Source organism: Agathobaculum sp. LCP25S3_E8, assembly GCF_052117165.1.
Lineage (GTDB): Bacteria > Bacillota > Clostridia > Oscillospirales > Butyricicoccaceae > Agathobaculum.
In genome coordinates this window covers 1-46,323 of record NZ_JBQKJR010000022.1, presented here as the reverse complement: position 1 = coordinate 46,323, position 46,323 = coordinate 1, and the positions used below count along the sequence as shown (strand labels likewise).

Sequence of the window (46,323 nt, the reverse complement as noted above, 5' to 3'; positions counted from 1 at the left end):
TACATGAACATGAAGCATCTGGAGGCGACCGTTGAGGATGCCTCCATTGCTGGCTGACTTCATTCATAACAGAGTCTGCGAACTAAAGTGCGAAAAATTCTTGACACGACCCACACTTTCTGTAACTGTATTATACCTATGATACGGTTTTACGTCAATATGGCGGTATAGCTGATGGCATAGAAAAACGCCTGACAGAATTGTTTATTCTGTCAGGCGTTATGGTGTTTCTCTAAATATTCAATTACATGCGCTACGGCATCGTGATCATTATCACGGACCCGAACTGCTGCATGCTGAAACATATCCGGTACAGCATTTGCCGGTACAAAGGAAATAGCCGCATTTTTCAGCATGGATAAGTCGTTATCGCTGTCTCCTACGGCATATATTTTGTTGCACGGCACGTTGCAATCCGCTGCGATTTGCATCATTGCTGCGCCTTTACTGACACCACGCTGCGTCACTTCGCAGAAAGTCGGCATCGTGCAAACAGCATGAAACGAATCCTCAAACTGCTTCAAAAACGTTCGAACAGGTTCCACTTGTGATGCCTGACCGGTAAAATTGATTTGGCACCAGCCAGCCGGATTCGGAAGCTCTGCAACACTTGCACAGTCATATGACAAATGCAGTACACGCATGTGATGCGCTGTTTCTGCACTCATGCGGCAAACCAAAATCCGATCCGGCAAAAACACCTCGCACCCAACCTGAGGAAAAGAGGTGAGCACTTGGTCAATCAATGTCGATGTTTGTTCTGGCATGCCGGCGCAATGCAAAACCCGATTCTGTGCATCCAAAATAAGCGATCCATTCAGTAAACTATACGGAGCATTCATTGGCAGTAAATCGATATAATCGGTTACAGCTGCATATGCGCGTCCGGTTGCAAGGGAAAACAAACCGCCTTCTGCGGTAAAATAGCGCAGTGCTTGCAGATTAGCGTCGGAAATCTGACGGTCGCTGTCCAGCAATGTGCCATCCATATCGCATGCAAGCATCGTGCCATCAAACTTATTCATGCCATTTTCTCCAGTTTTGCTAGGATTTCCGTAAAATAGGTTGGCAGTGGTGCGGAAAAGTGCATTGTTTGCTGCGTGGTGGGATGGCAAAGCGTCAACCGTGCAGCATGAAGGCATTGTCCGCCAATATCAGAAAAACGGTCTTTTTTTAAGCCGTAGATAGGATCGCCGATGATAGGATGCCCGATTGACGCCATATGCACACGAATTTGATGTGTACGCCCGGTTTCTAGTTGAAATGCCATATGGGTATAGCCGTGAAATCGTTTGAGTACAGTATAATGTGTAATAGCTTCTCGCCCGCCCTCTACGATGGCCATTTTCTTGCGGTCTGTCTTGTGGCGTGCAATCGGTTTGTCAATCGTGCCAGAATCCTCACGCGGGCTTCCTACTACAATAGCTTCATAACCACGAAAAGCAGTGTGTGCTGCAATCTGTGCTGCGAGACTCTGGTGGGCAGTATCATTTTTTGCAACCACCAAAAGACCGCTTGTATCCTTGTCAATGCGGTGCACAATACCGGGACGGTGCTCTCCATTGATGCCAGATAAACTGTCTCCACAGTGATGCATCAGTGCATTGACCAGCGTGCCCGACCAATTACCCGGAGCGGGATGGACGACCATACCGCGCGGTTTGTTGATGACAATGATATCCGTGTCTTCATAGATAACATCCAGTGGGATATTCTCCGGAACAATATCTGCTTCTCGTAATTCGGGTAAATGAACGGTAATGTTTTCTCCGCCGACCAGCTTGTAGTTCTTTTTCAGCGGCTGTTCATTGCAGAAAACTGCCTTTTCGAGAAGTAAATTCTGCGCGGCAGAACGGGTCAATCCTTCTATCTGGGTGGAGAGCCAAATGTCAATACGTGCACCTGCCTGTGTGTCAGGTACGCGCAGAACAATCTTATTCATGGTTGTCACGCTCCAGGGATTTGCTCTGAGAAGCATCTGCCTGTCCCTCATCCTTGTGCTGAAATAAGAAATAAATAATAAAAAGCACGGCGCCTACGCAGATAAAAATGTCAGCAACATTAAATACCGGAAAATGGATCAGTCGAAAATCAAACAGGTCAACCACAAACCCACGGATAACTCGGTCGATTGCGTTACCAATCGCACCAGCAGCAACCATTACCAGCGACCAACGTCCCAATGCATTCTGCATCCAGCCCTTATATAATGCCACACCAATGACAACTGAGATGACAACTGCCAGTGTTACAAAGATCCAACGGGAATCAAATTGCGCAAACATGCTGAACGCCGCACCACGATTTTCAATATAGGTTAGATGAAACACATTTTCAACTAAGGGGATGGTTCGTTGTGCCTTTAAACTGGTAAATGCCCAGTATTTCACTGCTTGATCGAGTGCGATCATCAGCACCGTCAAAACAATATACAGCATTTTACATACTCCTCATCGCTTAAAAAGGGGGAACAGAAACCATTCTGTTCCCCTTTCTTGTTGATCTGTTAACCTACAACCTTGGCACAACGTGCACACAAAGCAGGATGCTTTGCATCAGTGCCAACCGATTTAGATTGTTTCCAGCAGCGCAGGCACTTCTCTCCTGCCGCACGAGCAACCGCAATCGTCAAGCCAGGCAGATTCTCACTTGCCATGCCTTCTCCTGTACCTTCGCTCACCGAAAGTTCGGAGACAATGCAGAGATCTGCCAAATCTTGACCGCAGTTGTTCAAGAAAGCAGTCAGTTCTGCATTCGCATAAACGGTTACGCAGGCCTCCAGCGGTTTGCCGATCGTCTTTGCATTACGTGCGCCTTCCAGTGCCTTATTGACGTCATCACGGAAAGCGGTCAGTTTTGCCCACTTGTCGACATCCGCATCTGTAAACGACAAAGTGTTGTCCGCTGCAGGCATTTCGTTGTATGCTACGTTGCGCACATCATCCTCTGCAGTATGCGGCATAGATTGCCAAATTTCATCTGCTGTAAAGCAAAGAATCGGAGACAGCATACGCACCAGTGCACTGAGAATACGATACATCGCAGTCTGCGCAGAACGACGGCTCAGACCCTTGGTTTCATCGCAGTACAGACGGTCCTTGATAACATCCAGATAGAAATTGGACATATCAACAACACAGAAGTTATGAATCGCATGGAATACTGTATGGAACTCGTAAGAATCATAACCTTCGCGAACTTTTGCTACCAACTCATTGAGGCGCATCAAAGCCCACTTATCCAGCTCCGGTAGCTCAGTATAGGCAACCATATCCGTTTTGGGATCGAAATCAAACAGGTTGCCCAGAATATAACGTGCGGTGTTGCGGATCTTCAGATAATTCTGCGACAGATGCTTGAGCATGTCCTTGGAAATACGCATATCCTGACGGTAATCGGAAGACGCTACCCAGAGGCGCATGACATCCGCGCCATACTGGTTCAAAATATCATCCGGCGCAATACCATTGCCAAGCGACTTGGACATCTTCTGGCGCTCTTCATCCACAATCATACCATGCGTAATAACCGTTTTATACGGCGCCTTGCCCTGCGTGGCAATGGATGTCAGCATAGAGGACTGGAACCAGCCGCGATATTGATCGTTGCCCTCCAGATAGACGTCAACTGGCGTGGACTGATGTTCACGATTTTCAATGACTGCACGCCAAGAAGAACCGGAGTCGAACCAAACGTCCATAGTATCGGTTTCTTTATCAAAATCACCACAGCCGCACTCACATTTGATATCAGCTGGCAAAATCTCAGACGGCTCCAGATCAAACCAAGCGTTTGAACCCTTCTCGCGGAACAAATCGGCTACAATCTTAATGGTTTGCTCATTAACCAGCGGCTTGCCGCACTTCTTGCAAGTGAAAATCGGAATCGGAACGCCCCAGACACGCTGGCGGGAAATGCACCAGTCGGAACGCTCACGGATCATGGAGGTCATGCGCTCTTCGCCCCAGCCGGGGATCCACTGGATGCTTTCGCAAGCCCTGACAGCGTCATCCTTCAGTGCATCCACTGAGCAGAACCACTGCTCGGTGGTGCGGAAGATAATCGGATTTTTGCAACGCCAGCAGTGCGGATAGCTGTGCACGATCTCTTCGATCGCTAACAGTGCGCCCTCTGCTTTCAAATCCTCCAGAATGATCGGCGTGGTCTTTTCATAGTACATGTTCGCGTACTTGCCGGCTTCTGCCGTGGTCATGCCCTTACCGTCAACCGGAACAATAATCGGAATATCATATTTTTGGCAAACAATAAAGTCGTCTGCACCAAAGCCCGGCGCAGTATGGACACAGCCAGTACCAGCATCCAGCGTAACATGATCACCGCAGATGACAACACTCTCACGATCCATGATCGGATGTTTGGTGCGCATGAGTTCCAAATCCGAACCCTGCAGCGTGCCAAGGACTTCCCAAGAATCAATCTGAGCGGCCTGCATCACGGACTCTACCAATTCCTTAGCAAGCACATAAATATCGCCCGAAGGAACCTTGACCAGATCGTACTCATAAACCGGATTAACAGAAATGGCGAGGTTGCCCGGCAGCGTCCAGGTCGTCGTGGTCCAGATTACGAAGTAGACATTGTCTAAGCTGCCGGTAATCGAAGAAATTTTGCCGCCCTTATCATCGGTCACATGGAACTTGACATAAATCGAGGAGCACGGCTCGTCCTGATACTCAATTTCAGCTTCTGCAAGCGCAGTTTCATCATGCGGGCACCAGTAAACAGGCTTCATACCTTTGTAGATATAGCCCTTTTTCGCCATTTCGCCGAAGATCTCAATCTGAGTTGCTTCATAGTCATGTGTCAAAGTCAAATACGGGCGATCCCAGTCACCAATGACACCAAGGCGCTTAAACTGCGTCCGCTGTGTATTGACGTGGTCGTGCGCAAACTCTTCGCATTTGGAGCGAAACTCCGCAGTAGAAACCTTATCACGGTCCATTCCATAGGCTTTGATTGCCTGTCGCTCAATCGGCAGACCATGCGTATCCCATCCGGGAATATACGGCGCTTGATAGCCCATCATATTGCGGGAACGTACAATAAAATCTTTCAGAATTTTATTGAGTGCGTGCCCCATATGCAAATTACCATTTGCATACGGAGGACCATCGTGTAAAACGAAGAGTGGCTTGCCTTCGTTCTTTTTCATCAATTCGTGATACAGGTCATCTTTTTCCCAGTTTTCCAGAAAACCCGGTTCGCGCTTGGGCAGTCCCGCACGCATCGGAAAGTCGGTTTTTGGCAGATTGATCGTGTTATTGTAATCCTGCTGCATGGTGCAGTGTTCAGTCCTTTCGATTGTTACTTTACTTCCTTGGGGTCATAATCAGCGCCAAATTTTAATTCACCAAAGTCAAATTTGCGCGTAGCATCCTCTATGGGAGCATCTGCTTGCTCATTCTGCGGCGCCGGTTGAGCAGGTGCTTGTTGTTCTGCCGGCTGAGGTGCAGGTTGTACAGGTTCCTGCTGCTGACCAACTAGTTTTTCTGCCTTGGCAAGTTCTACCAGAGCCTTAGCCTGTGCCTGATAAGCAGCAGAAATGCGCGCGACAAATTCCAGTGTACTCTTTTTTGCGGTTTCAAGTTTTTGCTCTTCCAGTGTAATTTCATCGCGCGTGTTTTTGACTTTGCTTTCAGTCTCATCTTTTGCGGCAGTAACAATATCCTGTGCCTCTTGCTTGGCCTTATCGATAGTGTCCTGTGCAATCGTCTGTGCACTCATGAGTGCACGCCGCATGCCATCTTCTACACCGCGGTATTCCTCAATTTTATCGACTAGCACTTTCATTTTTGCTTTCAGCGCAGCGTTTTCCTTCTGCATCGCAGCGAATTCTTCCGCCACACGCTCCAGAAAGGTATCCACTGATTTCATATCATATCCGCCGAAAACCGCTTTCTCAAAGCCGATTTCCTGAATTTCCTGCACCGTCATATGTTATTCCTCCGTTTTTTTCTCCTGTTGTCTACGGGAAAATGGTCGGGCATCGCCCGACCACTGATTTCGCCGTATATTTCGACAGGCTTAGAGCATGTATAAAACTTGTTCCAATGCAATCAGAACAAGGAATGCCAGCAAAAACGCCATGTCAAATGGAATGCTTCGCAACGCATTGATACGGCTGAGCAAACTGCGGAACGGTTGAATGATCGGTTCTGTTACGAGACATAGCAATTCATATATCTGTGAACTGCTACCTTGTACAAACCAGCTCATGATAGCTCGTGCAAAAAACAGAAATTGCAAAATCCGCAGCAGACTGGCTACTATATATATTACAATTGTGTTCACGGCACCATAACCTTAAAAATACATACCACTGCTTTCTAGTTCATCAATCAAATCTCCCATAATATCTACATTATAGGGTGTGATAATGTATGTGCTGTTTGCAACCTTTTTGATTTTTCCTTCGTTAGCATACGCTACGCCGCTGAGAAAATCCACCAAGCGACGCGCAATATCTTTATTGGTTTGTTCCAGATTCAGTACGACTGTGCGCTTATCTTTTAAATGATCGGCAATTTCAGCTGCATTCTCGAAGCGATCCGGCTTGACCAACACCACAGCGAGCTGAGTTGTTGTGTTGATGTTTACCACTTTATTTCCACGGCGGGACGAAGATGCTTCCGTTGATGCACTATCATAAGACCGGTCATAGGATCTTTCATACGACCGCTCATATGACGGCGCACTACTTTTCACTGGCTCTTCATTGCGCTGGCGGGGCAGTTCCTCTTCGTATTCGTCCTCGACATCCTCGCCCTTAACCCAATCGATAAAGCCTTTGATCGAACCCATGCAAAGTTCCTCCTTATGTTTTATGGCGAAACGATCTGATACGGGCGCGCACCAAAAATCGCTGTGCCGATGCGAACCATGTTTGCACCGCACTCAATCGCCATTTCGAAATCATTCGTCATTCCCATAGACAAATAATCCATATTTACATTATCGTATTTTTTCGTCAAAATGTCAACAAATACTTGTTGCATTTCGTGAAAGTAGCTTGAATTTTTCGATATTTCATCCGCAATTGGAGGAATTGCCATTAAACCGCGGATATGCAGCGATTTTTTTTCACTTAATCTGGAAATTGCTTCATCCAGTTCTTCAATCAGCAAGCCGCTTTTTGCCGCTTCCCTTCCGATATTTACCTCCAAAAGGATATCTTGGCATATGCCATGCTTGGCCGCTTCCTTGGCAATGGCTTCTCCCAGATGGACAGAGCCAACCGATTGTATCAGTGAAACCTTGCCAATCAGATATTTCACCTTGTTGGTTTGGAGCGTACCAATAAACTGCAGATCCGCTCCATCATAGGCGTGCTGTTCGTATTTTTCCAGTAGTTCCTGTACACGGTTTTCGCCGCATACTTTGATACCGGCACCGATTGCCGCACGCACCCGCTCTGCGTCATTCATTTTAGATGCTGCAACCAGAATAATGTCCTCCGGTTTTTTCCCTGCACGTTGTGCTGCCTGTGCAATACGCTCCTGAACCGCTGCAATGCGGTCTTTCAGTTCTCTGCTTTCCTGAACCGTCATGTCTTCACCACCATATTGTTTTGCAAATTCTTTCCACTTATAATGATTTGATCCTGTGCCACCAGCATGTCGGAATTCGTTGCGCTTTGCTCAACGACATAGTAATCATCGGTTTCATAGAGCTTATTAATGATTTTGAACTTCTGGAAACTGCCGCTGAGAATAAATACGCCGTCTTCCTTCTGCGTCTTGCCATCGCTGGTAGTCGTTTCCTGCACATAAACAGCTTCCTTCGGTACCTTCAGGCCAGTATATGTAGCAATGATAATTTCTATCGGCTGCTGCCGCATGGAAACCATTTCGCTGTTGAATTCTGTACCTGCTAAAACGAGCAATGCAGTTTCGCTGGTGCGGTCTTTAATAACGGAATAAACGGAAACGGGTGTTTCCAGAGACGCTTGCGTGAAATTGACATGAAGACTTTGGCCAACTGAAAACCGGTCTGCATCTTCCTGAGAGATTTCTGCAACCAGATACCAAGTGAACCCTTGGATCATCTTTCCCCATGTCTGATCGCTGACGATGGGCTTTGTCTCAGTAAGCTCATGAAAACGATCTACCGTAATGTTTTCCAACTCATCCAAAGTAAGAATGCCTTCATAGCCATCTACGACTTCGGAAAAATAGCCGGTCGCAGGGGCTGTCAGCTGCGTCGTGTGCCCAGCTAACTGCGCATTTAAGCTATCCCGCTCCATAACCAGAGTATCTCGCTCTGCTGTAATGGCGGCCGTGTCTACGCTGTCCGCTTCACGGCGCAGTGCCAGTGTTCGCAGAGACTCGGCGGAGGAATGCAAGGCGGTGCCGGAACCGTTTTTTGTTTGTGATGCCATCTGTTGCAAGGATAAAATGATCATTTGATCCAGTTTTGAGGCATCTGCGCCGTCTGTTGCAGATTGCAATGCTGTATTCAGCAAATCAATTCTGTTTTCTAATGGATCGAGCTGCTGGCTCAACGCAAGAGCATCGTCATCGGAATAAACAATGGCAAGCGGCGCACTTTGTTGTACACGCTCACCGCTGTACACTATATGTTTGACTGATTTTCCTGTGCTGCCACTGACAGGGATTTCGTCACGGAAAAACCAGCCCTGTGCGGTGATGCTGTCATTCACGGTTACCTGGATGGCAGGTGTGGTTTCGATACCAATGGAAAAAGCACTAATTATCTTCTGCCCCAGATATATCAATATTACAGCTGCGACCAATAGAAAAATGATTCTACTATTAATGCCGTTTCGTGTGTGTATTTGTTTTTTTCCTGTTTGTTGCTGCATAAGGAACCTCGTATAGTATCATTCCGTCGCACGCTCCTCTCTTGGTGCATGCAGATCAACACGATTCTGCGGGATCAGCGTAGAAATGGCATGTTTATAGATCATCTGCTGTTTTCCATCGCTGTCCAATATCACAACAAAGTTATCAAATCCACGGACTGTTCCGCGCATCTGAAATCCATTTGTCAAAAAAACAGTGGTATTGATTCCTTGCTGGCGCAGTGCGCACAGCATCCGATCCTGCAGATTAATTTCGTTTCGCACAATGACTCCTCCAATATTTTACAATTTATGGTATCATTGTACACTTTGATTTTGCAGATATTCTGTCGCTTCCTGTAAGATGTCTGAGAAGTCCTCATCTCTATTATAATAAATCCAATGGATACTGTCATCCCTTTTTAGCCATGTTAACTGTCTTTTTGCATAATTTCGACTGTGCTGTTTGAGTAATTGCACACAAGAATCCAGAGTATCCCTGCCTTCCAGAAAGGTCAGCAGTTCTTTGTAGCCGATAGCCTGGGCAGCGGTCCCGGTGAGGGCACCTTTTGCAAGCAGATCTTGCGTTTCTTGTAACAATCCGTCGGAAAGCATTTGATCGACACGCTTATCAATTCTGTCGTATAAAGTTTGGCGGTCTGTCGGGCATACACCGATTTTTACAGCGCTGTATTTGGGGGCTGGTCGTTTATGCCGGCGATTGAACTCGCCTATCGTTAAACCGGTTTGCTCATATACTTCCAGTGCGCGAATCACTCTTTTGAGGTTATTAGGATGTAATCGTTGTGCGCTTTCCGGATCAACCGCTGCCAGAAGCGCATGTACGGCCAAATTGCCCTGTGCATCCGCCATATCCTGATATTTTTGCCGCACGGTTAAATCTGTTTCATCACCGGAAAAAATACTGCATTCAATCAGTGCATCCATATACAGACCGGTTCCGCCAACTACAATTGGTGTCATACCGCGTGACAAAACATCCTGCGCGGCCGCATCAGCCAATTCAACATATCGTGCAACAGAAAACGGTTCATCAGGTTCACAGATATCCAGAAGATGATGAGGAATTCCCTGTCGCTCGTTTGTAGTCGGTTTCGCAGTACCAATATTCATACCGCGATAGATCTGCATGGAATCTGCCGAGATAATTTCCGTATGCAGTTGTTTTGCCAATGCAACCGATAGGGCGGTTTTTCCGCTGGCTGTTGGTCCGCAAATACAGATCAAACGATTTTGCATTCTGTACTCCTCATTATTGATTTACTCGCTTGAACATTTTATCCAATTCGTATTTTGTCAACCGAACGGTTGTCGGCCTACCATGCGGGCAGGACTGTACATCCCCATCTGCCAGCACACGATCACACAAATCCTGTAATTCTGTCAACGTGGAGGCCTTCCCTGCTTTGATGGCGGCTTTGCATGCAACCGTATGAATGAGGTCATCCAATCGGTCAGGAATCGCTGTGCGGCTGTTCATCAGCTTTTCTGCTAACTCACCGATTGCGTCAGATATATCCGCGTTGTCCAGATATGCCGGCACGCTGCGCACTGCAAAGCTGTTTTCGCCAAAGCCGTCGATCGAAAATCCGGCCTGATGGATTTCCTCTATTCCGGCTTGGACAGCGGCTGCTTCCTCGGCGGTCAGCTCTACAATAACCGGTGTCAGCAGTTCCTGCTGCGGGATTTCGGTTTCCTGACGCAGTTTATTAAATAACAGGCGTTCATGTGCTGCGTGCTTATCAATTATAATTAGGCCATCCTGATCTTCCGCGATAAGGTATGTCTGAAAACATTCTCCAATTACACGCGCACCGCTGTCAAGCGGTTCCAATGTTGGCGCGGGATGAGATTCTGTGACGGCTTCCCGCTTTACACCGATATTGGGTGTCGATTGCGCGACATCGACTTTCTTTGGTTCGGATGGTGGTGCATCAAAAGAATGGTAGGATATTGTTTCGCTACGGTCTTCTTGTATAATTCGTGGCGCCGAAAGATAGGTGCCGGACAAAGACGGTTTTTTCGCTCGCGGTGGAACGGCGACAAAGAAATCCTCCAATTCAGGTGTATCGAGTTTTTTCCCGGTTGCAGAAATCGATGTCTCTGGTTTGGAGACCGCAAAACGCTGCTGCTGGTAAACCGGAATTGCCTCTTTGGGCTTTTCTATAACCGTTTGCTTTTCCTGATGTGTAAAATTTGGTATATTGTCATTTGCTGCAATGGCGTTTTTGCAGGCGGCATAAACTGCCTCAAACACCGGTTTCTCCTGAGAAAATTTAACCTCGGTTTTTGCAGGATGCACATTGACATCTACCGCAGCAAGAGGCAACTCTAAAAATACTGCGCCGGAAGGATACTTGCCGGTGATCATTGCATTTCGGTATGCTTCCTCGAGCGCCGCTTGCATCAACCTGCTTTTGACATACCGACCATTGACAAAAAAATGCTGCATGGAGCGATTGGGTCTGCCGACATGTGGTTTAACAATATATCCGTAAACTGTCATTCCATTCCGTTCGGATTGAGGCACTTCGATCATATTAGCTGTCATCTCTTTGCCGAATACCGCAAATACCGGCGCCATTAGTTTACCCTTTCCGTCAGTAGAAAACACCTGTTTTCCGTCACGAATCAGACAAAAAGCAATCTCAGGGTGAGAAAGTGCGGCATGCTGCACAACCCCGAGGATATATCCCGCTTCGGTAAAATCTTTTTTTAAGAATTTCATACGAGCCGGGGTATTGTAAAATAAGTCTCGCACAACGATGGTTGTACCCTCCGGACAACCGGCTTCTTCCTGTGTTTGTATTTCACCAGCTTCCAGATGTAAATGTATCCCTGCAATCGCGCCTTTCTGCCGAGTGAACAAATCAATGCGCGTTACCGAGGAAATGGCAGCCAGTGCCTCGCCGCGAAAGCCCAGCGTACCGATGGCCATCAAATCTTCCTCTGTGCGGAGTTTACTGGTCGCATGACGGCGAAATGCGATGGGTGCGTCTTCTTCTGACATGCCGCATCCATTATCTGCGATGCGAAGATAGCTGATGCCGCCGTTTTCAATTTCTACGGTGATTCGCGTGGAACCGGCGTCAATCGCATTTTCGATCAATTCTTTTGCAACCGAAGCCGGTCGTTCAACGACCTCGCCAGCCGCAATTAAATCTGCAAGATGGGAAGAAAGTTCGTGGATAATTGCCATTAAGATTTCCTTTCCGGGTGAAATCACGTATAATACGCATAACCGTAATGGGGACATTTGGGACAATCAAAATCGTGTTGATGGCCGCAGCGCGGACAAGTTATTTGCAGCAGATTATTTTCTTTTTCCACCGCGCCGAAAAGTTCAATTTTGCCGCAGGTCGGGCAGATCCAGATGTGCACATCCAGACTGCCAGCCAAAAGATTTGGTAAATCTCCGAGCAGCCAACTGGTCTATCCCAATTGGATTGTCTCTTTCCCTGCGTCTTTCATTTCCGCTCCACAACGAAGATATTTGAAGGTCTCCGTGTCATTTGTCGCTCCTATTACAGCAGTTTTTTCAGTTCATACAAGGCATTCAGTGCTTCGATTGGTGTCATGGTATCCACCTGCAGTGCGCGCAGTCGTTGTGCTACTGCATTATCTGCCAATGTCTCCATGGTAACCTGCGGTCCGTCATCCTCCGCTACTTCGTGCAGTTCTGGCTTAGGCAAGGTTGATTCCAAATCGGCCAGTACTGCCTTTGCTCGTTTAATTACCGCATTGGGAATACCAGCCAGTTTAGCAACCTCGATACCATAACTATCATCTGCGCCGCCACGCACGATCTTACGTAGGAATGTGATGTCGTCACCGCGCTTTTTTACCGCGATATTGTAGTTTTTCACACCCCTGATCATGTCTTCTAATACGGTAAGCTCATGATAGTGGGTCGCAAATAATGCCCGAGCGCCCACTTTGCGTTTGTCGGCCACGTACTCAATCACTGCACGGGCAATTGACATGCCATCATAGGTGGAAGTGCCACGTCCAATCTCGTCTAAAATGAGCAGGCTGGACTTTGTCGCATGCTTTAAAATATCTGCAACCTCACTCATTTCAACCATAAAAGTGGATTGTCCGCTCGCCAGATCATCGGAAGCGCCTACACGGGTAAATACTCGGTCAGCCACGCCGATATGCGCAGAAGACGCCGGAACAAACGAACCAATCTGCGCCATGATGGTGATGAGTGCTACCTGCCGCATGTAAGTCGATTTACCTGCCATATTCGGGCCGGTGATAATTGCTACGCGGTTTTCACCGCCATCTAATATCGTGTCGTTGGGAATAAACAGACTGTCCGCCAGCATCTTTTCGACGACCGGATGGCGGCCGTCGTGAATTTCAATGCGGTCGGAAAAATCGACAACCGGGCAAGTATAGTTATTATCACAGGCGACCTCGGCCAGCGCGCACAGTACGTCGAGCGCAGCGACGGCCTGTGCGGTTTTCTGTACGCGATGTACCTGCTCTGCAATCTGGTCACGCACAGATACAAATACGTCATATTCCAGAGAGGTTAAGCGTTCCTGTGCCCCCAATACCGTGCTTTCCAGCTGTTTGAGTTCTTCCGTGATGTATCGCTCACCATTGGCGAGCGTCTGTTTTCGGATATAATAATCCGGAACTGCATCAATATTGGATTTGCTAACCTCGATATAATATCCAAATACGCGATTATAACCGATTTTCAGCTTGCTGATGCCGGTTTTTTCGCGTTCAGTTTGTTCAATGGCAGCGATTTTTCCTTTTCCGCCGGATGCCAAATCGCGCAGATAGTCAATTTCCTCATTGTAACCGGACCGAATCAGCCCGCCTTCACGCAGCAAGATGGGTGGTTCATCCACAATCGCCAGCTCTACCAGCGCATGAATATCCTCCAGCAAGTCCATATTGTTGGTAATCTCACGCAGCATCGGCTGAGAAAATTGTGCCGCCTGCGTCCGGATTTCCGGCAGACAAGCAATTGCAGAAGAAAGCGCACGTAAGTCACGGCAGTTGGCTGTGCCATAGGTGATGCGTCCAATCAGACGTTCAATATCAAACACTTTTTTGAGGGCATCAGACAGTGCAGAGCGAGTAATCACATCATCGCATAACGCACTGATCGCCTGCTGGCGTCGCACAATATGTAATGGATTATACAGAGGCTTTTCCAGCCATTGACGAATCAGACGGGAACCCATGGCGGTTTTTGTCCGGTCAAGTACCCAAAGGAGCGTTCCTCTTTTCTCCTTGGTTCGCATGGTTTCACACAATTCCAAGTTACGGCGTGCGATCAGATCCAACTCCATGTACTGGCCCTGATGATACACCTGTAAATGGTTGAGCGCGGCAAGGCTGGCCTGCTGCGTCTGTTCCAGATAGGAAAGCAGTCCGCCCAGACACTGAATGGTTTGCGGCAAATCTGTAAGACCGGCGGCGTCAAAATCTTCTATATGAAAATGAGAACGAATGTGTTCCGCCGCCCGCTGAGTATCAAAACTCTCCTCCGGCATCGGTTCAACCAATGCTTCCAATCGCTCTTTTAAAAAAGTCAGAAATGCGTCTGCGGATGATGCAGCGCCGCCAACCAGAACCTCTCTAGGGCCAAATCTGCCAAGCTCACTGGCAATATCCTGCCAGTTATCCGACCCGGTGGCCCAGACCTCGCCAGTGGTGATATCGGCAAAACATGCGCCGATGCCGCCTTGTTCCGCATAAACGCAGCCGAGAAAGTTATTGCGCTCCTCTTCCAGCATCGAAGCCTCTACTACTGTGCCGGGTGTGACGCGGCGAACGATTTCTCGCTTGACCAGCCCTTTGGCAAGTTTGGGGTCCTCTACCTGCTCACAGATAGCAATTTTATATCCTTTTCGTACCAGTTTTGCGATGTAGCCTTCCGCGCTATGATATGGTACGCCACACATGGGCGCGCGTTCTTCCTGACCGCAATCACGGCCGGTTAGCGTGAGTTCCAGTTCGCGGGAAACAAGTTTGGCGTCATCAAAAAACATCTCGTAGAAATCGCCCAAACGATAAAACAGAATGTAATCCTTGTTTTTGTTTTTAATTTCAAAATACTGTTTCATCATGGGCGTGAGTTCTGCCATTTTTTCGACCTCTTTCTATATTTTTCGTGCAAACAGGCAGCGCAGACTGGTCTTGTCAATTTCAGCCTCAATAAACGATCCGATTTCAATATCTGCACCTCGTACGCATACCAACAGATTTCCCTCGGTACGTGCTGTAAAAGGATAATCCGGTCCTTTGGCTGTGCCGTCTACCAACAGACGCACTGTTTTGCCCTGATAAGCTGCTTGACGCTCAGCCACAATGGCGTCCTGTGCTTTAAGCAAGCGTTCAAAACGTTGCTGCTTTTCCTGTGGTGTAGCATTGTCTTCGTAAGATGCCGCGGGTGTCCCGCTGCGTGGAGAATACAGGAAAGTAAACAGTAGGTCAAAGCGCACATCTTCGACCAGCTGGAGCGTCTGTTCGAAATCCTCCTCTGTTTCGCCTGGAAAGCCAACAATAATATCGCTCGATAACGTGATATCCGGCATTTTTGCCCGCGCATCAGCGATCAAAGCACGGTACTCATCCGCTGTATATCGACGATTCATGCGGCGCAGAATTTCATCACTGCCGGACTGAAATGGCAAATGCAGCTGTTTAGCCACTTTCTCGCACTGCGCCATTGCGTCAAACAGACGGGGCGACGCGTCCTTCGGATGGCTGGTCATGAACCGCAGCCAGAAATCACCCGGTACAGCGTTCAGACGCCGCAAAAGGTCGGCGAAGTCGATATCCAGCCCGAGATCTTTGCCGTAAGAGTTAACATTTTGACCGAGCAGAGTAATTTCCTTATACCCTGCCGCCACAAGATCTCGGAGCTCCTTTTCGATTTCCTCCGGACGGCGGGAGCGCTCACGTCCACGCACATAGGGCACAATGCAATAGGTGCAGAAGTTGTTGCAGCCATACATGATGGACAGCCAAGCCTTCGGCCCCTGTGCGCGCAGTACCGGCAGTCCTTCCGCAATATCATCCTCACCACCAATATCAAAGACACGCTTTTTCTCGGTGAGGACACGATATAATAGCGACGGGAAGCGCCAAAGCGCATGCGTGCCGAACAGCAAGCTGACTTGAGGATAGCTTTTCTTGATTTTTTCGACATTTTTCTCTTGCTGTGCCATGCAGCCGCACAGCGCAATTACTACATCGGGGCGCTGTTTTTTGAGGTGGCTGAGCGCACCGATATTGCCAAATGCACGGTCCTCTGCATGCTCACGCACAGCACAAGTATTATACAGGATAAAATCGGCATCCTCGGGCCGGTCGGTCATACAATATCCCATTTCGTGCAGCATGCCGCGGATGCGTTCGGTATCCGCTTCATTCTGCTGACAGCCGAACGTATGCGTATAGGCGCGCAGCTGCTTGCCGCGGGTCAGCGCAGAAACCGCGTCGATATAGGTGAACTGATTTTTGAGTTGTTCTTCAGAAACAGTAACGGGTGATGGCATTGTTTGCCTCCTCTTATCGGAATGGGATACCGTCCGCTGTAAATACATTCAGACGGTGATACGCGCAGAACGGAATTTCAAACTGCGGCAGATATTGACGGATAGCACGGGTCAGATATTCTGGACTCATGTTGTTGTTACCGGCAGCAGTGGTCACAACAGCAACGACTTCTCCATCTGCTTCGGATAGTGTCAAATCACGCATCAGTTCCTTCATGTTGACGGTCTTTTCTCCGCGTTTGCTGCGCTTGACAATCTCGACCTTTTGCCGACCGAAAAGCTCGCGCACTGCGGGCAGAAACCCGGAAGGAATGCCGTCTTCGAAGGCCCAGGTGATACGATATTGCGACCATGCAATCGCACCAACTTTCATGCCACCATCCTCAAGCGGATAAATTTCAATCGCACGCAAGCCCTCTGGAAATACGTCATTGAGCGCTTCCACAGCATTTTCCGGTACAGCATCTGCGATGATATTAAAATCGAGAAATTCACATTCGCCTGAGTACCCAGTTGAAAGCGGCAATGCCACCGACACATAGGCATGCTGATTAAACCCTTCTGTAAACCAGAGAGGCATCTGGCAGCGGGCCATCGCACGCTGCATCGTGTGCATCAGGTCAAGGTGGGAGATATACTTGGCTCTCCCCTCCTTGGCAAATTTCATCCGTGCTTTAAACATGGCATTTACCTCCTTCCAGCAGCGCGTTTGCGCCGCAGCCTGCACACTGTTGCATGCAGTCGGGTGTAATAGCCGCTTCACGCGAACGCTCCCATTCGCGTTTCAAGTGCTCTTTGCGCGTACCACAGCCGATATGGTCCCATGGGAATACCTCATCCATTGGGCGCTGCCGCGATGCATAGAACGCGGGGTCAAGGCCACAGTCAGCAAAGGCTTGCATCCACTTGTCATAGTCAAAACACTGATCCCAGCCATCCATCTTGCAGCCGCGCTGCCATGCCAGATAAATGGCTGCACCCTGCCGACGATCGCCGCGGGCGATCACGCCTTCCAGCACCGAGGTCTTGGCATCATGCCAGTTATACGTTACATTGCGCGTACGCATGATCTCCTTCATGTGTGCCTGCTTTTCGACAAACTGTTCGAGCGTATCCTGTGCGTCCCACTGGAATGGGGTCTGGGGTTTAGGCACAAAGCACGATGCAGATGCCGTAATACGAACGCCGCGTACCCGGTTGTTTGTATTCATGCGCCAGCAATACGCAACCTTTTTGCAGATTTCTGAAATGCCGTCCAAGTCTTCGGTTGTTTCGGTCGGCAAACCGATCATGAAATACAGTTTTACATTATTCCAGCCGCCTTGAAACGCGATTTCGCATGCGTGTAAAACATCCTCCTCGCGGATGTTTTTGTTGATGACATCGCGCAGGCGCTGTGTACCTGCTTCACATGCGAAAGTCAGACCGCTTTTGCGTGTTTTCTGCACGCGCTGCATCAGTTCGGCGCTGAAGCTGTCTGCGCGCAAGCTGGGCAGGGATAGACTGATATGCCGCGGCTCACAGTAGTCCAGCATGCACTCGGTTAAACCGGACAGGTCGCCATAATCGCTGGTAGACAGCGAAGAAAGTGAGATTTCTTCATAACCAGAGTTCTTGAGAACCGCCTCTGCCTGCCGCAGCAGCGTTTCCTTGGACTTGGTACGGAGCGGACGGTAAGTGTGTCCCGCCTGACAGAAGCGGCAGCCGCGTGGACAGCCGCGAAACAGTTCGATCATTGCACGGTCGAATACAATATCGGTGGACGGGACAACAAAGGATTCTGGATAATACATGGTATCCAAATCCTGGACGATACGCTTTTGAACCATGGCAGGCGCGCCGTTGGTAGGCGTGATGCAGTCAATTGTGCCATCCTCGTGATAGCTAACTTCATACAGCGACGGCACATACATACCGTCAATCTGCGCAGCAGCAATCAGAAATTGCTGCTTGCTCCAGTTCTCACGCTTGGCCTTGCGATACAAATCGGTAAACTCAAGCATGATCTCCTCGCCGTCACCGATCATGAACAGATCGACAAAGTCAACCAGCGGCTCCGGATTATACGCGCAAGGACCGCCGCAGGCCACGATATGCTTAAGGTCTGTACGATCTTTCGCCAGCACCGGTACGCCGCCAAGATCAAGCATGTTGAGAATATTGGTAAACGATAGTTCATATTGCAAAGTAAATGCAATAATATCAAATTCATAAAGCGGATCGCCGCTCTCTAAACCATACAATGGAATACCCGCGGCACGCATTTCAGCCTCCATATCGATCCATGGTGCGCATACGCGCTCACACCAAATCCCTTTTTGGTCGTTTAGCAAACCATACAGAATGCGGGAACCAAGATGTGACATAGCAACCTCATAGGTATCCGGGAAACAGAAGGCGAAGCGCAAATCAATCTCTGCTTTATCTTTTGTCACTGATCCCCATTCGCCGCCCACATAGCGTGCGGGCTTTTGCACGCGGGACAGGATAGCTTCCATTTTCTTATGCAAGTCGTTTTCCTCCAAAACAATATACAAATTAATTATAGCATAAAACAGGTAAAAAGGCCATACCGACTTGCGTCGGCATGGCCCCTTTTTCACTTTACTTAATGCCTAATATACGGGCAGCATTTAAAACGGTTAGTACTGCGAGCAACACATCCGCCGCTACAGCCTGCCACATATACGCTACGCCCACCAATGTCAACAATGCCAACAAAATTTTCACTAGAATTACAATTACCATGTTTTGTAGCGCAATGTTGTGCGTTCTCCGGCAAATACGAAGCGTGTCACTAAGTCTTGTCAAATCATTGCTCATTACCAGAACATTGGTTGCCGAAGCTGATTGCTGGGAACCGGCAACACCCATCGCAATACCGACATCAGCCATTTTGAGTTCCTCAATATCGTTAACCCCATCACCGACATAGGCCGCTGTACCGTCCGTTGGGATGGTTCGCATAAGAAATTCCATTTTGGAGGCTTTTTCTTCCGGCTGCAATCCGAAGTGTGTGGTATCAATTCCGATGGCCTCGGCAGCCTGATGAGTGGGCAGTTCTGTATCACCCGTCAAGATGACCGTGCGAAGTACACCTTGATTTTTGAGTTCTTTAATCGCATCGGCCGCTTCTGGGCGAACAGTGTCCTCCAGTACGATTGCACCGGCATATTCCCCTTCGTATGCAATATAGACCACTGTGCCCGGAATATCCGGCACACCCTTTACGCCGCGGGAAACCATCAGTCTGCGATTGCCGGCCAGAAGATTGCGGTTGCCAATTCGTGCCCGCACACCACGACCCGGGAATTCCTCAAATTCGCTGATTTTCTGCGGAACGCTGGGATAAGCAGCTACAACAGCACGCGCAACCGGATGCTGCGAAAACTGTTCCGCAGCCGCCGCCAATGCCAAACAGCTTTCCTGATTAAAGTCTTGTGTGCTATGGATTTCCTTTACTCGCAGATTTCCTTCCGTCAAGGTGCCGGTTTTATCAAACACAACCATGCGCAGCTCAGCCATCTTTTCAATCGCTTCACTGCCTTTTACATGAACCCCCTTTTGCATCAATCTGCCGCTGCCGCACAAGAAACAAAGCGGAACCGAAATAGACAGCGCGGTAGGACAACAGACTACCAAAATGGTCAACGCACGGTAAATCCAATTTGCCATGGACGTACCGGAATTAAAGAGTGGCGGAATGATAGACAACAGTACCGCCAAGACAATGATGATCGGAATGATTCGTGCAGCGCCATGCGCTACACTGTCTTCGAGCGCTGCCTTTCGCTCCTTCCCCTCTTCCTGTACGCGCATGATTTGATTGAAGGCGCAATCATCAAAACGGGCCACGGCCCGCAGGAGCAAAAGAGAACCGGTATATAAACTGCCAGCCAATACCTTCGTGTTTTTAGAAATCTGCACCGGTTCGTTGTCACCAGTCAGCACGGTATCGTCTACGGTGCCTTCTCCGCGCAATACAATGCCGTCAATCGGTATACGTTCGCCCGAACGAACTAGTACAAAGTCGCCGATTTTTATTTCATTGGGAGAGACCTGTCGTTCTTCCCCCTGCATATTCACTACCGACGCATGATCCGGAATAAAACCTGTTTGTTTTGTAAGGGATTTGTGCGTTGAGGCCAAAACCAAGTCACTTGCAATTTTGCCTACGCCATGCAGAATCAATACTATGCTTGCTTCAGGCCGATTACCCAGAAGAAATGCACCCAGCGATGCAATAAAAATCAGTAGATATTCATCAAAATACTTGCCATGGGTAAAGTTATGCGCTACTTTTACAACAATCGGCAGTACCGTAATGAGATATGCAATAAGATAGAAGATGAATCCGACACCTGTCTGCCGGAGAAATACGCCAAAGATCAAAAAGATAGCAGCAATTGCCAAGCGTATCAGGGTGAACCGCATATCCATCGGCGTCATCGCCTGATATGGAATTTCCGCTCCGGATGCACCGCGCTTGGCGCTTTCGCGACGAAGGCGCGTCTGTTCTCGGCGCCGCATTCGTGCATGATATTGCGCGCGCTCCATAAGCGTCATTCCTTCTGTATCGCTGGCACCATTCGGGGAAACCGTCAATGCAGTTTCTGTAACGGGCTTAATTGTAGTATTTTCTTCTGCGTCGCCCTCTTCGTACTCACTTGCTTCAAATTCAGTTTCTTGCTCCGTACTGATAGGCTCATCGGCGGGCTCGGGTGCAGCTGCCTCCTCGATTATCTCAGTCTGACTGGGTGTCTGTTCTTCTGCATGATTATCCGAATTCATTTCCGCATCCAATACCGGCTGCTCCACTAACTGGTCGGTACTAGCAGAACCAGGCTGTTGTACCACCTGTTCAGAGCTTTGCAATCCTCCTTCCAGCCCGGCCAAAAGGTCGTTTAATAGTTCAGTAGGAGAAAGTGGCTCCTGCTCTTTACTATGGGACGAAGTATTTTCAATGTCCGACTCCGGCAAGGCATCATTTTGATCGAGACGCTCTTCTGATTGACCTGCAAGACGGTTTTTCTTGTCACTCATTCATCTATCCCTCCTGCACATGTGCGATACCTTGAGCCAAAATCACTTGGATATGGTCATCACAAAGCGCATAATACACGGTTTTTCCGTTTTTCCTGCTTTTCACAAGACGTGCTTGTTTTAAAAAACGAAGTTGATGGGAGATTGCAGATTGGCTCATTCCTAATAGAGAAGCAATGTCGCAGACACACAGTTCTTCTGTCACCAGCGCAGTCAAAATGCGCAGACGAGTTTTGTCAGAAAAAGCCTTAAAAAAATCCGAAGCAGCGGAAGTAATTTCCTCGCTGGGCATGGCAATGCGTGCATGTGTAACAGCATCCGTATGAATGACATGTTCTTCGCAGCATTCGGCCTCTTCATTCAGACGCATGACAGCCAACCAGCTCCCTCCCGCAAAACGCAATTTTCTATTAAATAATAGTATCATCGAAATCCTTTCCTGTCAAGAATTCCTCAAAACGCATCGTCATAAGAGAGAAATGAATGCTAAGGCCAGTGGAGGAAGTTGCTAAAAACGAACTTTAGCGACGCAAGGGTAAATCCAATTGACAGCTTTATACCATTTCCTGTATGATGAATAGACAGGGGAAAATATGGCGATTTTGACGTATCTGCCAAAAGAAAGGTGAAAAGGTGAACGCGATGAAAAGTAGGCTTTGTGCGGCTGCTTTGATGTTTGCGCTTTTGACAGGCACCTGTGCTGGTGCGTGGAATGAAGGTCAGAACATTTACATGAGCGATTGGGCGACGAGCGAAGTACAGGCAGCTTATGATAACGGTGCCATATCTGCAGCGTTCGATCTGGGTACAGACTATACCCGCCCTATCACTCGCGGAGAGCTTGCACGGCTAACGGTCGATCTTGTTGCGTATGAGCAGCAGCTTTCCATTACCGATTTGACTGCAAAGCTTGGCATCGCCTTGCAGTCAGTACCGCTCACGCCAGCGCAATCCGAAGGCGAATCAGCTGAGTTGAATTCCTCATCCGACACATCTAATGACTACACGTCGAACGATCCAACAAATGAAGTTACAGATTCAACCAATCAGTCTACGGATGATACGCAGTTCCCAGCTACAGGACTGACAGAATCAAAATTGGATTCCTTAGATGAATCGGTAAATACTGGCACGGATAGTGGCCTTGAAAGCGTCTTAGATGATGCCGCGGATTCGGAGCCATTGAATGATGATTCCTCGAACAAAGCGGAGCATGCCGGTGATGTGAGTGAAGAATCAGATATTCCGACAGACAATACAGATGCATCTGTAGAAGGTGTTGATGAAGCAACAGGAACCGAAACCACTCCGATTGAACCAACCTTAGAAGAGGCCGAGGATGAGATAACTCCATGGGGCGACCCTCTTGACGGTGGGTTACCTTATGTTGTCTCCGGAAGTTTTAGCGATACACAGAGCGTATATGTTGAGATTGCTGCACGTCTTGGCATTGTCAACGGTTCAAACGGCGTATTCCGGCCAAACGAGCCTGTGTCGCGCGCAGAGGCGGCTGCAATGATGCAGCGGTGTATGAACACGCTTGGTTTTTCCGAAGCCAACCGTCAACCTCAGCAGTTCTCCGATAATTATCTAATTCCCCGCTGGGCCGTTCAGGCGGTCAAATATATTTCCGGTCGTACGGATGAAACTGGACAGCCTATCATGGGTGGCTCTAGCGGAAAGTTTTCTCCGCTCGATACCTATACAGTTGAACAGGCAATTCTGTCACTGCGGCGTATGCAGTCTTCGTTGGCTGTCGCTGAAGTGGCGGATGGCTGGCGTGAGGCGCCCGGCTATGATAACGTACAGTTAGCGCTTACCTTTGGCGGGGATTGTACGCTTGGTCGTGGTCACAATTTCTCGTACAATGGTTCATTCGATGAGATGTATGACCGAAAAGGAGCATCGTACTTTTTCTCTGGTATTTCGGAGTTTTTTAATGATGATTTGACTATGGTCAACTTTGAGGGCACGTTAACAACTTCTACCTCCTATGCTAACAAAACTTTTGTGTTCAAGGGTCGTCCGGAATATGCAAAGGTGCTTGACGAAGGAAGTATCGATGTAGTTTCAGTGGCAAACAATCATGCAATGGATTACCTGCAGCGCGGCTTCGACGACACCGTTCGATATCTTTCTCCCTATGTAGCAGTATCCGGATATGCACGTATGCCAATTGTGACAGTAAAAGGCGTACGTATCGGTTTTGCGTCCAACGTTGGTTGGTCGTTTGACAATGCGCAGAAAAACTTTATTGACAATGCAATCCGTGATTTGCGGCAGCGAGGCGCAGAACTGATTGTGTTTAACTATCACTGGGGGATTGAAAAGTCGTATCACAGTGATGCGACACAACGGGCTATTCGGCACTACTGTATTGATCGGGGTGCCGATCTGGTGATCGGGCACCATCCACACGTTGTACAGGAGGTAGAGGTTTATAAGGGGAAACCGATTGCCTATTCTTTGGGTAATCTGGTTTTTGGCGGTAACAATAATCCTTCGGATAAAAATTGTCTGATTTTTCGCCAAAATTATACCTTTGATTTGAATACCCGCAGAGTCACCGCTTCTTCTCATCAGGCGATTCCTTATAAAATTTCCTCTGTATCGTGGAGAAATGACTATCGACCAACCAAAGCGTGATCCGCACGAAAAGGATGAATTTTATGAAACGCTTTCCCTATTTACCGCAAAGACTGTTTGTACTACTCATCGGTGTGGCGGTAACTGAATTTGGCAGCCAGCTTTTTGTCGCTCTCAATGTGGGGGCAGACCCATTTATGATTCTGGTTCAGGGAATCTCCCGACAAATAGGTCTGAGTTATGGGCAAGCCAGCACCGTACTTATGCTAATTTGCCTAATCGGTATCTTCTTGTTTGACAGACGATATATATATCCAGGCACTCTGTTTTGCATTTTCTGCCTTGGACCACTGGTGGATTTTTATGCCTTTCTGTTTGGACGTGTACTGCCGCAGAACCGCCCCCTTCCCCTTACCATTCTGCTGATTGCAGTTGGCTGCATCATTGTTTCTATTGGAATCGGTATTTCTGTTCGTTCGGAGGCTGGAGCCTGTGCCAATGATTTAGTGCCGGTGATTGTCCATGATCATTTACCTTTTCTTCAGCTTCGCTGGACACGCATGATATGGGATTTTGGCTGCATTCTGGTTGGCTTTGTACTAGGTGGCAAGTTGGGGATTGGCACTATTATTGCGCTGACATTATATGGACCGGGATTGCAGTTTTTTCTGCCGGTTGCCAATCGATTGGCCCGTATTGTTGGTCTGTCGCAAAGCAATATGGAATGACAAAAGGCACGTCGGTTTTCCGGCGTGCCTTTCTCTCTTGTATAATTTATTTCATGCTGCCCTTGGTACCCCAGTTGGCAAATTCACTGTATGTCAAATAAATACTATCTTCCGACAGTCCAGTCGTTTGCTGCACTGCTGCAAAAGCTGCCACGGTAAATGCCTTTTGATTTGCAAACTCAGTTGAACCGTAGCAGCGGACATCTAAAAAAGCAAGCTCACGTTTTTCGCCCGCGAAATACATTGCATGTCCGTCTGCAATATCCACCATCAGAGCTTTTTCCGTTTTTCCCGGAATCACACTGATTTTTTCTCCCAAAGCAGACTTAAGTGCATCTTTTTGCGTATCTGATAATTTTTTAGATGTGGAAATTCCGATATATGGCATGCTTTACACCTCATTTTCTAACATTTTCTTTATTATAGCATGACGATTACCACTGCACAAGATGGACAATTTATAAACGCTTTGTTAATTTTGCTCAAAAACGGTGCACAATTGTCTGCTTGTGTGGTATGATATTAGCAGTGATTTCTAATTGCCGAACGGATGTGTGCTTATGAATATCAAGTGTACGCAAAATATTTATAAAAGCGCCAACGGTGTATCTAATGTCACATACTACATTCTGGTGCCGGAAGAAACGGAAGTGCGCGGCATTGTGCAGCTTTCGCATGGCATGTGTGAGTATTTTTCCCGTTACACTGCGTTCGCCAAATATCTGTGCAGTCTTGGCTTCATTGTTTGTGGTAACGACCATATCGGACATGGCGCCTCAGTGGCCCGTGCATCTGAGCTTGGCTTTTTTGCCACACGCGACGGATGGAAGTATTTGGTGCAGGACGTCGAGCAGTTGACCGATCTGATGCAGCAGCGTTATCCGGCACTTCCCTATTTTCTGCTTGGGCATTCCATGGGCTCTTTAATTGCGCGGCTTTATTTGACCGAATACGGTGACAAACTGGCTGGCTGCATCCTGATTGGCACCGCCGGTCCAACCGCTGCGGCGGTCAGTGCCGCACATTTAGCTGATTCGATTGCTCGTTCCCGTGGTATGACATATCGCAGTGGTTTCTTGTCTTCACTGACGTTCAAAGGATATAATCGTAAAATCAAGCACCCGCATACGGTATTTGATTGGCTCAGTCGGGATGAAAATGTAGTATCGCTCTACCAATCGGATGAAAAGTGTAATTTTATCTTCACAGCAACCGGCTTTCGCGATCTGTACACATTGCTTGCTAAAGCCAATTCCACTCATACTTTCCGTCGTACACCGCGTGATTTGCCGTTGCTGTTCCTATCCGGTGACAAGGATCCCGTAGGAAAATATGGAGAAGGCGTTCGTCGTGTCGTCAATCTTTATCGTGGTGCCGGAGTCAAAAACATTGAAGTAATCTTTTATAAGAATGCACGGCATGAAGTGCTTAATGAGCTTGGACGGTTGGATGCATTCGGGGATATCTCCCGCTGGCTGGAAAATCAACTCACGACGCAGGCAGAAGCGGAAGAACGAGCGGTTAATTAAAGTTTATATGAAGAAATGCGCTGCATTCGCAGCGCGTTTTTTATCCGTTTATCAGTTGCAAGATTTCACTCGGATGCGCCAGCCGTACGTCTGCAGTCAGTTTTTCTGGTTCATGACAACCCCAAAGCGCTAAACCGCTTTTGATGCCGGCCGCACGTGCACATTGCATATCATATGCACTGTCTCCGATAAAAATCGCCTGCTCTGCACTGCCTCCCATACGTTTGAGACATTCAAACAACTCATCCGGCGCGGGCTTGGGGGCCGCCACATCGTCAGAGCAGATAACAGCATCAAAAAACTCACTCAGGCCAAGCGGCTTGACTCCATAGGTATATTGCGAACGATTGCGCGAAGTTGCAATTCCCAGCCTGTTTCCACTCTCTTTCAATGTACGCAGCGTATCTGCAATTCCCTCATAAACCTTGACCCGTTCCAAATGACGGTAGGCTTCTTCCTCCCAGCTATGCATTACGGCATCAAATTGCTCTTCCGGCACGCCGCAGTAGGCGAGCCCCTGCCAACCGGTCATACCAAATGCAGTTTGTATCTGCTCAGGCGATGGAGTGTAGCCGTGCTCGTGCAACGCCTGTCCAAGCGCAGGCAGATACACAGGTGCAGAATCAATCAGCGTACCGTCGATATCAAATATTACGAAATTCATTTTTATCCTCCAAAGAATACACACAAAAGCGGGCGGCAGAAACCGTCCGCTCTTATTTTATTTTTTATTTTGTCCACTGTGCTTTGGACACACCTTCGGCAAATACTTTGTGAAAATCGCGAACATTGGCTGCAATATCACCACCAAATACAGCAGAGCCGGCAACAATTACGTCTGCGCCCGCTGCAACAATATCCGCTGTGTTGGTAAGCTTGGCACCGCCGTCAATTTCCAGTTCACAGTTGTAGCCGTTCTTCTGGATTTCTGCGCGTACTGCACGGATTTTATCCATGCACCCCGGAATAAAGCCCTGACCGCCGAAGCCGGGTTCCACTGTCATAATCAGCACCATATCACAATACGGCAACAGCGGGAAGAGCACTTCCGCCGGCGTTTTTGGCTTAATAACGCATGCGGCTTTCACACCTGCTGCGCGAATCTTTTTAAGCTGCTCGAGCGTATCGCCGTTCGATTCGTAATGCACGGTGATGATATCCGAACCAGCCTTAATAAAATCATCCAAATATTGATCCGGATCGGAAATCATTAGATGTACGTCAAGCACGCTATCCGTTGCCTTCCGAAGCGATTTGACAACCGGTGCTCCAATCGTAATGTTAGGAACGAAATGTCCGTCCATCACATCCACATGCACATATTCTGCGCCCGCGTCAGTCGCGATTTTAATATCACGCGCCAAATTAGCAAAATCCGCCGAAAGAATAGACGGTGACAGTTTGATTTCCATGCTTGTTCCTCCTGTGACCGCGCAGCCGCGCACGGCATATTTTGATGATAAGCGGGCTTTGCGCGGCCATGCGCCGCCGCCGGCTTTTCGAATACAGGGAGCGGCAGCATCTGTGCCGCTCCCCTTTTGTTTCCATTATACCGCATTTTTTCGCTTTTTCAATCTTTTTTCCGATCATACACCGTGTGTCTTCTTGCCCTCATGGCAGAATGATAAAACTTTCTTATTGTTTTTCTATCAATTGAGATATTTGTCAGGACTCAATCGTTTATCGCATGAATGGGACAATTGTCAGGAATGGAATACCTGATGGCCCACGCAAAGAATATACAGAGAATCTCTCGAATCCCCTGATATTTTGTCGCCCTCACCGATTGATTTATGTACATAAAACAGGTAAAATAAAAATATCTTTTATCTGATGAAGGAGAGGACACGATACATGAGCGTCAATCGTTGTTATTCCGAAAAAAAAACTGGCTTTGACGTCGAAGCACGCAGCCTGTTTTCCAGTCTGCACGATCTACTCGAAGTCAAAAGTCTGACCCATGTGCGGTATCTTTGCCGCTATGATACCGAGGGTCTGGCCCCTGAAGCCTATGAAAAGGCCAAGGGCATCGTCTTTTCCGAGCCGATGGCGGACGTGTGCTATGACGAAGACTTTCCTCGTCCGTCAGGCGCTCACACCGTGCTCGCAGTTGAGCCGCTGCCCGGCCAGTTTGACCAGCGCGCGGACTCCTGCGCACAGTGCATTCAGCTGTTAACCGGCGGTGAGCGCCCGACGGTCGCAGCAGCAAAGATTTATGTGCTGGAGGGCGAATTGTCGGATGCCGACATGGACAAGATTCGCGGCTATTTGATTAACCCGGTAGAGGCACGCGAGGCATCCATGGACAAGCCCGCCACCCTTAAAGTTGAATATGCTATCCCGACAACGGTTGCATCGGTCACCGGCTTTATCCATATGGACGAGACTGCGCTGAATGACCTGCTGACAGGCATGGGGCTTGCCATGGATTTGGACGACTTGAAATTCCTGCAGACATACTTCCGCGATGAGGAAAAGCGTGACCCGACTATCACCGAGGTGCGCATGGTGGACACCTATTGGTCGGATCACTGCCGTCATACCACCTTTCTGACCGAGATTGACGGCACCAAGATTGATGATCCGATGGTACAGGATGCGTTTGATCGTTACCTTGCGGCGCGTGTCGAGGTCTACGGTGAGGAAAAGGCATCGAAACGACCTGTGACGCTCATGGATATTGCAACCGCCGGTGCAAAGGTACTCAAAAAACGCGGTTATCTGAAGAATATCGATGAATCCGAGGAAATTAACGCTTGCTCAATCAAGGTCAAGGCACTGATTAACGGCCATTATGAAGATTGGCTGCTCATGTTTAAGAATGAAACGCATAACCATCCGACCGAAATTGAGCCGTTCGGCGGTGCGGCGACCTGCCTTGGCGGCGCGATCCGCGATCCACTCTCTGGTCGCAGCTATGTGTATCAGGCGATGCGTGTGACCGGCGCAGGAGATCCGACCGTTCCGCTGTCCGAGACACTCGAGCATAAGCTGCCGCAGCGCAAACTGTGCCAGACTGCTGCAGCGGGCTATTCGTCCTATGGCAATCAGATTGGTCTGGCTACCGGTCTGGTGCATGAGATCTATCACCCGGGTTATGTCGCCAAGCGCATGGAGATTGGCGCGGTTGTCGGCGCTGCGCCGCTGGAGAACGTCATCCGTGAAGTACCTGAACCCGGTGACATCGTTATTTTACTTGGTGGTAAGACCGGACGCGATGGATGCGGCGGCGCCACCGGTTCTTCCAAAAAACACACCGAGGCTTCGCTAGAAACCTGTGGTGCGGAGGTTCAGAAGGGCAATCCGCCCGAAGAACGCAAGATCCAGCGTCTGTTCCGTGACGGTAACGTCACCCGTATGATCCGTCGCTGCAACGACTTCGGCGCGGGCGGCGTGTCGGTCGCTATCGGCGAGTTGGCCGACGGACTTGACATCAACCTAGATGCAGTTCCCAAGAAGTATGATGGTCTGGACGGTACCGAGCTTGCCATCTCCGAGTCGCAAGAGCGTATGGCAGTTGTTGTGCGCGCAAAGGATGCGGATGCGTTTATTGCTGCCGCCGCCAAAGAGAATATTGAAGCGGTTGTTGTGGCGACGGTCACAAATAAGAACCGCCTGTGCATGACGTGGAACGGCAACACGATTGTGGACGTTTCGCGTGATTTCCTCAATACCAACGGTTGTGCAAAGCATGTCACGGCAGAAGTTGCTTCCCTGTTCGCGCCATCCATCACTTGTGCGCCGGAAGGCAAAAACGAGAAGGAAAAGATTCTGAATCACGCTTCTACACTTGGTATCTGCCTGGAGCGCGGTCTGGTCGAGCGGTTTGACGGATCGATCGGCGCAAACTCGGTGTTCATGCCGTTCGGCGGCAAATACCAACTGACCCCGACACAGGTCATGGCGGCAACTATGCCCGCACAGAATGGTCAGTGCGAGACGGCTTCCGTCATGGCGTTTGGCTTTGACCCCTACTATACAGAGCAGAATCCGTTCCTCGGCGCGTCGGCCGCGGTCATTGAATCGGTGGCAAAACTGGTTGCAGCGGGCTGCGACTTTGAGACTGCGTACCTTACCTTCCAGGAATATTTTGAACGTCTGGGCAAGGATCCCAAGCGCTTCGGCAAGCCGCTTTCTGCTTTGCTGGGCGCATATACCGCGCAGGAGGAACTTTGTCTTGGCGCGATTGGCGGCAAGGACTCGATGAGCGGATCGTTTGACGATATGGATGTCCCGCCAACGCTGGTTTCTTTCGCTATTGCCCCGCAGGATGCGTCCCGCTTGATTTCTCCTGAGTTCAAAGCACCGGATCATCCGGTCTACTTCTTTGACGCTCCGTACTTTCAGGACGGATCGGCCGATTACCAGACCATGAAGCATGTCTGGAACGAGGTTGCAAACCTCATTGCATCCGGTAAGGCTGTGTCTGCATGGGCACTGTCTGTCGGTGGTATTGCTGAGGGCGTGTGCAAGATGGCGCTTGGCAATAAGATTGGCTTTGAATTTGACGACTCCTTCCCGAACGAAGCACTATACCTTAAGAACTTTGGCGGCATCTTGATCGAAGCGGCAGAAGAACTGCCTGCTTACTGGCTGGTCGGTCGTACAACCGAAGACGAAACAATCACCGTCGCGGGCGAGTCTGTAACGCTGGACGAGTTGACGGATGCTTTTGAAAATCGTTTGGAAAGTGTTTTCCCGACCAAGGCTTCAGCTTCGGACGAACATTTGACCACGGTTTCTTATACTGAGCGCAGCACCAAGACACCTGCAATCAAGTCGGCAAAGCCCCTGGCTGTCATTCCGGTGTTCCCGGGCACCAACTGCGAATATGACACTGCTCGCGCAGTGGAAAACGCGGGTGGCGCGGCGGAAATCATCGTCGTGCGCAATTATTCTGCTGATGCTTTGGCACAAAGCGCGGAGCAGCTTGAAAACGCCATTCGAAAAGCCCAGATGGTTATTGTGCCGGGCGGTTTCTCGGGTGGTGACGAGCCGGACGGATCGGGCAAGTTCATTGCCTCGTTCCTGCGCGGCCCCGGCATTAAAAATGCCATTCATGAGCTGCTTCAGAAGCGTGATGGCCTGATGCTCGGCATCTGTAATGGCTTCCAGGCGCTTATTAAGCTGGGCCTTGTGCCCTATGGTGAGATCCGTGACGAGATGACCGGCAATGACCCGACGTTGACTTTCAATCTTATCGGCCGCCATCAGAGCCGCTATGTTACCACTCGCGTTGCGTCGGTTAAGTCTCCGTGGCTGTCTTCCTGCAATGTTGGTGACCTGCATTCGATTGCCATCTCCCATGGTGAGGGCCGCTTTGTCGCTCCGCAGCACGTGATTGACGATTTGGCGAAGAACGGACAGATTGCCTTCCAGTACACTGATCTTGCAGGTAATCCGTCCATGGATATTGATTGGAATCCGAATGGTTCAATGTGCGCCATTGAAGGCATCACTTCTCCCGACGGTCGTGTCCTTGGCAAGATGGGCCATACCGAGCGTTACAGCCCGTTTGTCGGCCGGAATATCTATGGAGAAAAGTATCAGCCAATCTTCGAGAACGGCGTGAAGTATTTCAGATAAGTACACCTGATCCAAACAAAGCGGTGGCACATACTGTGCCGCCGCTTGTTGCTGTCTCCCCTTCCCATCTACCTACTCTACGCAGCGTAGGTTGTCCCACGGTAAAAGTCATGGTATTCTGCTGTATGAGAGGAGAAAAACGAATATGAATCATTATGTTACAGGCGCGGTTATTAAACGACTGCGCGAAGCAAAGCATCTGACACAGGCGCAGCTGGCCGAAAAGCTATGCGTCAGCGATAAGGCAGTTTCCAAATGGGAAACGGGCAAGGGCTTTCCGGATGTATCCCTGATCGAATCGTTGGCAAGCGTGCTGCAGGTTTCCTTGCCCGAACTGCTGAGCGGCGAACAGGTCATCAATACCAATCGCGCAGCCAATCTGCTACGATCAAAGTTCTATGTCTGTCCTATCTGCGGCAACGTGCTGCACAGTACCGGACCGGCCGTGATTTCCTGCTGCGGCATCACGCTGCCCCCGCTCGAAGCCGAAGAACCGGACGAAACACACGCTGTTCAGTGCGAGGTAATTGAACACGAGCATTATATTACTATTGACCATCCGATGACCAAGAGCCACTACATTTCCTTTATCGCATGTGTCACCGGAGATCGATTCGACATGGTTAAACTCTATCCAGAGGGTAACGCACAGGCTCGTTTTTTTATCCGCGGCCACGGAATGTTGTACTGGTATTGTAACCGTCACGGCCTTTTCTGTCAGCGTATTTGAGTTTGTTTGGTCAGTGCTCGACAAAGATCGGTTTTTATGGTATTATAAGGATACAAAAACCGTTTACGCTTTTGTTTTCTGCCGCAACTTGCGCGGCGGCGGCTTACTGACAAAAACCAAGGCGCCCTACGGGGCGCTTTCTTTTTCGGAAAGGAACGAACGTTATGACCCCCTATGAACATAAGGTGCAATACTACGAAACCGATGGTATGGGTATCGTCCATCATTCCAATTACATCCGATGGTTTGAAGAAGCCCGTGTCGAATTACTCGAGCAGCTTGGATATGGCTATGACCGCATTGAAGCGGAGGGATTCGGCAGCCCTGTGCTGGAGGTGCACTGCAAGTATAAAACTATGGCACGATTTGGTGATACGGTGCTGATTTACGCACAAATCACGGAATATAACGGTGTTCGTATGGCGCTGCACTATGAGATTCGAGATGCACAAACCAATGCGCTGCGCTGTGAAGGCGAAAGCAGGCATTGTTTCATGGGGCGTGACAATCGCCCAGTATCACTCAAACGTAGTTGGCCCGCGCTGGACAGGGTTTTTGCCGCGCAGCTTGAAGCGCAAAACATAGTCAGTAATGGTGAAGCCTGATAGTTTGCCTGCATACAACTACAGCTTTTCAAACGGCAAGCAAATATTGTTTGAATCAAACGGTCAGCGACATAAGTTGCTGACCGCTTTTTGGTGGTATTCTCATTGCTTCTTCAAAGATTGAGTTACACATCATTGGTAAACCGCATTCCTTTTCTCTTTCGCACAGCCGTTCAGCGTGTTGCATAGGATGGGACAAAGGAGGAATTTGTTATGAACCAATCGGCGACCCTTGCGGTTGTCGGCGGCGATATCCGGCAGGCATATCTTGCCGGACTGCTGTGTGCGGATGGGCACACAGTACGCACCTTTGCGCTGGAGCGCCATCCAATCGAGGGGTGCGCCGCTGTTAGTGACCCTCGAAGTTGTTTTGCTGATGTCCAGGCAGTGATTCTGCCGCTTCCTGTGCAGCATGGAAATTCACAGCTCAATGCTCCGCTGTCCAATACGCCATATCCGCTCATCGATGTGCTGGATGCGATTCCCGCGGATACCATCACATTGGCTGGCTCTGTGCCGTTTTGGGTGCATGCTCGTGCCGTACAGAATAACCTGCATTTGATTGACTACTTAGCGCGTGATGAACTTGCCATACGCAATGCAGTTCCAACCTGTGAAGGTGCATTGCAACTGGCCATGGAACAGACTGCGCATACCATTCAACAATCACGGTGTCTGGTGATTGGGTACGGCCGTATCGGTGCATTGCTAGCACATAAATTGCATGCGCTCGATGCGCAGGTAACAGTATCCGCGCGATCGCCGCGCGATTTTGCACGCATCGAAACACAAGGGATGCGGACGTTGGATACCCGTCAGCTTACCGGTAAGCTTGCCGAATTTGATATTATCTTTAACACAGTTCCTGCACCGGTGCTTGGAGCGGCGGAATTGGCTGGGCTTACCCCTTCCTGTCTGGTGATTGATCTGGCTTCTATGCCCGGCGGTATTGCACCGGAAGCGAAATTGCCCTCCGGGTGTTGCATCCTGCATGCGCTATCTTTGCCGGGGAAAGTCGCGCCGCTCACTGCAGCACATGCCATTTACGATACGGTTTGTAATATTTTTCATGAGGAGGGTATTCTATGACCCCGCCAATTCGCATCGGCTTTGCATTAACCGGTTCTTTCTGCACCTTTTCTGCCGTTCTGCCTATTGTCGAAACCCTTGTATCACGTGGATGTGAAGTTACGCCTATCTTATCTGCGCATGCTGCAACATTGGATACCCGTTTTGGAACGGCTGATATGTGGCGCAGCCGCCTGTGTGAAGCAACCGGGCGTGAAGTCATTGACAGTATCCCTGCTGCAGAACCCATTGGTCCGAAGAAGTTGTTTGATGTTTTGGTGGTTGCTCCCTGCACCGGCAACACACTGGCAAAACTCGCGCATGGCGTGACGGATACTTCAGTCACAATGGCAGTCAAAAGTCATCTGCGAGGAGAAAAGCCGGTTGTATTGGCGGTTTCCACAAATGATGCGTTATCCGGCAGTGCGGCGAATCTGGGTACCTTGCTCAACCGTAAACATTACTATTTCGTTCCCATGCGGCAGGATGCGCCATTCGCTAAACCGCGCTCTCTGGTAGCGGATATGGGACGCATACCGGAAACCATCGGATCAGCGCTTGAAGGCAGACAGTTGCAGCCTATCCTGCTGTGTCCGGGTGAACACTGAGTAAATAGGCAGGAAACTGCATCCGCGTCCTTGCATTCTGGCAGATGGATACAACAAACAGATACCCCCTGTATAGGTCCTGAGCTGCTCCTATACAGGGGGTTCGCTTTAATTTGTTCTTATTGCGAAGGTTGTTCCAAATTTGCATTACTGCCGGTTGCAAACGTGATGGCACGAGCGCAGTTAGTAATTTCTGCCCGCTGTGTTGCACCGCCGAATTCACCATCCAGCGTCCATGGCACGGCTTCATCTGCATCAAATGAAATCTGCGCGGTGCGGAAGTAAACAAACCGTGTTGATTCGGTGTTGTGCGTCAGCAGATCATTTACCAGCCATTGCAGCTCCATCGGATTTTCTACCGGATAAACTAGCAGCACCTCATGCAAGCCGTCATCCAGCGCCACACCATCCGGCGTAATAGCTTTAAAACCGCCAACCGAAACCGAATTGGAAACCATGCCGAAGATGAAGTCATCCTCCAGCGTCATTTCTGCGCTGTTTATGCGGATATGATGCTGTTTGATGTTGGTTAATGCTTTCACGCCTTCCAGAATATAGGCCGCGCGGCCAAAGATATTCTTGGATTGTTGCGGCGTTGCATAGGACACCTCAGTAAACACGCCGAACGCTGCAATATAGTTGAAATATCTGTCGTTGAACCGCCCTATATCGAGCGCCTGCAAATTATTTCCGGCAGCAACTGCCGCTGCTTCTGCCGGCACCTTGGAAATACCTAAACTGAGTGCAAAATCATTGGTTGTGCCGGCGGGGATATAACCAAGCGGCGGGCGAATTTCGGACTCCATCAAGCCCGTGACCACTTCGTTGAGCGTACCGTCGCCGCCCGCACATACGATGCGGTCAAATTCCCCAGCACGCTCACGAACCACGCGAGTCGCATCCTGCGCGCCCTGTGTTACATATAACGTCACTTCATAGCCAGCTTGTTGGAACGCATTGACGCAGCCGATAATCTTTCCGCTCATTGCGCCCCGTCCGGCATGAGGATTTAAAATCCATAGCATCTTTTTCACCGGGCGCGCCTCCTCATCTTCAAAATTCAATCTTAAGTTAAGAAATCAAATCGCAAACCGCATTTGCGTAGGCAACCGGATCCTCCACCGGCAGCCCCTCAATCAACAGGGCCTGCGTATACAGAATATCGGCATAGGTCTTTAACTGATCCGAGCCTTCCTCTTGCAGGCGGCACAGCTTCTGGAAAATCGGATGCTCTGCGTTTAGTTCAAGCACACGCTCTGCGTGCACGCGCTGGCTGTCGTCCATCGCCTGCTGGTTGAGCACCTTTTCCATTTCCAGCGTCACCGGGCCTTCTGCGCGCAGGCAGCACGGATGGCTCTTCAGGCGGCGCGTCAGTTCCACCTTTTTCACCTTGCCGGACAGTGCTTCGCCCAGCGCTGTGAGCAATGCGCTCTTTTCTTCGGTGAGCTTTTTGATCTCTTCCTTGTCGTCCTCGCTATCCAGCCCCAGATCAGCATCGGCAATAGACTTGAATTCCTTCTCCTTGTAGTTTGCCAGCATCTTGATGCAGAATTCATCGATGTTGTCATCCAGACACAGAACCTCATATCCCTTGTCACGCAGCGTCTCCATGGCAGGCAGCAGCTTGATCTTATCGACGGTTTCGCCGCAGGCATAATAGATATACTTCTGCTCATCCTTCATGCGGGAAACATACTCATCCAGCGTGACCAGCTTATCCTCAGTTGAAGAGTAGTACATCAGCAGATCCTGCAGCAGTTCCTTATTTGCACCGTACTGCACATATGCACCGTACTTGATCTGACGCCCAAACGCCTGCCAGAACTTCTCGTAATCTTCCCGCTTATCCTTCTGCATCTTGAGCAGCTCGCTCTTGATCTTCTTTTCCAGACTCTGCGCGATTGCCTTGAGATGGCGGTCATGCTGAAGCATCTCACGCGAGATATTCAGCGATAGATCCGCCGTATCGACCATACCGCGAACAAAGCTGAAATGATCTGGCAGCAGGTCGGCGCATTTATCCATAATCAGCACGCCGTTGGAATACAGCTGCAAACCCTTTTCATAGTCCTTGGTATAATAGTCCATTGGAGCGTGCGCCGGAATGAACAGCATCGCTGTATAAGTTACTGCGCCTTCTACACTGGTATGGATATGGCACAGCGGCGGCTGATAGTCATAGAACTTGCTGGTATAGAAGGAATTGTAGTCCTCGTCCTTCAGTTCCTTCTTGGATTTCTTCCAGATCGGAACCATGGAGTTGAGCGTCACATTCTCGGTGTATTCCTCCCACTCCGGCTGATAATCCTCACCCGCATCCGCAGGCTTCTCCTTCATGCGCGAGCGTGTCATATCCATCTTGATAGGATAACGGATATAATCCGAATACTTCTTTACCAGCGCCTGAATGCGATACGACTCCAGAAACTCATCATAATTTTCGCTTTCTGTATTTTCCTTGATCGTCAGCGTGATGCGCGTGCCGTTTTCTGCTTTTTCACAAGGCGTGATGGTATAGCCGGCTGCACCGTCCGACTCCCAACGGTTGGCCTGTTCGCTGTCAACTGCGCGGGAGACAACCTCTACATGGCTTGCCACCATGAACGCTGCATAAAAACCGACGCCAAACTGACCGATGATATCCACATCATCCATCGCATCGTTTTCTTTTTTAAACGCCAGTGAACCCGAGCGGGCAATTGTGCCCAGATTGCTTTCCAGTTCTTCTGCCGTCATGCCGCAGCCGTGATCTTCGATGACAAATTTACGGTTTTCCTTATCCAGTGTAATTTCAATCGGCAGGCTGTCGCGCGTAATACCGGTTCGGCCTTCCTTCATTGCGTTATAGTACAGCTTATCCGTCGCATCCGATGCATTTGAAATCAATTCGCGCAGGAAAATTTCCTTATGCGTATAAATGGAATTGATCATCAAGTCCAAAAGACGCTTGGATTCCGCTTTAAACTGCTTCTTTGCCATGTGTATGCACCTCTATTTTTTGGTATTAGCACTCTCGATATCAGAGTGCCAACACTGATATGATAATCCAGTATCAAGGAAAAATCAAGGGGCAAGTAGAAAATTCATGATTTGTTTATATTTGTGTAAAGCAAAGCGGCCCAAAATCTTTTGGGCCGCTGCACTTATTGAATTTTCTTGTCCGCAATGCCGCGTTCATGAATTCGGCCTCGCACATATTCGCGCAGTAAGGTATACACCACAGAAACCACAGGAATGGCAAACAGAATACCCAAGACACCTGCGATACTGCCTCCCAGCGTGACTGCCACCAGCACCCAAATAGACGGCAAGCCTACTGAGCCGCCAACGACACGGGGATAAATCACATTGCCCTCTACCTGTTGCAAAACAAGGAAAAGCAAAATGAACCACAACGCCTGCATCGGACTGGCAATCAGGATCAGGAACGCACCGACAATGCACCCGATGAACGCGCCGAAAATCGGAATGAGTGCAGTCACTCCAATCAGTAAAGCAATAACCAAGGCGTATGGCATTTTCAATAAAGACATGCTAATGAAAAACATCATGCCAAGGATAAAGGCTTCCAGACACTGGCCGGACAAAAAGCTGTTGAACGAAGCGGATGTCAGATCGCATACCTCAAGAAAACGGTCAACATGCTTTTCCGGAAAAAGCGCATAAAACAGGCGGCGGAACTGCCGTCCTAGATTTTCCTTTTGTAGCAGAATATAAATGGCAAATACCAAACCGATGATCGTGTTGGCCACACCGCTGACCACAGAAGTGGCAATATCCACCGTGCTGCTAAGGAAATTACTATTTTGTAGGAAGTTCTTTGCCATCTGGCCGATTTCCTTCCAATTGACATTCAACAGGTTATCTTTGAGCTTTTCAATCTCATCCGCAAACATAGGCAAACGCTTGCCTGCGTCTTCCAGAATTTGCGGGAGACGCTTGCCAAAGCTGGTCATTTCGCGCCCAATAGCAGCAAACGACTTATATAGCTCGGGGGCCACCATAAAGAGCACAATAGATATAACACCCAATACTACAACCAAGGTAAGAAGCAAACTAAAAATACGCTGCATTTTACGCATACGTATGCTACTCTTCCCCTTTTTCTGCATGAAAATCTTTTTTTCAAAAAAACGCATGGGAACATTCAAGATAAATGCAATACACCCGCCGATTAGAAACGGCGCGGTCAGGCCTGCCAGATACCGCAGCGCAGAAGATACCATCCTGGTATTCTGCAAACCAACATACAGCAAAATGGCAAACGTAATCAATCCCATTATTTTTTTCATTGTGTCACGATTCAAATTCACTGTCAAACCCTCATCTATCTATGCTATATCGATATATATATAATCATTTTTCCCAGTTAAAGTCAAGCGAATGCCAACATATTTCATATGTTGTTCAAAAGCAAATACCGAGCATTCTCATTTTCAATATTTTGTAATTTTTTGCGCAAGTTGCTTTCTTTTATTTGACATATCTGCTAAAATATAAATAATAATGGTTTTGCTTTTGTGCAAAACAGCTATGCATCTACGCAGATTCATCTGCTGACCTGCGTACACAAACAAAGGGGGTTTAAAAATGTATAAAAAATTGCTTGCGGTGTTTGTTGCTGCTGTTATTTGTATGAGCGGCAGTATCCCATGTGCGCTAGCATTGAGCTTTGAAGCGGCAAGCGCCTTTGTAATGGATGGAGATACCGGTGAAGAACTATATTCTTACAATGGTGATGTTGCTCGTGTTCCTGCCAGCATGACCAAGGTGCTGACCGCTTATATCGTTTATCAAGAGCTGGAAGCCGGTACTATCACATTAGATACTCCGGTTAAAATTAGTCACAATGTTGCGGTCAAATCGCGTGATAGTAATTATCCGACCGCTGTACCACTCACGGAAGGTGCAACCTATACTGTAGATACGTTGCTGCATCTCATTATGATTCCGTCTGCCAGTGCTTCCTGTATCGCTATGGCCGAGCACATCAGCGGCAGTGAGAGCGCCTTTGTAACGCGCATGAATGCAACAGCAAAGGAACTTGGGCTGAATGCAACCTATTATAACTGTCACGGTGCACAGCCCAACTATATCACACCGCGCTCTCAGGCTATGCTGACTAAAATTTTTATTGATACTTACCCGGATATTTTACGTATCACCAGTAAGAGCGGTTTCAGTTTTAATGGTACCTATTATAATAACACCAATCATATGCTGAACACCATGGCGCCATATGAAGGATTGGATGGGTTTAAAACCGGTACAATTTCGCAGGCAGGCTATTGTGTTACCACTACTGCCGTGCGCAACGGTCGTCGCGTGATTGCCGTCGTTATGAAATCAACAAGCGATGCACAGCGTTTTGCCGACTCCCGTCAGCTGCTCGATTACGGTTTTGATCAAATTCAAAAGCGTGATGCGTCCCGTGCATCAACCAGTGTGTCCGTGACAACGCAGCTGGACAGCGTCCGTCCCTATCAGCCCGCGTCCTTCACTGTACAGCTTAATGGTGTTTCTGCAGCTTATACTGCGAAGGCACAATGGTATGTCAACGGTGAAGCGGTGACGAATTACGGCAACAGCAATTTCCAAGTGACTGCTAACAAGACCAGCACACTCAACTACACGCTCCGTGAACTAACTGGCGATACATTGAATGTAGCTTTTGTGTTAACCATGCCGGATGGCACGGAGAAACGCGTGGACACCTCAGTGCCGATTGAACAGCGTCCAATTTCCTATACCGGATCATTCAATATTCGCAGTGCGCAGGTTTATCCCGGGAAAACTCTGACGGTTACGGTGGATGTAACGGGTGAAAATGAAATTTATCGTGTGCAGTTACCTGCCGGTTGGCAATGGGATGGGCAATCGATTGCTGGTTATTCCAATGACGCGTTTACCATTTTAAACGATAAAGCCAGCAGTCAATACACAATCAAAATTCCTTCCGATGCGCAGCCCGGCACTCATACCCTGGCCTTTTTCGTTGGTCCGGCGGACAGCACCGGCGTTGAGCAGTTAGTGCTTTCTGCCGATATCGAAGTCGTTCCACTGGAGAGTCTGGAAGAAGATGCATTGGAAGAAACCGTTGAGGTCCTTGAAAATACAGAGGCCGCTTAGGCAGAGTAAAGGGAATCTGTTGTTCGCAAAATAATATTTTGGGATACCGATATGATATCCTCAAGGCATTTTAGTCATTTCACACAAGGAGGTATGTATCTTGGATAGAAATCGACAGCTTCAGCGTATCGGTGTGCTGTGCTGCGCCGCAGTTCTTCTGTTAACACAGGCACCCGTCGCAAAGGCGGCAGACAGCAGCTACCGAGACAGCGGCAGCTTGGATATGACAAAACTCAGTCAGACTGAGATTGCCAATCTGTTATCGGAAAATCCCCTGACCTTGCCTGATGAGATCTTTGAGGAAGAGCCTTCGATCACCGCCCCCTATCGTGCAGGCAAAGTTAAAACCGAGGCGTTGCAGGCAGCGACTGACCGTCTTAATGCACTTCGTCGCATCGCGGGTCTGCCTGATTCGGTACAATTGGATATGGCGCTTTCGGAAAACGCGCAATACGGTGCGGTTATACAAGCTGCGCAAAATGGTTTGAGCCATACGCCTGTCAAACCGCAGGATATGGACGAGGCTTTCTATCAGGAGGCATATTCTGCATCCTCCAGCAGTAATCTGGCCTCCGGATATACATTGACCGGCGCAGTAGATGGGTTTATGGAGGATAGTGACGCCGGTAATATTGCTATGGTTGGTCATCGGCGTTGGCAGCTCAACCCCCACATGGGTAAGGTTGGTTTCGGTACTGCCGGTCGCTTTGTAGCCGAAAAGGTATTTGATAACAACGGTACTGGTTGTGATTACGATTTTATCGCGTGGCCAGCAAGCGGGAATTTCCCGGCAGAAGAGGAACAACATGTGCTCTTTGGCGGCCGATATGCGTGGAGTGTAACATTGAACCCGAAGAAATTTCAAAATCCCAGCTTGTCTAGTGTATCGGTTACGTTGACCCGAGAAAGCGACGGGAAAAGTTGGGAACTGAATCAAAGTACCCGCGATACCAGCGGCGATTACTTCAATGTAGAGCTTTCCGGTTACGGGGTTTCCAACTGTATCATCTTCCGTCCGTCCGGCATCGAACAATATAGCGGTATCTATACCGTCGAGATATCCGGTTTGCGAACATCCACTGGGCAACCAGTTTCGGATTTTTTCTATCAAGTAAATTTCTTTGACGCAAGCGCGACAACGCAACCAGATCCGGAACCTCAGCCGCAACCAGAGCCTGAACCCGATCCACAACCGGAGCCGGAACCAGAACCTCTGCCCGATCCGGACAATAACGGATATCCGAGCGATATAGCAATGTCTGGCAATAGCACGATTGCTTGCAACAATGGAATAACAGCAGTTGTACTTGAGGATGGCACGCTTGTCAGTTGGAAAGGAGAAGGCGAGCTTAAAGGTACGATCACAACATTGGGTACAGGCTATATAGCGGTTTCCTGCTCGGAAAACCGTTTTATGGCACTGAAAGCTGACGGTACACTGTGGATCTGGAATGATTGGGGTACTATTCAGCCCGATATCATCACCACACCCACACAGATTATGCGTGGCGTTCGGCAGATTGCAGGCGATCTGGTGCTCAAGGAAGATGGCACCGTTTGGAGTTATGTCAAAATTATTGAGGATGCACCAACAGACGGCCCGTTCTCACGGGTCATTGACAGCGGCATTGTGCAGATTACAACTTGCAGTCCGGACAATGGCTATGCGCTGACCGAGGATGGCACACTCATTAGCTGGGCCTTAAATTATCAAATGTCTGTACTCGGGCGCGAAGCAACCAAGCCTGGCGATCAGTTGCCTGCAAAAGTCATGGATGACGTTGTTTCGATCAGTGGGCATTTGGCAATCCGCTCAGACGGTTCACTATGGAGCTGGGGCGATAATACTTGCGGCAGCGTTGGCAATGGTGGTGAAATTCAAAAGCAGGTCACACCGGTAAAAATTCTGGATAATGTGACAGCTGCATGGTCTGGCTACCGGGATTGCTGCTTTGCCCTGACTGAGGACGGCACTCTGTGGAGCTGGGGCGATAACCTTTATGGACAGCTCGGCTACTCGGATAGCAATATGTGGGAGACATTTGGCGGCGCTATAGACGGGTTTAGTCCTTGTATGAGCGTTCCAACGCGCACCAGCTTTACAGATGCAGTACAAGTCTATATTGGTTCGGCTAATCTGGTGCTGAAGAAAGACGGGACACTCTGGCAGGCCATCGATGGAGATTTCACCAAATTGATGGATAATGTGCGTCTCCCCAGCGCGGCTACCACCCCAGACGAAATCCCCGATGACACGCCGTCCTCTTTTACTGATGTACCGGATAATGCATGGTATGCAGAAGCTGTCAACAAGGCGACACAAGCCGGTTTGCTCAAAGGCGTAGGCGGTAATCGCTACGATCCGGATGGTACATTGACAATTGCTGAAGCAATCACGCTGTCAGCTCGTCTGTACGCGGCACGTACAGGCGAAACGATTCCGACGGTGGATGGTCCGTGGTATCAAGGTGCTTTGGAATATTGTACAGCGCATCAACTGTTTTCTGCCGCACTATATCCGGACAGCGTCATGCTTAATTCGGCAACAAGATTCCAGATGATCTTTTTACTTGATTGCGCTATTCCGGAATCCAAAAAAAAAGAAATTAAAGACATACCGAATGGCAGCATCCCGGATATAGCGGAAGCGGATGAATATGGCGGTATTGTCTACCAGTGGTATCGTGTTGGATACATCGAGGGCGATGAAACGGGTCGTTTCTTAGGCCCGACAAACATCAGCCGTGCGGAGGTAGCCGCAATCTTGTGCCGTATAGCAGGATTGATGCCGCGTGTATGAAGATCTACACTCGTTAATTCATAGACATAGAATACAAGCAGCCTGCGAATCGATTCACAGGCTGTTTTTATGTGGGCAATTATCCAAAGCAACGTTTTCGTTATTTATTTGCAATTTTCAGCAGACTGATCCTCTCACTTGGTAGTGTCAACAGGTCCCTTATTGTACCTTATCTTCACATCTGTCTTTATTGATATGTCTTTATAACATATAGTGTTTAACAATACAGCCAAAAAATACCACTTGCTTTTTACAAGCAAGTGGTAGATATTTTACTTTGTTTCCAGATTAAAACCAAAGTAATTTATTGCATTGTTGTACGAAATACCCTTTACAATCTTCTCAAGTTTATTCATATCTTTTGGATATTCGCCATTTTCAACCCAATCACCAAGTAAATTACACATAATTCTACGGAAATACTCATGTCTTGGATATGATAGGAAGGAACGAGAGTCGGTAAGCATACCAATAAAATTACCAAGCAGGCTCAGATTTGCGAGAGATGTCATCTGCTTAATCATGCCAGTTTTATTATCGTTAAACCACCAAGCACTTCCCTGCTGAATTTTGCCAACAGCATCAGAATTTTGGAAGCAACCTAAAATAGTACCGATAGCTTCATCATCATTAGGATTTAAGCTATAAATAATAGTCTTTGGTAGAGCACCTGTTTCATTTAGTGCATTCAAGAAATCAGCCATTTGGCTAGATGGTGCATAGTTATTGATACAATCATAGCCGGTATCTGGACCAAGATTTTTATACATACCAGTGTTGTTATCACGCTTACAGCCATAATGTAGCTGCATAGCCCAACCCATTTTTTCATATTCAGCACCAACAAACAGCATAAAGCCAGTTTTAAACTTTAATTCCTCCTCTCTTGTGATTTGCTCGCCTGTAAGACGCTTTGCAAAAATGCTTTCAGGCTCACTTTCACCAGCAGGAACATACATAACATACTCAAGAGCATGGTCAGATGCACGACAACCCATTTCATCAAAGAAGGCTAAACGCTTTTTCAGTGCAGTTTTAAGGTCTGCAAAAGAAGTGATAGTCATTTCTGCTGCATTACCTAATTTTTTTAGATAATCAACATAATCTGGCTTTTCAAGGTTCATAGCTTTATCTGGACGCCATGCAGGTAGCACCTGAACGGAGAATGTTTTATCGTCAGCGATAATTTTATGCCATTTCAGGTCATCTGCTGGATCATCGGTTGTGCAGATAAGAGTTACACCAGCATTTTCAATAAGACTTCTTACTCACATAGATGGGTCTTTTAGCTTTTCATTACAGAGATTCCAAACTTCTTCAGCAGTGTCAGCCCCCAAAACGCCATGATAGTCAAAAAATCTTTGAAGCTCTAAATGGCTCCAATGGAATAATGGGTTTCCGATTGCCTTATCAAGAGTTTCTGCCCACTTTTGGAACTTTTCTCTGTCTGATGCATCACCAGTGATATAGTATTCATCAATGCCATTTGAACGCATTTGACGCCATTTATAGTGGTCGCCACCAAGCCAAACCTGAGTGATGTTTTCAAATTGACGATTTTCAGCGATTTCCTGTGGATTTATATGACAGTGATAGTCTAAAACAGGAGTTGTTTCTGCATAGTTATGATAAAGCTCTTTAGCAGTGTCGGTATTTAACAGAAAATCTTTATCCATAAAAGCTTTCATTTTAAACTTTCCTTTCCAGTAAATTATACATAACCCATTAGGCTAGGCAGCCATAGTGATAGCTGCGGAACATATGTTACAAGCATTAAAACAACAAAAATTGCGAAGAAATATATTAGAAGCTGTCTAAATACTGTTTCAATTTTTACCTGTCCAACCTTTACACCAACAAACAGTGTTGTACCTACAGGCGGTGTAATTGTACCGATACATAAGTTAAATATCATCATAATGCCAAAATGAATTACATTCATACCAAGAGCTGTACATACTGGTAAGAAAATAGGTGTGAAAATAAGACAAGCTGGTGTCATATCCATAAAAGTGCCAACGATAAGTAGAATAATATTTATCATCAGTAGAATTACAATTTTACTGCTGCTTATTGCAAGAAGTGCACTAGATACTGCTGCTGGTATATTGGTAAATGCCATTACCCAAGACATAATACCTGATACACCAATAAGGAAAATGATGATACCAGTCATTTCTGCACTTTCAATAAAGATTTTTGGCAGCTCGCCTAGTTTAATTGATTTATAGAAAACTAGCGATAAAACCAAACAATAAACAACCGCAACAACGGAACCCTCAGTGGCGGTAAAAATACCCTTAATAATACCACCGATTACAATAACAATCATTAAAAGACAAGGAAGCGCCTGAATAACGACATTTAATTTTTCTTTACCCTTAAAAGTTGTTGTGCTTCTATAACCGTTTTTCTTTGCTAACAAATATTGGAGTGATACAATAAAACCGCACACCCAAGGTGGTATAATGAAGAACAGAAAGGGTGTTGAAGATGGGACAGAAATACAGTGCAGAATACAAGGCAGACGTGCTGAAATT

The 46,323-nt window shown here is 48.3% G+C and carries 35 protein-coding genes and 1 pseudogene; 10 read left to right on the top strand and 26 right to left on the bottom strand.

The features are described 5' to 3' along the window. Positions 1-212 precede the first annotated feature (212 nt). From ACTQ34_RS09255 to ACTQ34_RS09170, 18 genes are all read right to left on the bottom strand, one after another. Entirely contained in the window at positions 213-1,004 is a 792-nt protein-coding gene (locus ACTQ34_RS09255) for a Cof-type HAD-IIB family hydrolase (RefSeq protein WP_441363554.1), read from the bottom strand. 17 nt (positions 1,005-1,021) lie between these two features. After that, positions 1,022-1,942 carry an RluA family pseudouridine synthase gene (locus tag ACTQ34_RS09250; RefSeq protein WP_441363549.1) on the bottom strand — a complete coding sequence of 307 codons (921 nt, stop codon included), beginning with the start codon at positions 1,940-1,942 and terminating at the stop codon, positions 1,022-1,024. Further along, entirely contained in the window at positions 1,935-2,438 is a 504-nt protein-coding gene (gene lspA / locus ACTQ34_RS09245) for a signal peptidase II (protein WP_441363548.1), read from the bottom strand. The genes ACTQ34_RS09250 and lspA overlap by 8 nt, the downstream gene beginning before the upstream one ends. Before the next feature lie 68 nt (positions 2,439-2,506). Then, positions 2,507-5,299, bottom strand: coding sequence for an isoleucine--tRNA ligase (ileS, locus tag ACTQ34_RS09240; RefSeq protein WP_441363547.1), 2,793 nt, complete (start codon positions 5,297-5,299; stop codon positions 2,507-2,509). A gap of 26 nt (positions 5,300-5,325) precedes the next feature. Continuing rightward, the gene (locus ACTQ34_RS09235) at positions 5,326-5,955 is read right to left on the bottom strand and encodes a DivIVA domain-containing protein (RefSeq protein ID WP_441363546.1); all 630 of its coding nucleotides are present in this window, start codon (positions 5,953-5,955) and stop codon (positions 5,326-5,328) included. A 90-nt stretch (positions 5,956-6,045) separates the two neighbouring features. Further along, entirely contained in the window at positions 6,046-6,312 is a 267-nt protein-coding gene (locus ACTQ34_RS09230; RefSeq protein ID WP_441363545.1) for a YggT family protein, read from the bottom strand. 12 nt (positions 6,313-6,324) lie between these two features. Continuing rightward, complete coding sequence (locus ACTQ34_RS09225; protein ID WP_441363544.1) at positions 6,325-6,822, bottom strand: cell division protein SepF; 498 nt, start codon at positions 6,820-6,822, stop codon at positions 6,325-6,327. Between the two features lie 20 nt (positions 6,823-6,842). Beyond that, a complete protein-coding gene (locus tag ACTQ34_RS09220) occupies positions 6,843-7,568 on the bottom strand; it encodes a YggS family pyridoxal phosphate-dependent enzyme (RefSeq protein WP_441363543.1) in 726 nt (241 codons plus the stop codon). Continuing rightward, positions 7,565-8,842 carry an HlyD family efflux transporter periplasmic adaptor subunit gene (locus tag ACTQ34_RS09215; protein ID WP_441363542.1) on the bottom strand — a complete coding sequence of 426 codons (1,278 nt, stop codon included), beginning with the start codon at positions 8,840-8,842 and terminating at the stop codon, positions 7,565-7,567. Before ACTQ34_RS09215 ends, ACTQ34_RS09220 begins: the two co-directional genes overlap by 4 nt. Before the next feature lie 18 nt (positions 8,843-8,860). Continuing rightward, positions 8,861-9,109 carry an RNA chaperone Hfq gene (gene hfq, locus ACTQ34_RS09210; RefSeq protein WP_441363553.1) on the bottom strand — a complete coding sequence of 83 codons (249 nt, stop codon included), beginning with the start codon at positions 9,107-9,109 and terminating at the stop codon, positions 8,861-8,863. A gap of 30 nt (positions 9,110-9,139) precedes the next feature. After that, complete coding sequence (miaA, locus tag ACTQ34_RS09205; RefSeq protein WP_441363541.1) at positions 9,140-10,081, bottom strand: tRNA (adenosine(37)-N6)-dimethylallyltransferase MiaA; 942 nt, start codon at positions 10,079-10,081, stop codon at positions 9,140-9,142. A gap of 13 nt (positions 10,082-10,094) precedes the next feature. Then, complete coding sequence (gene mutL, locus ACTQ34_RS09200) at positions 10,095-12,041, bottom strand: DNA mismatch repair endonuclease MutL (RefSeq protein WP_441363540.1); 1,947 nt, start codon at positions 12,039-12,041, stop codon at positions 10,095-10,097. Positions 12,042-12,366: 325 nt separating this feature from the next. Continuing rightward, the gene (gene mutS, locus ACTQ34_RS09195; RefSeq protein ID WP_441363539.1) at positions 12,367-14,955 is read right to left on the bottom strand and encodes a DNA mismatch repair protein MutS; all 2,589 of its coding nucleotides are present in this window, start codon (positions 14,953-14,955) and stop codon (positions 12,367-12,369) included. Positions 14,956-14,970: 15 nt separating this feature from the next. Beyond that, complete coding sequence (miaB, locus tag ACTQ34_RS09190; RefSeq protein WP_441363538.1) at positions 14,971-16,371, bottom strand: tRNA (N6-isopentenyl adenosine(37)-C2)-methylthiotransferase MiaB; 1,401 nt, start codon at positions 16,369-16,371, stop codon at positions 14,971-14,973. 13 nt (positions 16,372-16,384) lie between these two features. After that, the gene (locus tag ACTQ34_RS09185; protein ID WP_441363537.1) at positions 16,385-17,053 is read right to left on the bottom strand and encodes a TIGR03936 family radical SAM-associated protein; all 669 of its coding nucleotides are present in this window, start codon (positions 17,051-17,053) and stop codon (positions 16,385-16,387) included. After that, complete coding sequence (locus ACTQ34_RS09180) at positions 17,046-18,869, bottom strand: TIGR03960 family B12-binding radical SAM protein (RefSeq protein WP_441363552.1); 1,824 nt, start codon at positions 18,867-18,869, stop codon at positions 17,046-17,048. The genes ACTQ34_RS09185 and ACTQ34_RS09180 overlap by 8 nt, the downstream gene beginning before the upstream one ends. A 106-nt stretch (positions 18,870-18,975) precedes the next feature. Further along, a complete protein-coding gene (locus ACTQ34_RS09175; protein ID WP_441363536.1) occupies positions 18,976-21,414 on the bottom strand; it encodes a heavy metal translocating P-type ATPase in 2,439 nt (812 codons plus the stop codon). 4 nt (positions 21,415-21,418) lie between these two features. Beyond that, the gene (locus tag ACTQ34_RS09170) at positions 21,419-21,784 is read right to left on the bottom strand and encodes an ArsR/SmtB family transcription factor (protein WP_373166631.1); all 366 of its coding nucleotides are present in this window, start codon (positions 21,782-21,784) and stop codon (positions 21,419-21,421) included. A 272-nt stretch (positions 21,785-22,056) separates the two neighbouring features. Here ACTQ34_RS09170 and ACTQ34_RS09165 point away from each other — a divergent pair, with 272 nt between their 5' ends. Both ACTQ34_RS09165 and ACTQ34_RS09160 read left to right on the top strand, forming a co-directional pair. Further along, the gene (locus ACTQ34_RS09165; RefSeq protein ID WP_441363551.1) at positions 22,057-24,060 is read left to right on the top strand and encodes a CapA family protein; all 2,004 of its coding nucleotides are present in this window, start codon (positions 22,057-22,059) and stop codon (positions 24,058-24,060) included. Between the two features lie 23 nt (positions 24,061-24,083). Then, positions 24,084-24,728, top strand: a complete 645-nt coding sequence (locus tag ACTQ34_RS09160) for a YczE/YyaS/YitT family protein (RefSeq protein WP_441363535.1) — start codon at positions 24,084-24,086, stop codon at positions 24,726-24,728. A 46-nt stretch (positions 24,729-24,774) separates the two neighbouring features. On the opposite strand, the gene ACTQ34_RS09155 is transcribed toward ACTQ34_RS09160, so the two are convergent. After that, positions 24,775-25,116, bottom strand: a complete 342-nt coding sequence (locus ACTQ34_RS09155; protein WP_441363534.1) for a phenylpyruvate tautomerase MIF-related protein — start codon at positions 25,114-25,116, stop codon at positions 24,775-24,777. Between the two features lie 172 nt (positions 25,117-25,288). Between ACTQ34_RS09155 and ACTQ34_RS09150 the strand changes: the two genes are divergently transcribed. Then, the gene (locus ACTQ34_RS09150) at positions 25,289-26,257 is read left to right on the top strand and encodes an alpha/beta fold hydrolase (RefSeq protein WP_441363533.1); all 969 of its coding nucleotides are present in this window, start codon (positions 25,289-25,291) and stop codon (positions 26,255-26,257) included. Between the two features lie 40 nt (positions 26,258-26,297). On the opposite strand, the gene ACTQ34_RS09145 is transcribed toward ACTQ34_RS09150, so the two are convergent. Together ACTQ34_RS09145 and rpe are read right to left on the bottom strand one after the other, a co-directional pair. Continuing rightward, entirely contained in the window at positions 26,298-26,921 is a 624-nt protein-coding gene (locus tag ACTQ34_RS09145; RefSeq protein WP_441363532.1) for an HAD family hydrolase, read from the bottom strand. A gap of 64 nt (positions 26,922-26,985) precedes the next feature. Beyond that, the gene (gene rpe / locus ACTQ34_RS09140; protein WP_441363531.1) at positions 26,986-27,669 is read right to left on the bottom strand and encodes a ribulose-phosphate 3-epimerase; all 684 of its coding nucleotides are present in this window, start codon (positions 27,667-27,669) and stop codon (positions 26,986-26,988) included. A gap of 442 nt (positions 27,670-28,111) precedes the next feature. Between rpe and ACTQ34_RS09135 the strand changes: the two genes are divergently transcribed. The 5 genes from ACTQ34_RS09135 (at position 28,112) to ACTQ34_RS09115 (ending at position 34,854) form a co-directional block, all read left to right on the top strand. Next, the gene (locus ACTQ34_RS09135; protein ID WP_441363530.1) at positions 28,112-31,843 is read left to right on the top strand and encodes a phosphoribosylformylglycinamidine synthase; all 3,732 of its coding nucleotides are present in this window, start codon (positions 28,112-28,114) and stop codon (positions 31,841-31,843) included. A 145-nt stretch (positions 31,844-31,988) separates the two neighbouring features. Then, positions 31,989-32,573, top strand: coding sequence for a helix-turn-helix domain-containing protein (locus ACTQ34_RS09130; RefSeq protein ID WP_441363529.1), 585 nt, complete (start codon positions 31,989-31,991; stop codon positions 32,571-32,573). A 164-nt stretch (positions 32,574-32,737) separates the two neighbouring features. After that, a complete protein-coding gene (locus ACTQ34_RS09125; protein ID WP_441363528.1) occupies positions 32,738-33,178 on the top strand; it encodes an acyl-CoA thioesterase in 441 nt (146 codons plus the stop codon). Between the two features lie 213 nt (positions 33,179-33,391). Continuing rightward, positions 33,392-34,267, top strand: a complete 876-nt coding sequence (locus ACTQ34_RS09120; RefSeq protein ID WP_441363527.1) for a dipicolinate synthase subunit DpsA — start codon at positions 33,392-33,394, stop codon at positions 34,265-34,267. Beyond that, a complete protein-coding gene (locus ACTQ34_RS09115; protein WP_441363526.1) occupies positions 34,264-34,854 on the top strand; it encodes a dipicolinate synthase subunit B in 591 nt (196 codons plus the stop codon). The genes ACTQ34_RS09120 and ACTQ34_RS09115 overlap by 4 nt, the downstream gene beginning before the upstream one ends. Before the next feature lie 119 nt (positions 34,855-34,973). On the opposite strand, the gene ACTQ34_RS09110 is transcribed toward ACTQ34_RS09115, so the two are convergent. From ACTQ34_RS09110 to ACTQ34_RS09100, 3 genes are all read right to left on the bottom strand, one after another. Next, positions 34,974-35,879: a diacylglycerol/lipid kinase family protein gene (locus tag ACTQ34_RS09110; RefSeq protein ID WP_441363550.1), complete on the bottom strand. Its 906-nt coding sequence runs from the start codon at positions 35,877-35,879 to the stop codon at positions 34,974-34,976. A gap of 46 nt (positions 35,880-35,925) precedes the next feature. Then, positions 35,926-37,833, bottom strand: a complete 1,908-nt coding sequence (gene htpG / locus ACTQ34_RS09105) for a molecular chaperone HtpG (RefSeq protein ID WP_441363525.1) — start codon at positions 37,831-37,833, stop codon at positions 35,926-35,928. A gap of 164 nt (positions 37,834-37,997) precedes the next feature. Next, positions 37,998-39,167 (bottom strand): AI-2E family transporter, encoded by a 1,170-nt coding sequence (locus tag ACTQ34_RS09100; protein ID WP_441363524.1) that lies wholly within the window; start codon positions 39,165-39,167, stop codon positions 37,998-38,000. Positions 39,168-39,444: 277 nt separating this feature from the next. Here ACTQ34_RS09100 and ACTQ34_RS09095 point away from each other — a divergent pair, with 277 nt between their 5' ends. Together ACTQ34_RS09095 and ACTQ34_RS09090 are read left to right on the top strand one after the other, a co-directional pair. Continuing rightward, positions 39,445-40,983 (top strand): D-alanyl-D-alanine carboxypeptidase family protein, encoded by a 1,539-nt coding sequence (locus tag ACTQ34_RS09095; RefSeq protein WP_441363523.1) that lies wholly within the window; start codon positions 39,445-39,447, stop codon positions 40,981-40,983. A 100-nt stretch (positions 40,984-41,083) separates the two neighbouring features. Then, positions 41,084-43,783, top strand: a complete 2,700-nt coding sequence (locus ACTQ34_RS09090; protein WP_441363522.1) for an S-layer homology domain-containing protein — start codon at positions 41,084-41,086, stop codon at positions 43,781-43,783. A gap of 272 nt (positions 43,784-44,055) precedes the next feature. Here ACTQ34_RS09090 and uxaC read toward each other — a convergent pair. Next, a pseudogene (gene uxaC / locus ACTQ34_RS09085) lies at positions 44,056-45,471 on the bottom strand (glucuronate isomerase). A 23-nt stretch (positions 45,472-45,494) separates the two neighbouring features. Beyond that, a partial coding sequence (locus tag ACTQ34_RS09080; RefSeq protein ID WP_441363521.1) for a TRAP transporter large permease subunit occupies positions 45,495-46,323 on the bottom strand: 829 nt, incomplete at its 5' end.

What these genes read in the sequence shown, in the direction of transcription:
- ACTQ34_RS09145 (WP_441363532.1), bottom strand. Translation starts at nt 26,921, where the DNA reads ATGAATTTCGTAATATTTGATATCGACGGTACGCTGATTGATTCTGCA.
- miaA (WP_441363541.1), bottom strand. Translation starts at nt 10,081, where the DNA reads ATGCAAAATCGTTTGATCTGTATTTGCGGACCAACAGCCAGCGGAAAA.
- mutL (WP_441363540.1), bottom strand. Translation starts at nt 12,041, where the DNA reads ATGGCAATTATCCACGAACTTTCTTCCCATCTTGCAGATTTAATTGCG.
- ACTQ34_RS09185 (WP_441363537.1), bottom strand. Translation starts at nt 17,053, where the DNA reads ATGTTTAAAGCACGGATGAAATTTGCCAAGGAGGGGAGAGCCAAGTAT.
- ACTQ34_RS09095 (WP_441363523.1), top strand. Translation starts at nt 39,445, where the DNA reads ATGTATAAAAAATTGCTTGCGGTGTTTGTTGCTGCTGTTATTTGTATG.
- ACTQ34_RS09220 (WP_441363543.1), bottom strand. Translation starts at nt 7,568, where the DNA reads ATGACGGTTCAGGAAAGCAGAGAACTGAAAGACCGCATTGCAGCGGTT.
- ACTQ34_RS09125 (WP_441363528.1), top strand. Translation starts at nt 32,738, where the DNA reads ATGACCCCCTATGAACATAAGGTGCAATACTACGAAACCGATGGTATG.
- ACTQ34_RS09155 (WP_441363534.1), bottom strand. Translation starts at nt 25,116, where the DNA reads ATGCCATATATCGGAATTTCCACATCTAAAAAATTATCAGATACGCAA.
- ACTQ34_RS09115 (WP_441363526.1), top strand. Translation starts at nt 34,264, where the DNA reads ATGACCCCGCCAATTCGCATCGGCTTTGCATTAACCGGTTCTTTCTGC.
- ACTQ34_RS09165 (WP_441363551.1), top strand. Translation starts at nt 22,057, where the DNA reads ATGAAAAGTAGGCTTTGTGCGGCTGCTTTGATGTTTGCGCTTTTGACA.
- ACTQ34_RS09110 (WP_441363550.1), bottom strand. Translation starts at nt 35,879, where the DNA reads ATGCTATGGATTTTAAATCCTCATGCCGGACGGGGCGCAATGAGCGGA.
- htpG (WP_441363525.1), bottom strand. Translation starts at nt 37,833, where the DNA reads ATGGCAAAGAAGCAGTTTAAAGCGGAATCCAAGCGTCTTTTGGACTTG.
- miaB (WP_441363538.1), bottom strand. Translation starts at nt 16,371, where the DNA reads ATGCCATCACCCGTTACTGTTTCTGAAGAACAACTCAAAAATCAGTTC.
- ACTQ34_RS09130 (WP_441363529.1), top strand. Translation starts at nt 31,989, where the DNA reads ATGAATCATTATGTTACAGGCGCGGTTATTAAACGACTGCGCGAAGCA.
- ACTQ34_RS09170 (WP_373166631.1), bottom strand. Translation starts at nt 21,784, where the DNA reads ATGCGTCTGAATGAAGAGGCCGAATGCTGCGAAGAACATGTCATTCAT.
- ACTQ34_RS09215 (WP_441363542.1), bottom strand. Translation starts at nt 8,842, where the DNA reads ATGCAGCAACAAACAGGAAAAAAACAAATACACACACGAAACGGCATT.
- ACTQ34_RS09175 (WP_441363536.1), bottom strand. Translation starts at nt 21,414, where the DNA reads ATGAGTGACAAGAAAAACCGTCTTGCAGGTCAATCAGAAGAGCGTCTC.
- ileS (WP_441363547.1), bottom strand. Translation starts at nt 5,299, where the DNA reads ATGCAGCAGGATTACAATAACACGATCAATCTGCCAAAAACCGACTTT.
- rpe (WP_441363531.1), bottom strand. Translation starts at nt 27,669, where the DNA reads ATGGAAATCAAACTGTCACCGTCTATTCTTTCGGCGGATTTTGCTAAT.
- mutS (WP_441363539.1), bottom strand. Translation starts at nt 14,955, where the DNA reads ATGGCAGAACTCACGCCCATGATGAAACAGTATTTTGAAATTAAAAAC.
- ACTQ34_RS09255 (WP_441363554.1), bottom strand. Translation starts at nt 1,004, where the DNA reads ATGCTTGCATGCGATATGGATGGCACATTGCTGGACAGCGACCGTCAG.
- ACTQ34_RS09135 (WP_441363530.1), top strand. Translation starts at nt 28,112, where the DNA reads ATGAGCGTCAATCGTTGTTATTCCGAAAAAAAAACTGGCTTTGACGTC.
- lspA (WP_441363548.1), bottom strand. Translation starts at nt 2,438, where the DNA reads ATGCTGTATATTGTTTTGACGGTGCTGATGATCGCACTCGATCAAGCA.
- ACTQ34_RS09150 (WP_441363533.1), top strand. Translation starts at nt 25,289, where the DNA reads ATGAATATCAAGTGTACGCAAAATATTTATAAAAGCGCCAACGGTGTA.
- ACTQ34_RS09160 (WP_441363535.1), top strand. Translation starts at nt 24,084, where the DNA reads ATGAAACGCTTTCCCTATTTACCGCAAAGACTGTTTGTACTACTCATC.
- ACTQ34_RS09225 (WP_441363544.1), bottom strand. Translation starts at nt 6,822, where the DNA reads ATGGGTTCGATCAAAGGCTTTATCGATTGGGTTAAGGGCGAGGATGTC.
- ACTQ34_RS09235 (WP_441363546.1), bottom strand. Translation starts at nt 5,955, where the DNA reads ATGACGGTGCAGGAAATTCAGGAAATCGGCTTTGAGAAAGCGGTTTTC.
- ACTQ34_RS09250 (WP_441363549.1), bottom strand. Translation starts at nt 1,942, where the DNA reads ATGAATAAGATTGTTCTGCGCGTACCTGACACACAGGCAGGTGCACGT.
- ACTQ34_RS09180 (WP_441363552.1), bottom strand. Translation starts at nt 18,869, where the DNA reads ATGGAAGCTATCCTGTCCCGCGTGCAAAAGCCCGCACGCTATGTGGGC.
- ACTQ34_RS09120 (WP_441363527.1), top strand. Translation starts at nt 33,392, where the DNA reads ATGAACCAATCGGCGACCCTTGCGGTTGTCGGCGGCGATATCCGGCAG.